Origin of the sequence: Streptomyces kaniharaensis, assembly GCF_009569385.1 — a bacterium.
In the GTDB taxonomy this organism is placed as follows: domain Bacteria; phylum Actinomycetota; class Actinomycetes; order Streptomycetales; family Streptomycetaceae; genus Kitasatospora; species Kitasatospora kaniharaensis.
This window is the reverse complement of sequence record NZ_WBOF01000001.1, coordinates 5,201,614-5,258,331: the sequence shown is the minus strand read 5'-3', so window position 1 is coordinate 5,258,331 and position 56,718 is coordinate 5,201,614. Positions and strand designations below refer to the sequence as shown.

At 72.4% G+C, this 56,718-nt stretch carries 49 protein-coding genes (1 of these 49 only partly in view); 19 read left to right on the top strand and 30 right to left on the bottom strand.

The features are described 5' to 3' along the window. Positions 1-752 carry the 5' portion of an ABC transporter permease gene (locus F7Q99_RS23575; RefSeq protein WP_326847024.1) on the bottom strand. Its footprint begins 277 nt before the window's first position, so 752 of the gene's 1,029 nt are visible here — the first part of the coding sequence; the start codon lies at positions 750-752; its stop codon lies beyond the left edge, outside the window. Continuing rightward, positions 749-1,777 carry a substrate-binding domain-containing protein gene (locus tag F7Q99_RS23570; protein WP_153464540.1) on the bottom strand — a complete coding sequence of 343 codons (1,029 nt, stop codon included), beginning with the start codon at positions 1,775-1,777 and terminating at the stop codon, positions 749-751. The genes F7Q99_RS23575 and F7Q99_RS23570 overlap by 4 nt, the downstream gene beginning before the upstream one ends. 311 nt (positions 1,778-2,088) lie before the next feature. Here F7Q99_RS23570 and F7Q99_RS23565 point away from each other — a divergent pair, with 311 nt between their 5' ends. Then, entirely contained in the window at positions 2,089-3,219 is a 1,131-nt protein-coding gene (locus F7Q99_RS23565; RefSeq protein ID WP_153464538.1) for an alpha/beta hydrolase, read from the top strand. 98 nt (positions 3,220-3,317) lie between these two features. Here F7Q99_RS23565 and F7Q99_RS23560 read toward each other — a convergent pair whose 3' ends face one another. Then, positions 3,318-4,910 carry a PucR family transcriptional regulator gene (locus F7Q99_RS23560; RefSeq protein WP_153464536.1) on the bottom strand — a complete coding sequence of 531 codons (1,593 nt, stop codon included), beginning with the start codon at positions 4,908-4,910 and terminating at the stop codon, positions 3,318-3,320. Positions 4,911-5,384: 474 nt separating this feature from the next. On the opposite strand from F7Q99_RS23560, the gene F7Q99_RS23555 reads away from it, so the two are divergent. The 5 genes from F7Q99_RS23555 (at position 5,385) to F7Q99_RS23535 (ending at position 12,303) form a co-directional block, all read left to right on the top strand. After that, a complete protein-coding gene (locus F7Q99_RS23555; RefSeq protein ID WP_153464534.1) occupies positions 5,385-6,272 on the top strand; it encodes an FAD binding domain-containing protein in 888 nt (295 codons plus the stop codon). Continuing rightward, complete coding sequence (locus F7Q99_RS23550; RefSeq protein ID WP_153464532.1) at positions 6,269-6,757, top strand: (2Fe-2S)-binding protein; 489 nt, start codon at positions 6,269-6,271, stop codon at positions 6,755-6,757. Before F7Q99_RS23555 ends, F7Q99_RS23550 begins: the two co-directional genes overlap by 4 nt. After that, complete coding sequence (gene pucD, locus F7Q99_RS23545; RefSeq protein WP_153464530.1) at positions 6,754-9,138, top strand: xanthine dehydrogenase subunit D; 2,385 nt, start codon at positions 6,754-6,756, stop codon at positions 9,136-9,138. The genes F7Q99_RS23550 and pucD overlap by 4 nt, the downstream gene beginning before the upstream one ends. A gap of 344 nt (positions 9,139-9,482) precedes the next feature. Continuing rightward, positions 9,483-10,964 carry an NCS2 family permease gene (locus tag F7Q99_RS23540; protein ID WP_153464528.1) on the top strand — a complete coding sequence of 494 codons (1,482 nt, stop codon included), beginning with the start codon at positions 9,483-9,485 and terminating at the stop codon, positions 10,962-10,964. Between the two features lie 145 nt (positions 10,965-11,109). Beyond that, on the top strand, positions 11,110-12,303 hold the full coding sequence (locus F7Q99_RS23535) for an XdhC family protein (RefSeq protein ID WP_153464526.1): 1,194 nt from the start codon (positions 11,110-11,112) through the stop codon (positions 12,301-12,303). 5 nt (positions 12,304-12,308) lie between these two features. On the opposite strand, the gene F7Q99_RS23530 is transcribed toward F7Q99_RS23535, so the two are convergent. The 8 genes from F7Q99_RS23530 to alc all read right to left on the bottom strand — a co-directional run bounded on the left by F7Q99_RS23530 (position 12,309) and on the right by alc (position 21,816). Further along, a complete protein-coding gene (locus F7Q99_RS23530) occupies positions 12,309-12,599 on the bottom strand; it encodes a hypothetical protein (protein WP_153464524.1) in 291 nt (96 codons plus the stop codon). A gap of 168 nt (positions 12,600-12,767) precedes the next feature. Continuing rightward, entirely contained in the window at positions 12,768-14,492 is a 1,725-nt protein-coding gene (locus tag F7Q99_RS23525) for an SDR family oxidoreductase (RefSeq protein ID WP_153464522.1), read from the bottom strand. Continuing rightward, positions 14,489-15,442: a M24 family metallopeptidase gene (locus tag F7Q99_RS23520; protein ID WP_153464520.1), complete on the bottom strand. Its 954-nt coding sequence runs from the start codon at positions 15,440-15,442 to the stop codon at positions 14,489-14,491. Before F7Q99_RS23520 ends, F7Q99_RS23525 begins: the two co-directional genes overlap by 4 nt. A 28-nt stretch (positions 15,443-15,470) precedes the next feature. Next, complete coding sequence (locus F7Q99_RS23515) at positions 15,471-16,553, bottom strand: PDR/VanB family oxidoreductase (protein WP_153464518.1); 1,083 nt, start codon at positions 16,551-16,553, stop codon at positions 15,471-15,473. A 168-nt stretch (positions 16,554-16,721) separates the two neighbouring features. Continuing rightward, the gene (locus tag F7Q99_RS23510) at positions 16,722-17,636 is read right to left on the bottom strand and encodes a metal-dependent hydrolase (protein WP_153464516.1); all 915 of its coding nucleotides are present in this window, start codon (positions 17,634-17,636) and stop codon (positions 16,722-16,724) included. A 290-nt stretch (positions 17,637-17,926) separates the two neighbouring features. Beyond that, positions 17,927-18,706 carry an IclR family transcriptional regulator gene (locus F7Q99_RS23505; RefSeq protein ID WP_153464514.1) on the bottom strand — a complete coding sequence of 260 codons (780 nt, stop codon included), beginning with the start codon at positions 18,704-18,706 and terminating at the stop codon, positions 17,927-17,929. A gap of 296 nt (positions 18,707-19,002) precedes the next feature. Beyond that, positions 19,003-20,463: a catalase gene (locus tag F7Q99_RS23500; protein ID WP_153464512.1), complete on the bottom strand. Its 1,461-nt coding sequence runs from the start codon at positions 20,461-20,463 to the stop codon at positions 19,003-19,005. Positions 20,464-20,556: 93 nt separating this feature from the next. Continuing rightward, positions 20,557-21,816 carry an allantoicase gene (gene alc, locus F7Q99_RS23495; RefSeq protein ID WP_326847023.1) on the bottom strand — a complete coding sequence of 420 codons (1,260 nt, stop codon included), beginning with the start codon at positions 21,814-21,816 and terminating at the stop codon, positions 20,557-20,559. Between the two features lie 209 nt (positions 21,817-22,025). Between alc and F7Q99_RS23490 the strand changes: the two genes are divergently transcribed. Beyond that, positions 22,026-23,228 carry an IS110 family RNA-guided transposase gene (locus F7Q99_RS23490; RefSeq protein ID WP_153462424.1) on the top strand — a complete coding sequence of 401 codons (1,203 nt, stop codon included), beginning with the start codon at positions 22,026-22,028 and terminating at the stop codon, positions 23,226-23,228. A 5-nt stretch (positions 23,229-23,233) separates the two neighbouring features. Here F7Q99_RS23490 and allB read toward each other — a convergent pair whose 3' ends face one another. From allB to F7Q99_RS23470, 4 genes are all read right to left on the bottom strand, one after another. Further along, entirely contained in the window at positions 23,234-24,622 is a 1,389-nt protein-coding gene (gene allB, locus F7Q99_RS23485) for an allantoinase AllB (RefSeq protein WP_153464510.1), read from the bottom strand. Between the two features lie 175 nt (positions 24,623-24,797). After that, positions 24,798-25,940: a glycerate kinase gene (locus F7Q99_RS23480; RefSeq protein ID WP_153464508.1), complete on the bottom strand. Its 1,143-nt coding sequence runs from the start codon at positions 25,938-25,940 to the stop codon at positions 24,798-24,800. Positions 25,941-26,319: 379 nt separating this feature from the next. Further along, complete coding sequence (locus F7Q99_RS23475; protein ID WP_153464506.1) at positions 26,320-27,207, bottom strand: 2-hydroxy-3-oxopropionate reductase; 888 nt, start codon at positions 27,205-27,207, stop codon at positions 26,320-26,322. Between the two features lie 45 nt (positions 27,208-27,252). Continuing rightward, complete coding sequence (locus F7Q99_RS23470; RefSeq protein ID WP_153466543.1) at positions 27,253-28,095, bottom strand: hydroxypyruvate isomerase family protein; 843 nt, start codon at positions 28,093-28,095, stop codon at positions 27,253-27,255. A 214-nt stretch (positions 28,096-28,309) separates the two neighbouring features. On the opposite strand from F7Q99_RS23470, the gene F7Q99_RS23465 reads away from it, so the two are divergent. The 7 genes from F7Q99_RS23465 (at position 28,310) to F7Q99_RS23435 (ending at position 34,235) form a co-directional block, all read left to right on the top strand. After that, positions 28,310-28,555, top strand: a complete 246-nt coding sequence (locus F7Q99_RS23465) for a thiamine-binding protein (protein WP_153464504.1) — start codon at positions 28,310-28,312, stop codon at positions 28,553-28,555. After that, positions 28,552-28,932 carry a helix-turn-helix domain-containing protein gene (locus tag F7Q99_RS23460; protein WP_326847022.1) on the top strand — a complete coding sequence of 127 codons (381 nt, stop codon included), beginning with the start codon at positions 28,552-28,554 and terminating at the stop codon, positions 28,930-28,932. Before F7Q99_RS23465 ends, F7Q99_RS23460 begins: the two co-directional genes overlap by 4 nt. 202 nt (positions 28,933-29,134) lie before the next feature. Then, the gene (gene uraD, locus F7Q99_RS23455) at positions 29,135-29,638 is read left to right on the top strand and encodes a 2-oxo-4-hydroxy-4-carboxy-5-ureidoimidazoline decarboxylase (RefSeq protein WP_326847021.1); all 504 of its coding nucleotides are present in this window, start codon (positions 29,135-29,137) and stop codon (positions 29,636-29,638) included. Positions 29,639-29,721: 83 nt separating this feature from the next. Next, a complete protein-coding gene (uraH, locus tag F7Q99_RS23450; RefSeq protein WP_153464500.1) occupies positions 29,722-30,057 on the top strand; it encodes a hydroxyisourate hydrolase in 336 nt (111 codons plus the stop codon). Positions 30,058-30,088: 31 nt separating this feature from the next. Next, entirely contained in the window at positions 30,089-31,009 is a 921-nt protein-coding gene (pucL, locus tag F7Q99_RS23445) for a factor-independent urate hydroxylase (RefSeq protein ID WP_153464497.1), read from the top strand. Positions 31,010-31,314: 305 nt separating this feature from the next. Next, on the top strand, positions 31,315-32,778 hold the full coding sequence (locus F7Q99_RS23440; protein ID WP_153464495.1) for a nucleobase:cation symporter-2 family protein: 1,464 nt from the start codon (positions 31,315-31,317) through the stop codon (positions 32,776-32,778). A gap of 71 nt (positions 32,779-32,849) precedes the next feature. After that, positions 32,850-34,235: an 8-oxoguanine deaminase gene (locus tag F7Q99_RS23435; protein ID WP_153464493.1), complete on the top strand. Its 1,386-nt coding sequence runs from the start codon at positions 32,850-32,852 to the stop codon at positions 34,233-34,235. Positions 34,236-34,527: 292 nt separating this feature from the next. Here the strand turns inward: F7Q99_RS23435 and aceB are convergent, their stop codons facing one another. Then, positions 34,528-36,207, bottom strand: a complete 1,680-nt coding sequence (aceB, locus tag F7Q99_RS23430; RefSeq protein ID WP_153464491.1) for a malate synthase A — start codon at positions 36,205-36,207, stop codon at positions 34,528-34,530. A gap of 203 nt (positions 36,208-36,410) precedes the next feature. Between aceB and F7Q99_RS23425 the strand changes: the two genes are divergently transcribed. The 3 genes from F7Q99_RS23425 to F7Q99_RS23415 all read left to right on the top strand — a co-directional run bounded on the left by F7Q99_RS23425 (position 36,411) and on the right by F7Q99_RS23415 (position 38,493). After that, entirely contained in the window at positions 36,411-37,208 is a 798-nt protein-coding gene (locus F7Q99_RS23425; RefSeq protein ID WP_326847020.1) for an IclR family transcriptional regulator, read from the top strand. A gap of 253 nt (positions 37,209-37,461) precedes the next feature. Continuing rightward, a complete protein-coding gene (locus F7Q99_RS23420; protein ID WP_153464489.1) occupies positions 37,462-37,977 on the top strand; it encodes a COG1361 family protein in 516 nt (171 codons plus the stop codon). 186 nt (positions 37,978-38,163) lie between these two features. After that, complete coding sequence (locus F7Q99_RS23415) at positions 38,164-38,493, top strand: MoaF-related domain-containing protein (RefSeq protein ID WP_153464487.1); 330 nt, start codon at positions 38,164-38,166, stop codon at positions 38,491-38,493. 71 nt (positions 38,494-38,564) lie between these two features. On the opposite strand, the gene F7Q99_RS23410 is transcribed toward F7Q99_RS23415, so the two are convergent. The 6 genes from F7Q99_RS23410 to F7Q99_RS23385 all read right to left on the bottom strand — a co-directional run bounded on the left by F7Q99_RS23410 (position 38,565) and on the right by F7Q99_RS23385 (position 43,483). After that, positions 38,565-39,707 (bottom strand): alpha/beta hydrolase, encoded by a 1,143-nt coding sequence (locus F7Q99_RS23410; protein ID WP_153464485.1) that lies wholly within the window; start codon positions 39,705-39,707, stop codon positions 38,565-38,567. 266 nt (positions 39,708-39,973) lie between these two features. After that, positions 39,974-40,633, bottom strand: a complete 660-nt coding sequence (locus F7Q99_RS23405) for a Pr6Pr family membrane protein (RefSeq protein WP_153464483.1) — start codon at positions 40,631-40,633, stop codon at positions 39,974-39,976. A 143-nt stretch (positions 40,634-40,776) separates the two neighbouring features. Continuing rightward, positions 40,777-41,709, bottom strand: a complete 933-nt coding sequence (locus F7Q99_RS23400) for a phosphotriesterase family protein (protein ID WP_153464481.1) — start codon at positions 41,707-41,709, stop codon at positions 40,777-40,779. After that, positions 41,706-42,170, bottom strand: a complete 465-nt coding sequence (locus F7Q99_RS23395; RefSeq protein WP_230210299.1) for a carboxymuconolactone decarboxylase family protein — start codon at positions 42,168-42,170, stop codon at positions 41,706-41,708. The genes F7Q99_RS23400 and F7Q99_RS23395 overlap by 4 nt, the downstream gene beginning before the upstream one ends. A gap of 17 nt (positions 42,171-42,187) precedes the next feature. Continuing rightward, complete coding sequence (locus F7Q99_RS23390) at positions 42,188-42,778, bottom strand: DUF4865 family protein (protein ID WP_326847019.1); 591 nt, start codon at positions 42,776-42,778, stop codon at positions 42,188-42,190. A 126-nt stretch (positions 42,779-42,904) separates the two neighbouring features. Then, positions 42,905-43,483, bottom strand: coding sequence for a TetR/AcrR family transcriptional regulator (locus tag F7Q99_RS23385; protein WP_153464479.1), 579 nt, complete (start codon positions 43,481-43,483; stop codon positions 42,905-42,907). A 246-nt stretch (positions 43,484-43,729) separates the two neighbouring features. Here F7Q99_RS23385 and F7Q99_RS23380 point away from each other — a divergent pair, with 246 nt between their 5' ends. Then, on the top strand, positions 43,730-44,719 hold the full coding sequence (locus F7Q99_RS23380; protein WP_153464477.1) for an aldo/keto reductase: 990 nt from the start codon (positions 43,730-43,732) through the stop codon (positions 44,717-44,719). Positions 44,720-44,867: 148 nt separating this feature from the next. Here F7Q99_RS23380 and F7Q99_RS23375 read toward each other — a convergent pair whose 3' ends face one another. From F7Q99_RS23375 to F7Q99_RS23355, 5 genes are all read right to left on the bottom strand, one after another. Beyond that, on the bottom strand, positions 44,868-45,524 hold the full coding sequence (locus F7Q99_RS23375; protein ID WP_153464475.1) for a winged helix-turn-helix domain-containing protein: 657 nt from the start codon (positions 45,522-45,524) through the stop codon (positions 44,868-44,870). 830 nt (positions 45,525-46,354) lie between these two features. Next, a complete protein-coding gene (locus tag F7Q99_RS23370) occupies positions 46,355-46,990 on the bottom strand; it encodes a GTP-binding protein (RefSeq protein ID WP_153464473.1) in 636 nt (211 codons plus the stop codon). Further along, positions 46,971-47,300 (bottom strand): DUF742 domain-containing protein, encoded by a 330-nt coding sequence (locus F7Q99_RS43710; protein WP_230210850.1) that lies wholly within the window; start codon positions 47,298-47,300, stop codon positions 46,971-46,973. Before F7Q99_RS43710 ends, F7Q99_RS23370 begins: the two co-directional genes overlap by 20 nt. A gap of 350 nt (positions 47,301-47,650) precedes the next feature. After that, positions 47,651-48,070, bottom strand: coding sequence for a roadblock/LC7 domain-containing protein (locus F7Q99_RS23360; protein WP_153464469.1), 420 nt, complete (start codon positions 48,068-48,070; stop codon positions 47,651-47,653). Then, positions 48,067-51,024, bottom strand: coding sequence for a sensor histidine kinase (locus F7Q99_RS23355; protein ID WP_153464466.1), 2,958 nt, complete (start codon positions 51,022-51,024; stop codon positions 48,067-48,069). The genes F7Q99_RS23360 and F7Q99_RS23355 overlap by 4 nt, the downstream gene beginning before the upstream one ends. A gap of 348 nt (positions 51,025-51,372) precedes the next feature. On the opposite strand from F7Q99_RS23355, the gene F7Q99_RS23350 reads away from it, so the two are divergent. Continuing rightward, positions 51,373-53,199, top strand: coding sequence for an AMP-dependent synthetase/ligase (locus F7Q99_RS23350; RefSeq protein WP_326847018.1), 1,827 nt, complete (start codon positions 51,373-51,375; stop codon positions 53,197-53,199). A 236-nt stretch (positions 53,200-53,435) separates the two neighbouring features. Here F7Q99_RS23350 and F7Q99_RS23345 read toward each other — a convergent pair whose 3' ends face one another. The 3 genes from F7Q99_RS23345 to F7Q99_RS23335 all read right to left on the bottom strand — a co-directional run bounded on the left by F7Q99_RS23345 (position 53,436) and on the right by F7Q99_RS23335 (position 56,467). Continuing rightward, on the bottom strand, positions 53,436-54,233 hold the full coding sequence (locus F7Q99_RS23345) for an SGNH/GDSL hydrolase family protein (RefSeq protein WP_195911151.1): 798 nt from the start codon (positions 54,231-54,233) through the stop codon (positions 53,436-53,438). A 467-nt stretch (positions 54,234-54,700) separates the two neighbouring features. Beyond that, positions 54,701-55,348: a hypothetical protein gene (locus F7Q99_RS23340; RefSeq protein ID WP_195911150.1), complete on the bottom strand. Its 648-nt coding sequence runs from the start codon at positions 55,346-55,348 to the stop codon at positions 54,701-54,703. 204 nt (positions 55,349-55,552) lie between these two features. Then, positions 55,553-56,467 carry a hypothetical protein gene (locus tag F7Q99_RS23335; protein ID WP_153464462.1) on the bottom strand — a complete coding sequence of 305 codons (915 nt, stop codon included), beginning with the start codon at positions 56,465-56,467 and terminating at the stop codon, positions 55,553-55,555. Between the last annotated feature and the right edge of the window lie 251 nt (positions 56,468-56,718).

Sequence of the window (56,718 nt, the reverse complement as noted above, 5' to 3'; positions counted from 1 at the left end):
AGGTGCTGGCCGAGCACCCAGGCGCCGAAGCCGACGCCCAGGTACAGCACGGTCTTCGTCCGTGCGACCGGCACGCCGACCGCACGGGCCGCCGCCGCGTCGCCGCCGACGGCGAAGATCCAGTTGCCGAACCGGGTGCGCAGCAGGACCCAGGTGCCGACGGCGAGCAGGCCGAGCCACCACCACACGGTGGCCTTGATCGTCAGCCCGCCGACCGTGACCTCGGAGGCGAAGAGCCAGCGGCAGGAGGCGAAGCCCTCCATGTCGGAGATCGGCTTGGTGGAGACGGTGCCGGAGACGAGCTTGGTGACACCGAGGTTGGCACCGGTCAGCATCAGGAAGGTGCCGAGGGTGACGATGAAGCTGGGCAGCCTGGTGCGGCCGAGCATCCAGCCGTTGAACCAGCCGACGGCCAGCGTGACCGCGAGCGAGACGACGACGCCGACCCAGGTCACCGCGGTGAACTGGTAGGAGACCATCGACGAGGTCAGCGCGGCGGTGGTGACCAGCACGCCGGCCGACAGGTCGAACTCGCCGCCGATCATCAGCAGCGAGACCGGCACCGCCATGATCCCGATGGTGGACGCGGCGTAGAGCACGGTGCCCAGCGAGGAGACCCGCAGGAAGGGTTCGGCGACGGCCGCGAAGACCAGGAACACCGCGACGGCGGCGATCAGCGCGCCGAGTTCGGGCCGGGCGAGGAGCCGGCGCACGGCGGCCGGGCGGTCCTGGACGAGGAGGTCGGTGGTCACCTGGTCCCCCTCGCGACGTACTCGGCGAGGGCGTCGGCGTTGTCCTTGGTGAGGATCTGCGGGCCGGTCGCCACCGGCTTGCCGCCGCCGAGCATGTCGAGGTTGGAGCGGTGGAGCCAGAGCAGGTCGACGCCCTCGTAGCCCTGCAGGTAGGGCTGCTGGTCGACGGCGAAGCCGACGCCGCCGGACTTCAGCCCGGCGACCACCTGCGGTCCCAGGTCGAAGGTGTCCAGCTCGATGCCGCGGTGGGAGTCCTGGACGGCCTGCAGGCCGGTGGCGGCCATCGGGCCGGAGAGGGTGAGCACGGTGTCGATGGCCGGGTCGGCCTGGAGCTTGGCCAGGACGGCGGCCCGGGCGTCGGGCATGTTGACGCCGTCGACGTAGAGCACCTGGAAGGCGCCGCCGGCCAGTCCGGAGCCGGCCTGGGCGCCGGAGCAGCGCTGCTCCTGGCCGACGTTGCCCTGCTCGTGGATGACGCAGAGCACGTTCCGGCGGCCGCGGGCGGCCAGCTCGGCGCCTGCCGCCTGGCCGGCGGCGGTCTCGTCCTGGCCTATGTGGGTGAGCGCGCCGAACTTCCGGGAGTACTCCTGGCCGGAGTTGATGGTGATCACGGGGATGCCGGCGGCCTTCGCCTTGCCGAGGACGTCGGCCATGGCGTCGCCCTTGGCGAGGGTGACCAGCAGGCCGTCGACCTTCTGGTCGATGGCGGCCTGGACGAGCTGGACCTGGTTCTGGGTCTGCGCGTCGTTGGAGTACAGGAAGGTGATGTTGTCCTTGGCGGCGGCCTGCTCGGCGCCCTTGCGCACGCTGTCCCAGAAGGCGTCGCCAGGGCCGGCGTGGGTCACCATGGCGACCTTCCAGCGCGGGGTCGTGACGGCGCTGCCGCCGGCGGCCGCGGCTTGGGCGCGGGCCTCCTCGGCGCGTCTACCTCCGGTACTGCTGCAGCCGGCCACGGCGACCATCAGCGCGAGGGCGGCGGCAACGGGACGGAGCCGGCGGGACGGGCGAAAGCGGGTTGAGCTCATCCCATGATTCTCTCCGCAAGCACCTTGCGGCCTCGCACCGCCTCGCCCGACGGCGAAGGCGGCGCGGACTGTAAGGTTTCCCCGGGGGACCTTCCTGAACGTTCGCTGGACATCGCGTCCGGATGACGGCTGCCCGGGTGGCACACTAAGCGCCGACCCGAAAGATGAAGATCACGGAAACGTGATGTTCCTCTCAGGTTCCACACAGATTCGGACGGCAACCGACCCCGGGTTCCACGCCGTCCATTGCTATTGGAATGCGTTCGGGCGAGTGAGGCCCGGGCGGGCTGCGATCCGGATACGAGAACTCGATGCAACTGACAGGTACGCCCTTCTTCCTCCTCACGGTCGTCCTCGTACCGGTGTCCATCGCGGTCGCGCTGCTGCTCTGGGGCAAGGTGCGCGGGCCGCAGCCGGTGCAGGTCCTGTCGCGGGTGGCCATGATCGTGTTCTGTCAGATCACGGCCGTGCTGATGGTCTTCGTGATGGTGAACAACGCGAACCTGATCTACGGCAGCTGGGACGACCTGCTGGGCACCGGCGACCACGTCCGCGCCGTGCCCACGGTGCCGAAGGACGAGGGCCCCGGCGCCCCCGCGGGCGGCCAGGGCGACGCCAAGCCCCCGGCCAAGGTGCTCCAGCAGTTCGGCGGCGTGGGCGACCCGGCCGTGCCGGGCGACGTCAAGAAGACCGAGCTCAAGGGCCAGGTGTCCGGCGTCGACGGCGAGGTGCTGGTCTGGCTGCCGCCGCAGTACGACGACCCGGCGTTCAAGGACAAGAAGTTCCCGGTCGTCGAGCTGATGCCGGGCTACCCGGGCTCGTCCTCCACCTGGTACGGCACCCTCAAGGTGTCCGAGCAGCTCAAGCCGCTCATGCAGCAGGGCAAGGTCGCCCCGTTCATCCTGGTCTCGCCGCGCACCCTGCTGCTCGGCAACCACCAGGACGCCGGCTGCACCGACATCCCGGGCAAGGTCAACGCCGACGCCTGGGTGACCCGCGACGTGCCGCAGATGGTCCTGGACAACTTCCGCGCCGACCCGTCCCCGGACCGCTGGGCGATCGCCGGCTACTCGGCCGGCGCCCACTGCGCCGCCAAGCTCTCGCTGGCCCACCCGAACCGCTACCGGGCCGCGATCAGCCTCTCCGGCTACAACGACCCGGCGGCCGAGAAGGACTCGCTGGTCGGCAAGGACGCGAAGCTGCGCGAGACCAACAACCCGGTCAACATCCTGAAGAGCGCCCAGCAGCCGCCCAAGGTCGCGATGTACATCAGCGGCAAGAAGGGCGACGGCCTGGAGGACGCGCAGGCGCTCGCCGCCGCGGCCAAGGCCCCGACCACCGTCCAGATCCAGGAGACCCAGGGGCCGCACTCCACCGAGCTATGGAAGGGCATGGTCCCGGGCATCTTCGAGTGGCTGACCGGGATCATCCCGGCGCAGTAGTCCGGACGTCCCGACCCCTAAGGGGCCCGCCGCGAACGCTCGGACGCTCGCGGCGGGCCCCTTCACGTGGTGTCGGGCCGGCTCGTCAGGTCGGCTCGTCAGGCCAGTTCGAGGGCCAGGTAGAAGTCCACCCGGTCCTCCAGCCGCGACAGGTCACGGCCGGTAAGCTCCTCGATCCGGCCGATCCGGTACCGCAGCGTGTTGACGTGGACGTGCAGCTGCGCGGCGCAGCGCGTCCACGAGCCGTCCGAGCGCAGGAACGCCTCCAGGGTGCGGACCAGGTCCGCCTGGTGCTCGATGTCGTAGCCGATCACCTTGTCCAGCAGGCGGCTGCGGAACGCCCGGCGCACCTCGTCCGGGACGGCCGCCAGCAGCAGCACGTGCGAGGCCAGCTCCTCGGGGCCGGCCACGCAGACCCGGCCGACCCGGGCGGCGGCGATCCGGCGGGCGTGCCGGGCCTCCTCAAGGGCGCCGCGCAGGCCGCCGGCCTCGGAGGCGGGCGCGGAGACACCGAGGGTGATCCTGCCCTCCGGGCCGAGCCCGGCCTCCAGCGGGGCGAGCAGTTCGCGCAGGCTGTCGGCGGGCACCGCGCTCGCCATCGCGGGCATCACGACGACCGCGCCGGTCCCGGCCCCGGCGATCAGGGCGCGGTCGGTGGTGCCGCCGAGGGCCTCCTCCAGGACGGCCCGCACCGCGCCCTCCGGCAGGCCGGTGCCCTCCGCGCTGAGCACCAGCCAGGAGCCGTCCGGGGCCGGCGGCCTGGCGTCGGGGCTCTCGTAGCGGGCGGCCATCGCCGAGGAGGCGTACAGGGTGCGGCTGATCTCGGCCGGGTCGGCGTCGCGCTGAAGCAGGGTCAGCACCTCGTCGGCGAGGCGGCGGCGCAGCCGGCGGCCCTCGTCCCGGCGGTGGCGCTCGGCGGCGACCAGGCGGGCCAGGTTGTCGGCGAGCTGCTGGCGCTTGGTCGTCCACTCGGTGACGTCGCCGGCCACGGCGAGCACCCAGTCGGCGAGCGGCGCCTCGTGCTCGGCGGAGGCCGGGGCGGGCAGCAGCGAGTAGGAGCCGGCGGCGAGGCGGGCCCGGTGCGGGGGGCGGCGGCGCTGGCGCTGGGCGGCGAGGTGGGCGCGGACCAGCTGGTCGCGGTCCTCGGCGGGGAGCCGTTCGGCGGGCCCGGCGATCACCGCGCCGGTGGGGGTGAGCACCCAGCAGTCGAGGTCGAGGTCGCCGCCGAGCAGGTCCAGGACGGCGTCCAGCCCGCCGCCGCCGGCCGCGGAGACCAGCAGCCGGTGCCGGTCGACCAGGGCGGCCAGGTCGGCGGCGCGGTCGGCGGAGACCTGGCGGCCGATGAACTCGGCGACGGTGCCGAAGGCGATGTCGTCGGGCACCGCGAGCAGGGGCATCCGGTGCCGGCGGCAGGCCTCGACCAGGTCCTCGGGGACCGGGCCGACCTCGGCCTCGCCGGCCGCCAGGGCGACCGCGCCGCCGGCCGCGATGGTCCGGACGAACCGCTCGGAGTCGGCCGGGCCGGTGCGCCAGAGCATGCCGGTGAGCACCAGCTCGCCGCCGTGCAGGTACCGGCCGGGGTCGTGCAGGTCCGTGGTCATGACACCGCTGACCTGCCGGTCCAGCTCGTCCTCGGCCGCGAGCAGGCGCAGTCGCGGGGCGCCGGGGGCGAGCAGGTCACGGACACGCATCCGCGGACTCCTAACGGGCTGGGGTGGGGACTGGGGTCGGCTGGGTGGGGAACGGGGGCTTCTCGGCCGGCCGGCGGGCGCCGGGGAAGGGCCCGGGCGCGCTGCCGGGGTCACAGTGTGCCCGAACATCAGTGCTTGGCGTTACGTCCGTCCGGATGCCGGGTCACGGGCCCGTAGCTCGGCTATCACGGCCGGATTACGGTCGTAGGTAGCGCCCGGTAAACGGCTGGGCTGCGAAATCGTCCTCCTTAGAGGAACGTACAGGATGCCGGGCGGGACCACAGCCGGGGCTTCATGCCATCGGTGACTCCCAGTGGGCCCGGTCACAGCGGTTCACTGGCCACACGCCGCCGGACACAGCCCGGTGACCGGGATCCGACGCCGAGGCGACGACACGGTGGGCGGAATCCGGACACCGAGTTCCGGGCACTGTGCCCATCCGTCCGGCCGGCGACGACTTGAGGAGACACCCGCATGGAGTTCCTTCGGCCCGCCACCTGGGACGAGGCACTCGCGGCGAAGGCCGAGTACCCGACCGCGCTGCCCATCGCGGGCGGCACGGACGTCATGGTCGAGATGAACTTCGACGTGCACCGGCCATCCGCGATTCTCGACCTGAACCGCGTCACCGAGCTCACCGAGTGGACGAACGACGGCAGCGTCGTGCGGCTCGGCGCGTCGGTCCCCTACACCCGGATCATCGACGAGCTGTCCGGGCCGCTGCCCGGCCTGGCCCTGGCGGCGCACACCGTCGGCTCGCCGCAGATCCGCAACCGCGGCGGCGTCGGCGGCAACCTCGGTGCGGCGTCCCCGGCCGGCGACTCCCACCCGGCGCTGCTCGCGGCCGGCCGGGACGTCCTCGTCGAGGCGGCCTCGGTGCGCGGGACCCGGATGATCCCCGTCGACGAGTTCTACGTCGGCGTGAAGCGCAACAGCCTGGAGGCCGACGAGCTGATCCGGGCCGTGCACATCCCGGTGGCGGACGGCCCGCAGCAGTTCTCGAAGATCGGCACCCGCAACGCGATGGTGATCGCGGTCTGCGCCTTCGGGTTCGCCCTCCACCCGAAGAACGGCACCGTCGGCACCGGTATCGGTTCGGCCGCCCCCACCCCGCGCCGCGCCGTCGAGGCCGAGGAGTACCTGCAGGGCGTGCTCGCCGAGCGCGGCCTCTGGGAGTCCGGCGAGCTGCTGGGCACGGAAGTGATCCAGAGGTTCGGAGAGCTGGTGAAGGCCGCGGCGTCCCCGATCGACGACGTCCGGGGCACCGCCGACTACCGCCGGCACGCGCTGGCCGTGATGGCCCGCCGCACCCTCACCTGGACCTGGAACGACTACAGCAAGCAGATCAGGAGCGCGGCATGAGGGTCACTTTCACCGCCAACGGGAAGCCCGTCGAGGCGGACGACGTGTGGGAGGGCGAGAGCCTCCTCTACATGCTGCGCGAGCGGGTCGGCCTCCCGGGCTCGAAGAACGCCTGCGAGCAGGGCGAGTGCGGCTCCTGCACGGTCTACCTGGACGGCGTGCCGGTCTGCTCCTGTCTGGTCGCGGCCGGCCAGGTGCAGGACCGCGAGGTGCGCACCGTCGAGGGCCTGGCCGACGAGAACGGCGAACTGGGCCTCGTCCAGCAGGCGTTCATCGACGCCGGCGCCGTCCAGTGCGGCTTCTGCACCCCCGGACTGCTGGTGCAGACCGACGCCCTGCTGGAGCACGACGCCCAGCCGGGCGACGACGACATCCGCGAGGCGCTGTCGGGCAACCTCTGCCGCTGCACGGGCTACGAGAAGATCATGGACGCGGTGCGGCTGGCGTCCGCCCGCAAGTGCGCCGGGAAGGCGGCTTCGGCATGAGCACCCGCACGACCCATACCCGCACCATCCAGGGCCAGAAGAACCTCCAGAACATCAACCAGGCGTCCAAGGACGGCATCGGCGGCTCCCCGCTGCGCCCTGACGGCAACCTGAAGGTGAAGGGCGAGTTCGCGTACTCGTCCGACATGTGGCACGAGGACATGCTCTGGGGTATGGCGCTGCGCTCGCCGCACCCCCGGGCCAACATCCTCTCGGTGGACATCTCCGAGGCGCTCACGGTGCCCGGCGTCTACGCCGTGCTCACCCACAAGGACATCCCCGGCTCGAAGTACTACGGCCTGGAGATCCAGGACCAGCCGGCGCTGGCCATCGACAAGGTCCGCTACCACGGCGAGGCGATCGCGCTGGTGGCGGCCGACCATCCGGAGACGGCCCGCCGCGCGGTGAAGAAGATCAAGGTCGAGTACGAGGTGCTCACCCCGATCGTCACCGAGGAGCAGTGCCTCCACCCCGAGACGTACGGCTACGTGCACGAGCCGCACGAGTACAAGTCGCACGGCCACGGCAACATCTGCCACGAGCAGAAGCTGGTCTCCGGCCTCGGCGTGACCGACGAGGTCCGCGCGACGGCGGACGTCGTCGTCAGCGGCGACTACGAGGTCGGCATGCAGGACCAGGCCTTCCTCGGCCCCGAGTCCGGTCTCGCCGTGCCCGCCGAGGACGGCGGCGTCGACCTGTACATCGCCACCCAGTGGCTGCACGTCGACCGTCAGCAGATGGCCCCGGTGCTCGACCTGCCCGAGGAGAAGGTCCGGCTCACGCTGGCCGGTGTCGGCGGCGCCTTCGGCGGCCGCGAGGACCTGTCGATGCAGATCCACGCCTGCCTGCTGGCCCTGCACACCGGCAAGCCCGTCAAGATCGTCTACTCCCGCGACGAGTCCTTCTTCGGCCACGTGCACCGCCACCCGGCCAGGATGCACTACGAACACGGCGCCACCCGCGACGGCAAGCTCGTCTACGCCGACTGCCGGATCGTGCTGGACGGCGGCGCGTACGCCTCCGCCTCGCCGGCCGTCGTCGGCAACGCGGCCTCGCTCGGCCACGGCCCGTACGTGATCCCGAACGTGAGGATGCACGCCATCGCGCTCTACAGCAACAACCCGTCCTGCGGGGCGATGCGCGGCTTCGGCGCGGTGCAGGCGGCGTTCGGCTACGAGTCGCAGATGGACAAGCTGGCCGCCGCACTCGGCATGGACCCGGTGGAGCTGCGGCAGCTCAACGCCATGTCCGAGGGCGACTTCATGCCCACCGGCCAGCAGATCGACGCGCCCGCCCCGGTCGCCGAACTGCTGCAGCGCGCCAAGGACATGCCGCTGCCGCCGCCGCTGGACACCGAGCACCTGGACGTGCGCCAGGTCCCCGGTGCGCTGTCCAACACCTCGCACGGCGAGGGCATCGTGCGCGGCGTCGGCTACTCGGTCGGCATCAAGAACGTCGGCTTCTCCGAGGGCTTCGACGACTACTCCACCGCCCGGGTGCGCCTGGAGGTGATCGGCGGCGAGCCGGTCGCCATGGTGCACACCGCGATGGCGGAGGTCGGCCAGGGCGGCGTCACCGTGCACGCCCAGATCGCCCGCACCGAGCTCGGCGTCGAGCAGGTCACCATCCACCCGGCCAACACCGAGGTGGGGTCGGCGGGTTCGACCTCCGCGTCCCGCCAGACCTACATGACCGGCGGCGCCGTCAAGCTCGCCGCCGAGGCCGTCAGGCGGGCGCTGATCGAGAAGGGCCGGCGCCGCTACGGCTGGACCCACGACGACATCACGCTGGTCGGCGGCAAGGTCGTCTCGGAGAGCGCCGGCACGCTCGTCCCCATGGTCGACCTGCTCGGCGACGAGGCCATCGACCTCACCCGCGAGCACCACCACCGCCCGACCCAGCCGTTCGACAAGGAGACCGGACAGGGCTTCGGCCACGTCCAGTACACCTTCTGCGCCAACCGCGCGGTGGTCGACGTCGACGTCGAACTCGGCCTGGTCAAGGTGGTCGAGCTGACCGCCGTCCAGGACGTCGGCAAGGCGCTCAACCCGCTCTCAGTCGTCGGCCAGATCCAGGGCGGCTGCACCCAGGCGCTCGGCCTCGCCGTGATGGAGGAGATCATCATCCGCGACGGGAAGGTGCGCAACGCGTCCTTCACCGACTACCTGATCCCCACCATCCTGGACACCCCGCCGATCCCGGTGGAGATCCTCGAACTGCCCGACCCCAACGCCCCGTACGGGCTGCGCGGGGTCGGCGAGGCCCCGACCGTCTCGGCGACGCCGTCGATCGTGGCCGCCATCCGCGACGCCACCGGCCTCGCGCTCACCCGGATCCCGGTCCGGCCCGAGCACCTGACCACCGAGAAGCCCGGGGCCTGACGGCCCGGGACCGCAGAACGGCCCCGGGGCGGCGACCGTCTTCCCCGCCGCCCCGGGGAGGCGCCAAACCCACCTCGCAGTACGGGAAACCTCGCAGTGCAGGCAACTCCCGTACACCACCTGCCGATACGCGACCGCACCAGCCCGCTGCCTCTCCCACGCCGGGGTTCTGCAGCGGCGCGCTCCACCCTCTCCCGGCCTCCGGCCGGGGGTGCCCCCAGCACCGCCACGGCACAGCCGGAGAGTGCGCCCAGTGAGTCGAACAGTCCCCCTGCGCCAACATCGTTGACTGGCGATCAGGTCGGCTCGCCCACCCCAACCCCCTTTGACACTTGGGAGTGGACATGACCCGGATCCCCACGGAGACCGGCACCACCGAAGACAGACCCACCGAGGACGACATCAGCGCGTCGGCCCCGGTCGAGCGACCGAAGGGCGCGCTGGACGCGTACTTCAAGATCTCGGCCCGGGGTTCGACGCTCGCCAACGAACTGCGCGGTGGTCTCACCACCTTCATGGCGATGGCGTACATCATCCTGCTCAACCCGCTCATCCTGAGCGGCGCGGACGTCACCGGCGTCAAGCTCGACCACGCCGCGCTGACCACCGCCACCGCCCTCGCGGCCGCCGTCACCACCATCCTGATGGGCGTCGTCGGCAACGTCCCGCTCGCCCTCGCGGCCGGCCTCTCGGTGTCCGGCGCGGTCTCCGCCCTCGTCGTACCGCACACCACCTGGCCGCAGGCCATGGGCCTGTGCGTCATCTACGGCCTGCTGATCGTGCTGCTGGTGGTCTCCGGCCTCCGCGAGAAGATCATGAACGGCATCCCGCTGCCGCTCAAGCACGCGATCACCATCGGCATCGGCCTGTTCGTCACCGTCATCGGTCTCTACAAGGCCGGCTTCGTGCACACCGGCGGCCCCACCCCGCTCTCGCTCGGCCCCTACGGCGAGCTGTCCGGCTGGCCCGTGCTGGTCTTCTGCGTCACCCTGCTGGCGATCTTCGTGCTGATGGCGCGCAACGTGCGCGGCGCGATCCTGATCGGCATCGCCGGCGGCACCGTGCTCGCGGTGGTCGTGAACAGGCTCGCCGGCGTACCGCACGACGCCTGGCGCAACTCCGTCCCGGTGTGGCCCGGCAGCCCCGTCTCCGCCCCCGACTTCAGCCTCTTCGGCAACGTCGACCTGTTCGGCGCCTTCGGCGGCAGGGGCATGGGAGCGATCAGCGCGTCGGTCGCCGTGTTCACCCTCGTGCTCGCCGGCTTCTTCGACGCGATGGCCACCATCATCGGCGTCGGCACCGAGGCGGGCCTGGCCGACAAGCAGGGCCGGATGCCCGGCCTGTCCAAGGCGCTGTTCATCGACGGCGCCGGCGGAGCCGTCGGCGGCCTGGCCGGCGCCTCCGGCCAGACGGTCTTCGTCGAGTCCGCGACCGGCGTCGGCGACGGCGCCCGCACCGGCCTCGCCTCCACCGTCACCGGCGGCCTGTTCGCCCTGATGCTGTTCCTCTCGCCGCTCGCCGGCATCGTCCCGGTCGAGGCCGCCTCCGCCGCCCTCGTCGTCATCGGCTCGATGATGATGAGCCAGGCCCGGCACATCGACTGGTCCGACCGCGACGTCGCCATCCCGGCCTTCCTCACCTGCGTGCTGATGCCGTTCACCTACAGCATCACCGCGGGCGTCGCCGCCGGCGTCATCTCGTACACCGTCCTCAAGGCCGGCCAGGGCAAGTGGCGCGAGCCCGGCGTGCTGATGTGGGTCCTCAGCGCGGTCTTCGTGGCGTACTTCGCCCTCACCCCGATCAAGTCCTGGCTCGGCGTGCACTAGCTCTCCCGCGTTGTCCGGTACCGCCGCCGTACGGGCTCGTTTCCCGTACGGCGGCGCGGCCGGTGCCTTGCACGTGGTGCCGAGCGCGGCCGTGCCGCAGGAGTCGTCTCCCACTACCCTCGAAAGCGACAAGGAGCCCTCAGACATGCACGACATCGCCCAGCAGTTGCAGGCCTGGCACGCGTCCGGGCGCTCCTTCGCCGTGGCCACCGTCGTCGGCGTCTCCGGCAGCGCTCCGCGCGACCCGGGGGCGGCCCTGGCCGTGGACGCCGCCGGTGAGGCGATCGGCAGCGTCTCCGGCGGCTGCGTCGAGGGCGCGGTCTATGAGCTGTGCCAGACCGCCATCGAGACCGGCGAGCCCGTGCTGGAGCGGTTCGGATACAGCGACGAGGACGCCTTCGCCGTCGGGCTGACCTGCGGCGGCGTCCTCGACGTGTTCGTCCAGCCGGTCGTGCCGGGGGCGGACCCCGGGCTGGACGCCGGCATCGCGTGCATCGCCTCGGGCACCCCGGTGGCGCTCGCCCGGATCGTCGCCGGGCCCGGCGGGCTGGTCGGCGCCGGCGTCGCCGTCACCGCCGACACCCACCACGGGGCTCTCTCGCCCGCGCTGTCCGCGAGCCCCCTCTACACCGTTCTGGAACGCGCCGTCGTCGCCGAGGCGCGGGCCATGCTCGACGCCGGACGCACCGGGCAGATCGTGCTCGGCCTCGACGGACGCCCGTGCGACGAGCACGAGCAGGGCACTGTCACCTGCTTCGTCGAGTCCTACGTCCCCGCGCCGCGGATGATCGTCTTCGGCGCCATCGACTTCGCGGCCGCCGTCGTCCGGATCGGCAGGTTCCTGGGCTACCACGTCACCGTCTGCGACGCCCGGCCCGTCTTCGCCACCGCGCGACGCTTCCCCGACGCCGACGAGGTCGTCGTCGACTGGCCGCACCGCTACCTCGACTCCCAGCTCGACCGCATCGACGGGCGGACCGTGCTCTGCGTCCTCACCCACGACGCCAAGTTCGACATCCCCCTGCTGGAACGCGCCCTGCGACTGCCCGTCGGCTACGTCGGCGCGATGGGCTCGCGCCGCACCCACCGCGACCGCGAGGCCAGGCTGCGCGACGCCGGCCTCACCGACGCCGAGATCGCCCGGCTGCGCTCCCCCATCGGCCTCGACCTCGGCTCCCGCACGCCCGAGGAGACGGCGGTCTCCGTCGCCGCCGAGATCGTCGCCCACCGGCGCGGCGGCAGCTGCCTGCCGCTCAGCGCCGGGGACGGGCCGATCCACCACGACGTGACGCAGGTGGCGGCGGGCGACGACGAGGCGCCGCGGCCGCACGCGGCCTGAGCCGGTCAGCTCACGACGTTGTGGGCCTCGAAGATCCGCGGCGGGTCGGTCGGGATGCCGACCTCCACGAGGATAGGCATCAGCACCTCGGTGAAGCGGTCGAAGGCCTCGCGGGACTCCCACACGTCGGTGACGTGCCACCCGTCGGCCGTCGGGCCTGCCGCGTGCGTGAGGATGCCGGGCACCGGCAGGTCCGAGGGCTTGCGGAAGCCCCCGCCGTCGGTCAGCCGCTCGATCACACCGTCGTACTGGCCTTGGGTGACGCCGGGGAGGTCGAAAGTCACGATGATCGCCATGGGGGTCGCTCCTTCGCGCTCGGGAATGGCGCTTCCAGTGCAGCCGGGGCGGCCCGGCACGGCCATTCACCGGCCACCATCCGGGTGACGCCCGGGGACGGCAGGACGCTGGAGTTCGAGGACTCGCCCGAGCCTGAGACCCTCACCCGTCGGCGGACGCACCCCACCTCACGTCACGTTCAACCGAGCGGCCAGGCGCAGGAGGGCGGGGCTGAGGCGGCTGAGGAAGCGGGCGGTCTTGGCCTCGGGGGTGACGGGGACGATGGGCTTGTTGGTGCGGACGGCGTGGAGGATGGCGGTGGCGACCTTCTCCGGGGGGAAGCCGCGGCGGGCGTAGAGCTTGGCGGCGCGGGCCTGCTTGGCGGCCTGCTGGGCGGTGGTGGTCGCGGAGAAGGTGGACGTGCGGGTGATGTTGGTGTTGACGATGCCCGGGCAGATGGTGGAAACACCGATGCCGTGTCCGGCGAGTTCGGCGCGCAGGCAGTCGGAGAGCATGAACACCGCGGCCTTGCTGGTGGCGTAGGCGGTGAGCGCCTTGGACGGCAGGTAGGCGGCGGCGGAGGCGATGTTGACGATGTGCCCGCCCTCGTCGCGGTCGGTCATCAGCGCGCCGAAGGCGCGGCAGCCGTGGATCACGCCCCACAGGTTGACGTCCAGGACGCGCTGCCACTCCTTCTCGGTGGTCTGCAGGAACGTGCCGGAGTGGCCGATGCCCGCGTTGTTGACCACCACGTCGGGCACGCCGTGCTCGGCGGCGACGGTCTGCGCGAAGGCGTCCACCGCCGCGCCGTCGGCGACGTCGACCCGGTAGGCGTGGGCCTGCGGACCGATCAGGGAGGCGAGTTCGGCGGTGCGCTCGGCGGCGGCGAGGTCGAGGTCGCACACCACCACCCGGGCGCCATCCTCGGCGAAGGCGAGCGCGGTGGCCCGGCCGATGCCGCTGCCGCCACCGGTGATGACGACCAACCGGCCGTCACGCCCGGCGGGTTCGGAGTTTCCTGCTTCGATCTTCGTGGTGAACTCGCGGACCATCCCGGCCACGGTGCTTCCCTTCTCCAGCAGCGCCGACCAGTGGCCGGCCCGCAGCGTCCGTCGGGTGAGATCGGGCACCCAGCGCTCCAGGCCCTCGGAGAGGTGGGTGCCGACGTAGCGGTCCCGGGTGAGGGTGATCAGCTGGACCGGCACCACGGTCGGCCGCTCACGCGGACTGCCCAGCACGGGGCGGAAGTTGGCCCGGTACAGCTCGATGCCCCGGACGGCGTCCCGGCGCAGACCGGGCTGCGGGTGGTCGGGCCGCGGGGTGACGTGCTCCAGGCGGCGCAGCATCCGCGGCCAGGCGCGGGCGAGGCCGAGCCGCCAGACGGCGGGGGCAAGGTAGGGCAGGTGGAAGGCCGTGATGTACCAGGAGTGCAGGCCCTGGTGGAGCAGCTGCCCGAGGTGACGCGGGGTGGGGCGGCGCATCCGGTGGCGCAGCCAGTACCCGATGTGGTCGAGGCAGGGCCCGGACATGGTGGTGTAGGAGGCGAGCCGGCCCTCGGCGCCGGGCGTGGTGACGGCCTCCCAGGACTGGATCGAGCCCCAGTCGTGGGCGACGACATGCACCGGACGGTCCGGGCTGACGGCGTCGGCGACCGCGAACAGGTCGTCGGCGAGCTGCTCCAGCCGGTAGCCGTCCCGGGTGGCGGGGACGCCCGACTCGCCGGCGCCGCGGACGTCGTAGCGGACCACGTGGTGGTCGCGGGCGAGGTCTGCGGCGACGTCGTCCCAGACGGCGTGGGTGTCCGGGTAGCCGTGCACGAGGAGGACGGTGGGGGCGCCCGGGTCGCCCTGCTCGAAGACGGCGAGCGGCAGCCCGCCGGAGTGGACGGTCCGGCGGCGGACGGGGGGCGTCATCGGGTCAGCTCCTTGGTGGCGGTCGGCTCGGCGGTCGGCTCGTCCTTGATCGCAGCCGGCTCGGCGGTCACAGGCGCAGTCGCAGTCGCAGTCGCAGTCGCAGTCGCAGTCGCAGTCGCAGTCGCAGTCCAGCGTCGGACGTGCGGCAGGTCGTCGTCGAGCCAGTAGGCGTCGTCCCCGGTGACCACCAGGAGCTCCTCGAACTTGATGCCGACACCCCGGAACGCGATGTGCGGCTCGACCGCCCACAGGCCCGGGGTGGGCGCGTGCCGGGACGAGCGGCCGTCCGCCCACAGCGGCGAACGGCCGTGCAGGCGCTCGGAGACGAGCTCACGGCCGAGGGTCTGCAGGGTGCGCACGCCGAAGCCGAACAGGGTGACCCCGGCCGGACCGCGGGCGGTGGTACGGGTGACCTGGTGGCCGATCACCCGACCCGGGTAGACGCGGTGGCGGTTGTCGTAGCCGTGCTCCGCGATCTGCGCGTCCACGGCCGCGTACACCTCGTCCAGCGGGCGGCGGGCGCGCACCTCCGCGAGGATCAGCTCCCGGTACACCTTGAGGTCGGCGGCGAGGCGCTCCCAGACCGGGTTCTCGCCGACCTTCCCGCCGTAGCCGATGTCGGCGGTGTAACCGTCCACGACGGGTGCGCAGTCGAGGACGTACGGCATGCCCTCCTCCAGACGGCGGTTGCCGGCGAAGAACTGGAGCGGGGTGCGGAAGTGCCGGAAGGCCGTCCGGTCGCCGAACCAGGCGAACGGGACGTGGAAGAAGTCCTGCACCCCGGCGGCGACCAGGCGGCGGCGCAGCTCGGCGGTGGCCTGCCGTTCGGTGACGCCCGGCTCGATCCAGGCGGCGACCTCCTCGGCGCAGTCGTAGGCGAGCTGCTGGGTCTCGCGGAAGCGGGCGAGGTCGTGCTCGCCGAAGGGGAAGGACGGGATCGCTTTCGCCAACGGGGGCTCCTTCTGCAGGTCGAGCACGTTACAGGTCGAGCACGAGGGTCTCGCCCTCGGCGGCCCGGGACACGCAGGGCAGCAGGGCGCCGGCGGCGCGCTGCTCGGGCGTGAGCCGGCGGTCCCGGTGGTCGGGGGTGCCGGCCAGCAGGCGGACCTCGCAGGTGCCGCAGAAGCCCTGGTGGCAGGAGTACGGCAGATCCGGGCGGGCCTCGCGCAGCACGTCCAGGGCGGACCGGTCGGCGGGGACGTCGAGGGTCGGGCCGTCCTCGCCGAGGCGCACCGCGAAGGGCTCGCCGGCGGCGACGGGGGCAGCGCCGAAGCGCTCGAAGTGCAGGGCGCCGGCCGGGGATTCGTCCAGGGCTCGCTGGACGGCGGCGAGCATCGGGGCGGGGCCGCAGCAGTAGACGGCGGCTCCGCGCGGGGCGTGGGCGAGCAGTTCGGCGCCGGTCGGCACGCCGTGCTCGTCGTCGGTGCGCAGCACGACCCGGTGCGGGTCGAGGGCGCGCAGCTCGTCCGTGTACGGGAGGGTGCCGGCGCTGCGGCCGACGTGGACGAGGCGCCAGTCCAGGCCGTGACGCTGCGCCTCGCGGGCCATCGGCAGGAGGGGGGTGATGCCGATGCCACCGGCCAGCAGGAGGACGGCGGGCTCGGCACAGAAGGCGAAGCCGTTGCGGGGGCGGCGGGCGGCGAGGCGGGTGCCGGGGTGCAGGGTGTCGTGGATCTCGACGGACCCGCCGCCCTCGGGGAGCCGGCGAACGGCGATCCGGTAGGCGGCGCGGTCGGCGGGGTCGCCGCTGAGCGAGTAGTGGCGCTCGCGGCCAGAGGGCAGGGCGAGTCGCACGTGGGCGCCGGGCTGCCACTGCGGCAGCGGGCTGCCAGCCGGGTCGGCGAGCATCAACTCGACGACGTCGGTGGCGAGTTCGCGGCGTGCGGTGACGACCAGTTGCAGCAGCGGGGTGGGCCTGCTGTACGGCCGGCGGGGGTTGCGGCGCAGCAGCGGGCCGCCGAGGGCCGGGGAGTAGCGGTCGCCGAGGGCGGCGAGGCGCCGCATGAAGGCGTCGGCGTGGGGGCGGCCGTAGAGGTCGGGGGGTGGGTTGAGCAGGTCCATCCGGCGGTCCTTGGCCCTTCGGTCCTGGGGCGGGGCGGGGGGTTGCGGGGTGAGCGGTGACGGGCGAGAGGTGACGGCTGGCAGATGACAGATTCCAGATGACAGATAACGTCTTCTGTCATCTGAAATCTGTCATCTGTCTACTGAAGCTCGCTCGCCTCCGCCCCGTCAGCGCCCAGCGGCGGCGCGGGCGGCCGGGGAGGTGGCGAGGTAGCCGAGGGCCTGGCTGGAGGAGCCCTCCTGGGTGGGGTGGTAGCCGGGCCGCAGGTAGCGCAGGCCGGAGCGGATCGACTCGACCGGGTCGGGCAGCAGGCCGCGCTTGGCGATCCGGCCGGCCTCGCGCCAGCTGGGCTTGAGCCGCCCGTGCAGGGTGGGGTCGGCCGCGAGCAGGAAGCGGGCGCCGCGCACCCACAGCTGGACCAGCAGCGGACCGGAGATGGCCATCCCCCGGATCCGGCGCAGGTAGCCCGGGTCGAGGTGGACCATCAGGTCGTAGGCGACGCTGCGGTGTTCGACCTCCTCGGCGCCGTGCCAGCGCAGCAGGTCGAGCATCGTCGGGTCGGCCTTCGCGCGGTCCAGACCGGGCGAGTTGAGCGCCCAGTTGCCCAGGAACGCGGTGAAGTGCTCGACGGCGGCGATGAACGCGACCCGCTCGATGATGCTCTCGCGTCGCCGGGCGGGCGTGAGGCCGGGCTTGTCGCCGAGGACGCGCTGGAACAGCCAGGCCATCTGCCGGACGTACGGGCGCGGGTCGAGCCCCTGGCCGAGCAGGTGGTCGAGGACCTCCTGGTGGGCCTCGGCGTGGATGGCCTCCTGCCCGATGAACCCCAGTACCTCCTCGCGCAGTTGCTCGTCCCGGATCAGCGGCAGGGCCTCCTCGAACACCTTGACGAACCAGCGCTCACCCTCGGGCAGCAGCAGGTGCAGCACGTTGATGATGTGGGTGGCCATCGGCTCGTCCGGGATCCAGTGCAGCGGCAGCTCGGCCCAGTCGAAGCGGACGTTCCGGGGTTCCAGGACGAGGCCGTCGTGGACACGCGCGGCGGGGGCGGCGAGGGCGGGGACGGGGGTGGATCGGGGCATGGCAGGCCCTCCTGACCTTGGGGGCGGCGGCTCGGCTCAGGGAAACGTACTCGCGGGTAGTGGCGCGGACAAGGGTTTCGGCGGCCCTTATCGACATCGAGTCTAATAAGTGATGTGCGCCGGGAGGCGGAAACGCGAGCATCGCGGAAACCAGGAGCACCCCCGAAACCCGAGCACCCCCGAACACGCGCGAGCACTCCCGAACACACGTGGGCCCCACCGGATCGGGGCGGATCCGGCGGGGCCCACGGAAAGACGGCCGGGAGGCGGCCGGGTGACTGGTCCGGTGCTCAGACCGCCATCGCCAGCATCAGCGGCGCTGCCCGTGCAGCGAGCAGTTCGGCCGCCGCCTTCAGCCGGTGCACGTTGTCCACCGGCATCGACGTCGCCAAGCAGCCGACCGTGCTGCCCGCCGTCACCGGGACGGCCGCGCACACCGTGCCGAGCGCGTACTCCTGGATGTCCAGCACCGGCACGGTGGCCGGCTGCCGCTCCAGGCGGTGCATCAGCTGGTCGGCGTCGGTGACGGTGCGCGAGGTCAGCCGGGCGACCGGATGGCGGGACAGGTGGTCACGGCGGGCCTCCGCGTCAAGCTGGCCGAGCAGGCATTTGCCTATCGCGCTGGCGTGCGCGGTGGCCCGGAAGTCCACCCACTCGTGCACCGCAGGGGCGTACTCGGAGGAGGAGACCGCCTCCACCGACAACTCCCCTTCGTGGTAACGGCCGAAGTACACGGCCGCGCCCAACTCGTCGCGCAGTTCGGCGAGTTTGCGGTTCAGGCGGGCTCGTACGAGGTGTTCCCGGTTGTGCTGGCCGAGCAGCGCGAACGTGCCGCCGAGCACCCAACCGCCGTCCTGGCACTGGAGATAGCCCTCGATCTCGAGGAGCTCAGCGAGCCGCCGGACGGTCGGCAGGCCGAGCGAGGTCTCCCGAGCGAGGGCGACCAGGGTGGCACCGTCGGGGTGCCGGTCGACGGCTTCCAGCAGTCTGAGGGCGTACTGCAGGGAGGTGAACGGACCGGTCAGGCCCTGGTCCAGCGCGGCGTGACGACCCGGGGCTGGTGTCGACATGTCGTCCCCTTCCGATTTCCCCGCGGAGCGACCGCGGGCGCCTCCAGCCTATCCACCCGGGGGCGTCGGCAACTGCCCTCCGTGAATATTCGGTGCAGCTCCGTATTCACGGAATACCGGGCGCGCGACGGGCGGCAACGCAAGCGCCGCGACGGGCCTCTCCCCCCACTGCCCTGGGGGGGAGAGGCCCTTCGTGCGGCCACCGGGTTGCGGGCCCGGGGACGGCCGGTGAGGGTGTGTCAGGAGAGTTTGTCAGGAAGGCGTGCCAGTCGGTCCTGGAATGCCCCGAACCGGTATCAGCCCTCGTCGCCCGCGCGGAGCTTGGCGACGGCGGCCTCCATGCGGGCGCCGTACTCCTCGTCGGCGGCGTGGAAGTGGGCCAGGTTCTTCTCGATGATGTCGTCGCGCGTCACCTGGGCCAGGAAGCCCGCGATGTTGTCGATCAGGCGGGTCTTCTCACCGGCCGACATCAGCCGGTACAGCTCGCCGGCCTGGAAGAAGTCGTCGTCCTTCGTGTGGGCCGGCGTGGTGTAGGTGCCGGTGTGGCCGTCCAGCCTGACCGGCGCGGCGAGCGCGTTGTCGGTCTGGGCGGGGCCTTCGTACGAGTTGGGCTCGTAGTTCTTACCGCGGCCGGACTTGTTGATCGCGTGGTGGCCGTCGCGCCCGTAGTTGTTGGCCTCGGTGGCATGCGGCGCGTTGACCGGCAGCTGGGTGTGGTTGACGCCGAGGCGGTAGCGCTGGGCGTCGGCGTAGGCGAACAGGCGGCCCTGGAGCATCTTGTCCGGGGACGGGCCGATGCCGGGCACGAAGTTGTTGGGCGAGAACGCGGACTGCTCGACCTCGGCGAAGACGTTCTCCGGGTTCCGGTTGAGCACCAGGCGGCCGACCTTGACCAGCGGGTAGTCGGCGTGCGGCCACACCTTGGTGAGGTCGAAGGGGTTGAAGCGGTAGTCGGCGGCCTCGGCGACCGGCATCAGCTGGACGTGGAGGGTCCAGGACGGGAACACGCCGCGCTCGATGGCCTGGTGCAGGTCGCGCTGGTGCGAGTCGGCGTCGGCGCCGAGCACCTCGGCGGACTGCTCGCCGTCCAGCGAGCGGATGCCCTGGTTGGTCTTGAAGTGGTACTTCACCCAGTAGGCGTCGCCGTTCGCGTTGACCCACTGGTAGGTGTGCGAGCCGTAGCCGTTCATGTGGCGGTACGAGGCCGGGATGCCGCGGTCGCCGAACAGCCAGGTGATCTGGTGGGTGGACGCGGGCGAGTGGGCCCAGAAGTCCCAGACGTTGTCCGCCTCCTGCACGCCGGTGTACGGGTCGCGCTTCTGGGAGTGGATGAAGTCGGGGAACTTGACCGGGTCCTTGATGAAGAACACCGGGGTGTTGTTGCCGACGAGGTCGTAGTTGCCCTCCTCGGTGTAGAACTTCACGGCGAAGCCGCGCGGGTCGCGCACCGCGTCGCTGGAGCCCAGGTTGCCGGCCACGGTGGAGAACCGCAGGAAGACCTCGGTGCGCTTGCCGACCTCGGAGAGGAACCCGGCCCGGGTGTACTGCGAGACCTCGTCGGTGACCTCGAAGTAGCCGTACGCGCCGGAGCCGCGGGCGTGCACGACGCGCTCCGGGATGCGCTCGCGGTTGAACCGGGCGAGCTTCTCCAGCAGTTGCTGGTCCTGGATCAGCAGCGGGCCGTACTCGCCGGCCGAGGCCGAGTTCTGGTTGTCGGCGACCGGGGCGCCGGACTCCGTAGTCAGGATCTTGGGCATGGAGGGTCCTTCAGGTGTCGGTACAGGCGGTGCGTGAAGGGGAGGACGGCGCGGACTCGGACAGCGCACGGGTACCGGAGCGCCGAGCGGGCGTCAGATGCCGAGCAGGCGCCAGAGCGCCGAGCGCCGCCGGGAGGAGTGCTCGCCGTCGGGGCCGTCGGCCGGCCGGAGCGCGGCGACGGCGGCGGTCGCCGCGGCCGGGTCCGCGAGCGGGCGGGCGGCGGTCAGCGCGGCGGCCTCGGCGGCCGGCAGGCCCGCCTCGGTGAGCGCGGCGGCGGCCTCGGCGGCCGGGACGGCGTTGAACCAGCGCAGTGCCAGGGCCGCGCGACCGGCCTCGGTGAGGCGGCCGGTGAGCCGGAGCCGGGCCAGGCCGCCGTCCGGGTAGACGTTGATCCGTACGTGCGTCACCGGGCGGCCGACGTCGAGCCGGAAGCGGTGCCGGGTGTCGGGCTGGAGGCGGGTGCGGGGCAGGATCTCGAACCACTCGCCGTCGGCCGGTTCCTGCCCGGTGGAGGCGTCGAAGCCGATCAGGTCGGCCCAGCCGGGGGCGTTGGCAACGAAGTGGGTGGTGTCCACCTCGGCGGCCAGGACCTCGCCGCCCCCGGCCAGGGCGATCTGTACCCAGTCGTTGGACTTGTCGCGCCGACGCCGGGTCTCCCAGCCCTCGCCCATGACGGAGGCGCGGCCGGGAGCGTTCAGGTTGTGCGGGGAGGAGAAGTAGCGGTCGGACGCCGCCTCGGCGACGCCCCCGTACTCCTGGGCGGCCAGGTCGAAGGTGAGGCCGTCCAGTTCGCGCGGGTCGGGCAGCACCTCGCCGTGCACGCGCAGCCGTGCGACGCCGCCGTCCGGGAAGATGTTGAGCCGGACGTGGGTGTAGCGGGCGTCGTCCTCGACGGCGAACTCGTGGGCGGTGTCGCCCTGGAGCGGAGTGCGCGGCACGAGCGTGGTCCACTCGGCGGTCCCCAGTTCCTCGGGCGAGGGGTGGCCGGGGACGGACGCGGCCTCGACGGAGGCGCTCTCCGGGTAGTTGCCGGTGAAGTGGGCGGTGTCGACGATGACGCCGCGGATCACGCCGCCCGCGCCGAGCCGGACGATCGTCCAGTCGTGGTCCTGGTCGGTGGGGTGCGGCTGGTCGGCCGAGACGCCGCGGCGGCGCTTGGACTCCCAGCCGTCCATGATCTGGCCCTTGTGGCCGAAGGTGTGCGGGCGGAACTCCGCCGGCCTGGCGACCAGCAGGTTCTCCGCCTCGGCGAAGGTGTCCTCGTTGGTGGCGACGACGCCCGCGCCCAGCAGCCGGGAGGCCAGGTCGACCAGCTCGGTGAAGGGAGCGCTCGGGGTGTCGGCGGTGGTCACGGGGTCTCCGTAAGGTGTTGGTCGGCCCGGGAGGGCCGGATGTGGCTGACGGGGTCTTGCCTTCTGTGGCTCCTGAGGAGTGGCCGTCCGGTTCTCCGGGGCGCCCTGACCGCTGATTGAGATCTGCGTCCTGGTCGCTGTTTACGGAGCTGACGGCGGGGTGTTCTTCGGGCCGAGGAGAGTGCTGGTTTCGGCGTGGGGAGCGTGGGATGACAGAGCGGCGGGCCCGGATCTGGGTGGGGATCGACGCGGGCAAGGGTCACCACTGGGCGGCGGCGGTCGATGAGTCGGGGTTCCAGGTCTGGTCGAAGAAGATCGACAACGATGAGGCGGCGATCCTGGAGGCCATCGCCGAGGCGCTGGCCATGGCGGACGCCGTGGAGTGGGCGGTCGACCTGTCCGGCACCGCGTCCGCGCTGCTGCTGGCCCTGCTCGCGTCGCACGGGCAGAAGCCGGTCTATGTGCCCGGCCGGACCGTGCACCGGATGGCGGGTGCCTACCGGGGCGAGGCGAAGACGGATGCCCGCGACGCGTTCGTGATCGCGGAGACCTCGCGCCTGCGCAGGGACTTCGCGGCCGTGGACGTGCCGGCCCAGCTGGTCGCGGACCTCGCGCTGCTGGTCGCCCACCGCACCGACCTGGTCGCCGACCGGGTCCGCATGGTCAACCGGCTGCGTGACGTGCTGACCGGGATCTTCCCGGCCCTGGAGCGGGCCTTCGACTGGTCCAACAACAAGGGCGCGCTGACCATGCTGACCTACCGCCAGACCGCCGCCGGGATACGCCGCGTCGGCCGCACCCGCCTGGAATCGTGGCTGCGCAAGCGCGGCGTCCGCTCGCCTGACAAGGTCACGGCCATCGCACTGGAGGCCGCCGCCGCTCAGCACACCGTGCTGCCCGGCGAGGGCGTCGCCGCGTCGATCGTCGCCGACCTCGCCGCCCAGTTGCTCGTGCTGGACGAGCGGATCAGCGGCCTTGACAAGCAGATCAAGCAGACCTTCCACGCCCACCCGCAGGCGAACATCATCGAGTCCATGCCGGGCATAGGCCCGATCCTCGGCGCCGAGTTTGTCGTCGCCGCCGGCGACCTGGCCGCCTACGCCGACGCCGGACGCCTGGCTTCCGCGGCCGGCCTCGTCCCGGTCCCGCGCGACTCCGGGCGCCGTACCGGCAACCTGCACCGGCCCAAGCGCTACAGCCGCCGCCTGCGCAGGGTGTTCTACATGTCCGCGCAGACCAGCATCATCAAGGACGGCCCCAACCGGGACTTCTACCTCAAGAAGCGCGCCGAGGGCTGCGGCCACATCCAGGCCCTGATCGCGCTCGCCCGCCGCCGGGTCAACGTGCTCTGGGCACTTCTGCGTGACGGACGGGAGTTCACCCCCGTCCAGCCGGCCACGCAGGCGGCTTGACTCGGTCATTGAAACTCCTCGGGTCGGGTCGGGCGGGTGAGCTGACGGCCGAAGGGCCCGGCAGCGGTGTCCACCACCCGGCCGCGCAGCCAGGTGGTGCGCACCGCTCCGGTCAGCGTCCGTCCGGCGTACGGGGTCACGGGGTTGCGGTGGTGCAACTCGGCAGCGCGGACGGCGAATTCACCGTCGGGGTCGAAGGCGACGAGGTCCGCGTCACGGCCCACCGCGATGGCGCCCTTGGTGCCGGTGAGGCCGACCAGCTCGGCCGGCCCGGCGGACATCCAGCGGACGACGTCGGCGAGGGTGTGGCCGCGGCGGCGGGCCTCGGTCCAGACGGCGGGCAGGCCGAGCTGGAGGGAGGCGATGCCGCCCCAGGCCGCCGCGAAGTCGCCGCTGCCGCCGTACGCGGGCAGCAGCTTGAGGTCGGGGGTGGACGGCGAGTGGTCGGAGACGACGGCGATGAACTCGCCGTTCGCCAGGGCCGCCCAGAGCGCGTCGCGGTTGGACTCGTCGCGGATCGGCGGGCAGCACTTGAAGGCGGTGTCGCCGTCCGCGACCTCCTCGGCCGCGAGGGTCAGGTAGTGCGGGCAGGTCTCCGCGGTCACCCGCACGCCGTCCTCGCGGGCCCGGCGCAGCAGCGGCAGGACGGCCGCGGAGGACACGTGCAGGATGTGGACGCGGGCGCCGGTGCGCCGGGCGGTGTCGAGCAGCCGGGCGACGGCCGCGGTCTCCGCGTCGGCGGGGCGGGAGGCGAGGAAGTCCCGGTAGTGGACACCGGGTTGCTGCGGCGCGGCGTCGAGGACGGCCGGGTCCTCGGCGTGGATGATGGCCAGCGCCCCGATCCGGGCCTGCTCGGCCAGTGCGGCCTCCAGGTCGGCCGGTCCGACGTGCGGGAACTCGTCGACGCCGGAGGGGGCGAGGAAGCTCTTGAAGCCGAACACGCCTTCGCGGTGCAGGGGTTCGAGGTCCGCGACGTTGCCGGGGATCGCGCCGCCCCAGAAGCCGAGGTCGACCCAGGCCTGGCCGTCGGCGATCTTCCGCTTGGCCGCCAGACCGTCCACGGTGGTGGTGGGCGGGACGGAGTTGAGCGGCATGTCGATGATCGTGGTGACGCCGCCGGCCGCGGCGGCCCGGGTGGCGGTGGCGAAGCCCTCCCACTCGGTCCGGCCGGGCTCGTTGACGTGCACGTGGGTGTCGACCAGGCCGGGGAGCAGGGCGGTGTCGCCGAGGTCGGTCAGCCCGCCCTCGGTGTCACGGAGGCTGCCGGCGAGGAGTGAGCCGTGCGCGGCGATCTGCTCGATCCTCCCTTCCCGGATCAGCACGTCCGCGGGGCGCTCGCCGTCGGGCAGGACCACCCGTCGGGAGCGGATCACCGCCGGCTGGCTGACAGGCATGGGGACCTCCGAAACCTGGAAGAAACCTGGAAGTTGGGGTGCTCGAACTGGAATTGGGGGTGCTCGAACGTCGAAGGAGGCGAAGGGTTGCGGGGAGCCTAGGCCCGCCTTCAACAAAACGTCAATGGAGGAAGCTACGAGGGCTCGGACGCCCGACGGGTTTCCGGTCGGCCGGTCAGCCGATGAGCAGCTCCGCGGCCAGCCGCTCCCCAGCCGTCTCGGCCAGCTCGGCGGCCCTGGTCAGGCTGTCCCCCGGCCGCTCGGCCAGGTCGGTGAGCGCGATCGCGGCGGCGAAGCCGGCCTCCCGCCACTCACTCTCGGACAGCTCCAGCCGCCCCGCCACAGCGGCCACCCGAACCCCAGCCCGGGTGGCTGCCGCGGCGACTCCGGCCGGGGCCTTGCCGTGGAGCGTCTGAGCGTCCAGGCAGCCCTCGCCGGTGACGACCAGGCGTGCCCCACGCACGGCCTCGTCGAAACCCAGCAGTTCGAGCAGCAGCTCGATGCCGGGTCGCATGGTGGCGCCGAGCAGGGCGAGGGCGGCGAAGCCCACCCCGCCCGCGGCCCCGGCGCCGGGGGCGTCGCGCACGTCACGTCCGGTGGCCTCGGCGACCTTGTCCGCGAAACGGGTCAGGCCCTCCTCCAGGACCACCAGGTCGTCGCCGTCCGCGCCCTTCTGCGGGCCGTACACGGCGGCGGCGCCGCGCGGGCCGAGCAGCGGGTTGTCCACGTCGCAGGCCACCACGACCTCGACACCGGCCAGCGCGTCGGCCAGCGGGGCGACGTCGATCTGCTCCAGCTTGCGCAGCGAGGCCCCGCCGGGCGCGAGTTCGGCGCCGTCGGCGTCGCGCAGGCCGGCGCCGAGCGCCTGGACCATGCCCGCGCCGCCGTCGGTGCAGGCGCTGCCGCCGAGGCCGAGCACGATCCGCTTGGCACCGAGCGCGACCGCCCGGGCGATCAGCTGGCCGACCCCGTACGAGCCGGCCGCGAGCGGGGCGGTCCGGCCGCCGGGCAGCCGGGCGAGTCCGGAGGACTGGGCCAGCTCGACCACGGCGGTGTCGTCCCGGACGGCGAGCGCGGCGTCCACCGGCAGGCCGGTCGGGCCGGCCACCTTGGCCGGGACGCGGGTGAAGCCGGCCGCCAGCGCGGCGGCCAGGGTGCCCTCGCCGCCGTCGGCGACGGGCAGTTCGCGCACCTCGGTGCCGGGCGCGGCGCGACGGATGCCGGCGGCGATCCGGGCGGCGGCCTCGGCTCCCTCCAGGGTGCCCTTGAACTTGTCGGGAGCTACGACCACATGGCCCCGGTGGGGGGTGGCGGGCATGGCGCGGTCCTCACTTCCGTACGGGTCTGGCGCTGGTTCGTCGAGCCCGGGCTCGGGCTGGTGGGGCGTGGGCTCGGGTCGGGTCGAGCCCGTCCCGGGCCCGTCAAGCTTGCGCCCGGTCGGGCCCGGGTGCGACCCCCTCCCGCCGCCCCCTCGTCCCGCTTCCGACGTACGAGGGGCTCCCCTCGGCGCGGAGGGGGTCGGGCGACGCGCAGCAGGCACGACCGAAGTGCCCCCGGCAGGGAGTGCGCGCCACCGCTGGGTCGGCCGGCGGCCGGGCGGATGAGCCCCGGCCCGGCTGCCGGCCGGAACCGGCCTCCTGGTGGCGCGGGCACGACCGGATGGGTACACGCCACCAGGAGGAGTCACGGGGAGGCCGCTACCCGACCTCGCGGCCCGAGAGCCGCTCGACGCCGCGCAGCAGCGCCGAGTGGTCGAGCGAGCCGTCGCCGTTGGCCCGGGCGGAGGCGACCAGCTGGGCCACCACGGCACCGACCGGCAGCGCGGCGCCCACGGCGCGGGCGGCGTCGGTGACGATGCCCATGTCCTTGTGGTGCAGGTCGATCCGGAAGCCCGGGGCGAACTCGCGGTTGATCATGTTCGCCTTCTTGCGGTTCAGCACGGTCGAGCCGGCCAGGCCGCCACCGAGTACGTCCAGCGCGGCCGGCAGGTCCACGCCGGCGTTCTCCAGGAAGACCACGGCCTCGGCCAGGGCCTGGATGTTGACGGCGACGATCAGCTGGTTGGCGGCCTTGACGGTCTGGCCGGCGCCGGACGGGCCGACGTGGATGACCGTGGTGCCCAGCACGTCAAACAGCGGCTTCGCCTCGGCGAAGTCCGGGGCCTCGCCGCCGACCATGATCGACAGGACGGCCTCGACGGCACCGGCCTCGCCGCCGGAGACCGGGGCGTCCAGGGTGCGGACGCCCTTCTCCCGGGCGGCCTTGCCGACCTTGATGGAGGTCTGCGGGGTGATAGAGGACATGTCGATCACCAGGGTGCCCGCCGCCACGTTCTCCAGGACGCCACCCTCGCCGAGGATGACCGCCTCGACGTGGGGGTCGGCCGGGACCATCGTGATGACGACGTCGGCGTCCTTCACCGCGGCGGCGATGCTGGTGGCGCCCTGACCGCCGGCCGCGACCACGGCGTCGATCGAGGCCTGGGAGAGGTCGAAACCGGTGACGTCGTGACCGGCCTTGATGAGGTTGATGGCCATGGGCTTGCCCATGATGCCGAGGCCGACGAAGGCGATCTTGCGGCTCATCGCGTCGTTCCTTTGTCCGTAGGTAGGGGGCAGGGGCTGCTGGGACTACTGGGCGGCGCGGTACTCGCGCGGCAGCCACCCGAAGCTGTCGGCGCTGACGCCGGTGGAGGGGCGGTACTCCAGGCCGATCGGGCCGGTGTAGCCGGCGGCGGTGAGCCGGGCGAACAGGTCCTCGAAGTCCAGCCCACCGGTGCCGGGTTCGTTACGGCCCGGGTTGTCGGCGATCTGCACGTGGCCGAAGCGGTCGGCGTGGGTGTCGATGACGGCCGCCAGGTCCTCGCCGTTCCTGGCCAGGTGGTAGAGGTCGCAGAGGAACTTCGCGTTGCCCAGGCCGGTGGCGGCGTTGACCTTGTCGACGACCTCGACCGCGGCGGCGGCGGACACCAGCGGGTAGTCCGGCGACTCGACGACGTTCAGGGCCTCGATCAGCAGGATCGCGCCGACCTCGTGCGCGGCCTCGGCGGCCAGCACCAGGTTCTCCAGCGCGAGTTCGTCCTGCTCGGCCGGGTCGACGCCCTCGACCCGGTTGCCGTACAGCGCGTTGAGCGCGGTGGCGCCGAGCGAGGCGGCGAGTTCGGCCGCGACCGGGACGTTGGCCCGCAAGCGCTCCTTCGCGGCCGGCACCGAGACGGTACCGCGGGCACCGGCGCTCAGGTCGTCCAGGAAGTTGAGGCCGGTGAGCCGCACACCCGCGTCGGTGAAGGCCTTGCGGAGCGCGTCCAGCCGGGCCGCGGACGGGGCGGGCTCCTCTCCGAAGGGCCACCACAGCTCCGCGGCGGTGAAGCCCGCGGCGGCGGCTGCGGCGGGGCGCTCCAGCAGCGGCAGTTCGCCGAACAGGATCGACAGGTTGACCGTGAAGCTGTGCCGGGATGCGGCCGTCACGTCCATCACCTCTCACTCTCTTCCGATCCGCAACTTCCACAATACGGAAGAAGGATTCTGCTTGATGGAAGCTTCTCCGGCCCGCTGAACCACTGTCAAGGCTGTCGCAACATTTTGTTGAAGTGGCTCACCGGCTGCCCCGCGCCGGGCCAGCGACTGTTCGATCGACCAGCCCCTGCCTCGCCCGACCCCCGCTCGCTACAGTGAGCAGGTGCGATTGATGGTGGAATTCACGACAGAGCCGTTCGAACTGGACTCGTTCCCGGAGCACGCGGCGACCGCCCGCAAGGTGGTCGACGAGGCCGGCCTGGCCGTCTCGGTCGGCCCGTTCGGGACCGGCGCCGAGGGCGACGCCGAGCAGGTCCTCAGCGCGGTGACCAAGCTGCTCCGGGAGACCCTGGACGCCGGCGCGACCCGGATCTCGGTCCAGGTCAGCGTGCTGGGCGAGGAGGGCGGCACGCGGTGACCGAGCACGTGGAACACCCGCTCGCCGCGGCGATAAAGCCGCTGCTGGACGCGGTCGGCGCGACGCCCGTCCCACTGGACGAGGCGCGCACCGAGGACGTCGTCCTGGAGTGGGAGGGCGCCCCGGCGCTCGCCGTCCGGCTGCCACACCTGAGCAGCGCACTGGACCGGCTGCTGGCCGAGATGACCCGCCAGTTCGACGGCCGCCCGCTGGCCGAGCTGGACCGCCTGGAGAAGCAGCGGGTCGTCGCCATCCTGGAGGAGCGCGGCGCCTTCACCGTCCGCCACGGAGTCGAGACGGTCGCCTCGGCACTCGGCGTCAGCCGCTTCACGGTGTACAACTACCTGAACCGGCAGGACGGTTCGACGTCCCCCTGAGGGCCTTCCGAACGGGTGAACCCGCCGGTGCGGCCAGCCTGGTCCGACCGCCGGCGGGGCACACTCGGCGAATCGCACACGAAACGGCCCGGCAATGAAGGTCGGTGCAAAACGTAACCACCAACCGTTCAACAAAGTGTTGACGACCGGGTGGGGTGGATCTAGCTTGTGCGGGTGGCACCACTCTTCAGGAGGTCCACCCGTGACCAATCATCCCCGCGCCCTTGACGCCCTGGCGGCGGCCGACGCCGCCGAGCTGGAGGCGATCCTGCTGGAGATCTGCTCCAGCCCCCGCTGGGCCGCCGCCGTCGCGAAGGCCAGACCCTGGCCCGACCGGAGCGCCCTGCTCGCCGCCAACGCGGCGGCGATGGAGTCGTTGACGGTCGGCGACCTGCACGACGCGATGGCCGGCCACGCCCGGATCGGCGAGCCCAAGGCGGGCGACGCCACCTCCGAGCGCGAGCAGGCCGGCGTCCAAGGCGTGGACCAAGCGCTCCTCGACGAACTGCACCGGGCCAACGCCGCCTACGAGGCCAAGTTCGGCCACGTGTTCCTGATCTGCGCGACCGGCCGCACCGCGGCCACCATGCTCGCCGCCCTGCGCGAGCGCTACCCCAACGACCCCGCCGCCGAGGCGGAGATCGTCCGGGGCGAGCTGCGAAAGATCAACGACATCCGCATCAACCGGCTGCTCGACAAATCCTGACGTATCGTCAAATCCATCTCTCGCCCTCGGCGGGAACGAGCTGACGTAGCCTCACCTCTGCCATCAGTAAGGTCACTTCACCCATGACTGGCATCTCCACCCACGTGCTCGACACCAGCCTCGGCCGCCCGGCCGAAGGTGTCCCGGTCGAGCTCGCACTGCACACCGAGAGTGGCTGGCAGGTGCTCGGCACCTCCGCCACGGACTCCGACGGCCGGGTCAAGGACCTGCCGGCCGTGGAGGCGGGCTCGGTCGTCCGGCTGCTCTTCGACACCGGCGCGTACCACGCGCTCGCGTCCGAGGAGGCGCCGTTCTTCCCCGAGGTCTCGATCGTCTTCACGGTCGCGCCCGCGCAGCACCACTACCACGTGCCGCTGCTGCTGAACCCGTTCGGATACTCGGTCTACCGCGGAAGCTAGTAGACCGACCTGGAAGCTTAGGAGCCATGTCATGGCCCACGTGCTCGGTCAGAACCAGTACGGCAAGGCGGAGAACCGCATCGTACGCGTCTACCGCGACTCCACCCGGCACGAGATCAAGGACCTGAACGTCTCGGTCTCCCTCCAGGGCGAGTTCGAGGACGTCCACCTCACCGGGTCCAACGCCAACTGCCTCCCCACCGACACCACCAAGAACACCGTGTACGCCTTCGCCAAGGAGTACGGGATCGAGTCGGCCGAGGCCTTCGGCATCGTCCTGGCACGCCACTTCGTCGACGACACCGAGCGCGGCGTCGTCCACAGCGCCCGCATCCGGATCGAGGAGTACGCCTGGGACCGGATCAAGACCCCGGACAACTCGGCCCGCTTCATCGGCTCCGAGGAGGTCGGCCACTCCTTCGTCCGCAACGGCCAGGAGATCCGCACCACCGAGGTCGTCTACGACGGCGAGTCCGTCCAGGTCATCTCCGGCCTCAAGGACCTCGTCGTCATGAACTCCACCAACTCGGAGTTCTGGGGCTACATCAAGGACAGGTACACCACCCTTCAGGAAGCCTACGACCGCATCCTCGCCACCCAGGTGACGGCCCGCTGGAAGTACGGCTACAGCGGCCGCGACGGCGAGGCGCAGCCCAACTGGAACCGCTCGTACACCCACGTGAAGCGGCACCTGCTGGAGGCCTTCGCCGAGACCTACTCCTACTCGCTGCAGCAGACCCTGCACGCGATGGGCACCCGCGTCCTCAACAACCGCGCCGAGGTGGACGAGGTCCGCCTGGAGCTGCCCAACAAGCACCACTTCCTCGTCGACCTGGAGCCGTTCGGCCTCGAGAACGACAACGAGGTCTACTACGCCGCGGACCGCATGTACGGCCTCATCGAGGGCACCGTGCACCGCGAGGGCGTCGTCCCGGTCATCCCGGTCGTCTGACCCGCCCCATGGACACCGCCCGGCATCGCCGCAACCTCCCGCTCCCTGTGGCCGGTTGGGGCTACCTCCCGGCCGCCAGGCCGCGGGAGCACCGGGCCGGCAGCACCACCGGAAGTACCCGCACCACCTGTTTCTCCACCCCTACCCACCGGAGTTCGTGCCCGCCTCGCGGCGGCCGGCCCGGGGCACCGGAGAGGCCGGCCGAGGGACCCTTGCACCGCCGTCCCGTCCTCGGCCAGGGAAGTACCGGGCAGTCTCCAGCGCCGCGGGCGCGCCGGGAGCCACGGGCACAAGAGGGGCTCGACATGGCACCCAGCAACACCAGCACCACCGACGGCGGTTCCACCCCCGCAAGATCTTCCGGTCCGGACGACACGTCAACGAGCCTCCCCGGCAAGGTGTCCGGACCGGAAACCCACCCCGTGGACGAGTTGCTGTCCCCGGTGAAGCTCGTCTCCACCGGACTCCAGCACGTCGCCGCGATGTACGCGGGAGTCGTCGCACCCCCGCTCATCGTGGGCGCCGCCGTCGGGCTCCCCCCCGGCGAACTCGCCCTCCTCATCTCGGCCAGCCTGTTCACCGCCGGGCTGGCCACCCTGCTCCAGACCCTCGGGATCTGGAGGATCGGCGCACGGCTGCCGTTCGTCAACGGCGTCTCGTTCGCTGGCGTCGCGCCCATGATCGCCATCGCGAAGGAACAGGGACCGAAGAACGCCCTCCCGGTGATCTTCGGCGCGGTGATCGTCGCGGGGGTCCTGTGCCTCCTCGCGGCCCCGTACTTCTGCAGGCTCATCAGGTTCTTCCCGCCGGTCGTCCAGGGCACCGTGATCACCCTCATCGGGTTGTCCCTGCTGCCGGTGGCGGTGAACTGGGCGCGCGGCGGCTCGCCGTCCGCTCCCGGTTACGGCTCCATGCGGGCCATCGGCCTCGCCGCGATCACCCTCGTCGCGGTGGTGCTCTGCAACCGCCTGCTGCGCGGCTTCTGGCAGCAGCTCTCGCTGCTCGTCGGCCTGGCGTTCGGGACCCTGATCGCCTTCCCGCTCGGCCTGGGCGACTTCGGCGCGGTCAAGGACGCGAAGATCTTCGCGCTCCCCTCCCCGTTCCACTTCGGCGCGCCGATGTTCGACGCTGCCGCGATCATCTCGCTCTGCATCGTCATGCTGGTCTCGATGACCGAGTCCACCGCCGACATGCTCGCCCTCGGCAGGATCGTCGAGCGCGAGGCCGACGAGGCCACGCTCGCCGCCGGCCTACGGGCCGACGGCCTGGCCACCGCGCTCGGCCCGGTCTTCAACGGCTTCGCCGCCAGCGCCTTCGCCCAGAACATCGGGCTGGTGGCGCTGACGAGGATCCGCAGCCGCTTCGTGGTCGCGGCCGGCGGAGGCATCCTGATCCTGCTCGGGCTCTTCCCCGTGCTCGGGTCGGTCGTCTCCGTGGTGCCGCAGCCCGTCCTGGGCGGCGCCGGGATCGTGCTCTTCGGCACCGTCGCGGCGAGCGGCATCCGCACCCTCGCGGAGGCCGGTATGGAGTCCGGATCCAACACCATCCTGGTGTCGGTGTCGCTCGGCGTCGGCATCGTCCCGATCGCGGTGCCGACCTTCTACGACGCCTTCCCGGAGGCCGTCCGCACCCTGATGCACTCCGGGATCTCGGCCGGCTCCGTGACGGCCGTCCTGCTCAACCTGCTCTTCCACCACGTCGGAGCCGCCCGCCGGTCGTCGAACGGCGAGGCTCCCGGCCCGACGGTGCCGACGGTGACACCGTCCTGACCGGCCAGGGACGGGCGCACGCCGCTCATCGTGCGCCCCTCCCCGGCCCCCTCCCCCATAGGAGTAACACCATGGCAGTCCAGCCCCCGCCCACCGACCAGCGGATCGTCATCGAGAACGCCGCCATCGCGACGGTCGACGCCGACGACACCGAGTACGCCCGCGGCCACGTCGTCATCCTCGGCAACACGATCGAGTCGGTCGGCAGCGGCCCCGCCCCGCAGTGGCTGGACAACGTGGTGCGCCGGATCAACGCCGAGGGACACCTGGTCACCCCCGGCCTGGTCAACACCCACCACCACTTCTACCAGTGGATCACCCGCGGCCTCGCCCAGGACAACATCCTCTTCGACTGGCTGGTCGCCCTCTACCCGACCTGGGCCCGCATCGACGAGAAGCTCGTCCACGCCGCCAGCCAGGGCTCCGCCGCCGCCCTCCTCAAGTCCGGCTGCACCACCGCCTCCGACCACCACTACGTCTTCCCCAAGGACGGCGGCGACGTCCTCGGCGCCTCCATCGAGGCCGTCCGGGAACTCGGCCTGCGCTTCACCGCCCTGCGCGGCTCCATGGACCGCGGCAAGAAGGACGGCGGCCTGCCCCCGGACCACGCCGTCGAGACGCTCGACGACATCCTGGCCGCCTCCGAGGCCGCCGTCGACACGTACCACGACGCCTCCTTCGGCTCGATGCTGCACGTCGCCATCGCGCCCTGCTCGCCCTTCTCGGTCTCCACCGACCTGCTCCGCCAGTCCGCCGAACTCGCCCGCCGCAAGGGCGTCCGACTGCACACCCACGGTTCGGAGACCGCCGAGGAGGAGCAGTTCTGCAAGGAACTGTTCGGCATGGGCCCGACCGACTACTTCGAGTCGGTGGGCTGGCTCGGCGAGGACGTCTGGATGGCGCACTGCGTCCACATGAACGACTCCGACATCGCCAAGTTCGCCGAGACCGGCACCGGCGTCGCCCACTGCCCGTCCTCCAACGCCCGCCTCGCCGCCGGCATCGCCCGCGTGCCCGACATGCTCAGGGCCGGCGTCCCGGTCGGCCTCGGCGTCGACGGCACCGCGTCCAACGAGTCCGGCGAGCTCGGCACCGAACTGCGCAACGCCCTGCTGATCAACCGCCTGCACGGCTACCCCACCGCCCTCACCGGCCGTCAGGCGCTGCGCCTGGGCACCATGGGCGGCGCCCGGGTGCTCGGCCGCCAGAACGAGATCGGCTCGATCGAGCCCGGCAAGCTCGCCGACCTCGCGCTGTGGAAGGTCGACGGCATCATGCACTCGTCCATCGCCGACCCGGTCGCCGCCCTCACCCTCGGCGCGCTGCCGCCGCTGTCGGTCCTGTTCGTCAACGGCAACGCCGTGGTGGAGAAGGGCCAGCTGACCACCGTCAACGAGGACCGGATCGCCCGGGACTGCGCCCGCGCCGCCAAGGAGCTCGCCGCCCGACCGGTGTGACACCCCTGAGTTCCGGGCCGCCCAGGGACGGCGCGTGACCCGGACTCCGCAACCCCGACCCCACCCGGCCGGGCGCGCGGACCGCAGCCCCGGACCCACGGCGAGGGTCCGGGGCTGCGGCGTGCCTGCTGTGGCGGACGTCGCCGGGGCGATGGCAGAGTCGGCAAGCAGAGCCGTTCCGTACGGCGACGAGAGGACCGGTGGATTCGTCGCCGTACGGAACGGAGTGGTGCGCCGCCGGGTTGCGCCGACCCGGCAGGGGGCGGCGGTGGCGCCGGCGGATAGATTGGGCTCAGCCCAGGAGGGGCAGCGCGGGGAGGGTCAGGAAGTCCGCGAAGTCCTCGGCCAGGGCGACCTGTTCGAAGAGCTGGGCGGCCTCGCGCCAGCGCCCGCCGGCGTACGCGTCCTCTCCCAGTTCGGCCCGGAGTTCGGCCAGTTCCGCGGCGACCATGGTGCGCACCACGTCGGCGGTGGCCTTCTCCCGGGTGTCGGAGAGGACGACGCCGTTGTGGATCCACTGCCAGATCTGCGAGCGGGAGATCTCGGCGGTGGCGGCGTCCTCCATCATGTTGAAGATGCCGACGGCGCCGAGGCCGCGAAGCCAGGCCTCGATGTAGCGGATGCCGACCTGGACGGCGTTGTGCAGCCCGGCGCGGGTGCAGGTGCCGCCGGCGCCGGCGATGTCGAGCAACTGCTCGGCGGTGACCGGCTCGGACGGGCCGGGGTTGTCCTTCTGGTTGGGGCGCTCGCCGAGCACCGCGTCGAAGCAGGCGCGGGCGACCGGGACGAGGTCGGGGTGGGCGACCCAGGAGCCGTCGAAACCGTTGCCCGCCTCGCGGTCCTTGTCGGCCTTGACCTTCTCCAGGGCGGCGGCGTTGACCTCCGGGTCCCTGCGGCTGGGGATGAACGCGGCCATGCCGCCGATCGCGTGGGCGCCGCGCTTGTGGCAGGTCTGCACGAGCAGGCGGGTGTAGGCGGCCATGAACGGCGAGGTCATGGTCACGCTGTTGCGGTCCGGCAGGATGTAGTGCTCGCCGGCGTCGCGGAAGTTCTTGACGATGGAGAACAGGTAGTCCCAGCGGCCCGCGTTGAGACCGGCCGCGTGGTCGCGCAGCTCGTACAGGATCTCGTCCATCTCGAACGCGGCGGTGATGGTCTCGATCAGCACCGTGGCGCGGATGGTGCCGTAAGGGATGCCGAGTTGGGCCTGGGCGTGGGTGAAGACGTCGTTCCAGAGCCGGGCCTCCAGGTGGCTCTCGGTCTTCGGGAGGTAGAAGTAGGGCCCGGAGTTGGGGTCCTCGGCGCCCTTGGCGAGCAGCCGGGCGGCGTTGTGGAAGAAGTAGAGGCCGAAGTCGAGGAACGCGCCGGCCACCGGCGTGCCGTCGACGAGCAGGTGGTTCTCGTCCAGGTGCCAGCCGCGCGGGCGGACCACGACGGTGGCGAGTTCGGCGGCCGGCCTGAGCGTGTAGGCCTTGCCGGCGGAGGTGGTGAAGTCGATCCGGCCCTCGAAGGCGTCGATCAGGTTGATCTGGCCGCTGACGACGTTCTCCCAGGTCGGGGAGGTGGCGTCCTCGAAGTCGGCCAGCCAGATCCTCGCCCCGGAGTTGAGGGCGTTGATGACCATCTTGCGGTCGGTGGGGCCGGTGATCTCGACGCGGCGGTCCTGGAGGGCGCGGGGCGCCTCGGCGACCGTCCAGTCGCCGGCCCGGACGTCGGCGGTCCCGGGGAGGAAGTCCAGCGTGCCGGACTGCGCGATCTCGTCGCGCCGGGCCTTTCGTCGGGCGAGGAGCTCCTGCCGGCGGCCCTCGAACGCGCGGTGGAGGCCGACGACGAAGGCCACCGCCTCCGGAGTGAGCACCTCCTCCGCCCGGTGGACGCGCGGACCGGCGACGGTGACGACCGGAGCGGCAGGGGAGGTGCTGGGGGGTACCCCGAGCCGAGGGCTGGGGGAGGGTCCCTGATCGGCAGCCATGAGCAGGACACTCCTAAGACGGTTGAGCCTGGGACGGTTGAGCCTGGCGAAGGGAACTCCGGCGGGAACTTCCTGACCGGAACCCACCTGTCGACGGGTTCGATTCTGTAAAGTGGAGACTAGTTTCCGCGATACAGAATTTCAACGGTTTGTTGAGGTGATCGCGGGGACTCTACTCCTCCCCGACAGCGAAGGGAACGCCGGTGGTCGCGACCCCCGACACAGCATCGACGAGGGGCGCCGACCGCGCGAGCGGCGGCGTGCAGTCCGTCGAACGCGCCTTCCAACTCCTGGAGGCGCTGGCCGACTCCGGTGGCGTGGCCACGCTCAGCGAGCTCTCCACCAGTTCCGGTCTCCCCATGCCGACCATCCACCGACTGGTTCGTACCCTCGTGCAGCAGGGCTATGTCCGCCAGGACACGGCGCGCCGCTACACCCTCGGGCCCCGGCTGATCCGCCTCGGCGAGACGGCCGGCCGCCTGCTCGGCAGCTGGGCCCGCCCGTACCTGGCGGAGCTGATGGAAGCCACCGGCGAGACCGCCAACCTCGCGGTGCTGGAGGGCGGCGAGGTGGTCTACGTCGGCCAGGTGCAGTCGCGCCGCTCGATGCGCATGTTCACCGAGGTGGGCCGCCGGGTGCAGCCGCACTGCACCGGCGTCGGCAAGGCACTGCTCGCCCAGCTGCCCGAGGACGAGGCTCGCGCCGTCCTCGGCCCCAACCCGCTGCCCGCGCACACCGAGTACACCGTCACCGACCCGCAGGAGCTGATGCGCCAGCTCGCCGAGGCGCGCGAGCGCGGGTACGTCGTCGACGACCAGGAGCAGGAGATCGGCGTCCGCTGCATCGCGCTCGCCGTACCGGGCGCGCCGACGCCGACGGCCCTGTCCGTCTCCGGCCCGGAGGCCCGCATCCGGGCGCTGGAGGAGCAGGCCGGCGCGTCCTCACTGGTACCGGTGATGCACCAGATCGCGACCCGGCTGGGGCAGGTACTCGCTCCCTGACCAGCCGTCAGTCCGGCTCGGGCGTTCGTCCGTTCGGGCGGCCCGAGGGCGGGTTGCGGCGACGGCCCTCCCACCGCTCGGCCACCCTGGTGCGGACGCGGTCCGCGACGGCGCGGGCGGCCGGAGTACGAGGGCACGGTGAACGGCGTTGGAGCGCAGACGTTCGGTACGCAGACGTTCGGTACTTCGAGGCGGGTTCGGCGCGACCGGAACGTCCACGGCCGGAAGGACCGCGGCCTGGACGGCCGCGGCCGTGGCCGCCGGTTGCGCGGTGGCGGTGCTGGCCGCCGAACCGTCCTGGGCGCTGCGACGGCCCGACCCACGGCCGGCCGTACGGCTCGCGCCGCTCGGCCCCGCCGCCCCGCCCTCGAACTCCGACCTGGAGGTGGTCCGGCTCGACCCCGACCCCGCCCCGCCCGGCGGCACCACCACCGTGCACGCCTTCGTCGCCAACCGCGGCCCTGAGGCGACCGCCTCGCCGTTCACCGTCGTCGTCGCGCTGCCGGCGGGAGTGACGCCGCAGGGCCCGTACTACCCCGCGGACTGCGAGGCGTCCCAGGACGGCCACCGGGTCCGCTGTGTCTTCGGGCCCGGCCTGCCGCCGATGCGCAGCGCGACCGCCCTCGTCCCGGTGCGGCTCTCCCCGAACCTGCCGGCGGGCACGCTCACCGGCGGGTCGGTCGCGTTGCGCAGTCCGGACGACCGGAACGAGAGCAACAACCGGCAGCCGTTCGACATCAGGGTGGTCAAGATGGCTGCCGATTCCTGACCGGTCACGCCGCCCGGGCCGAGGAGCCCGCGTCGGTCGCCGCCCGGATGCCCTCGCGGAGTGAGGTGGCCGAGTGTGGCCGAGTGCATCCGGTCGGCTCGCCCGGTCGGATAAATTGGAGGTCCGACATCCACCGCAGTGCACAAGAGCGCCGCACATCCGTGAAAGACGAGGAACCGTCCGACCATGACCGCGCCCCTGCCCGCCTTCGCCGGCCGCACCTACCTCTTCCGGGCCGACAACGGCGCGGCCTTCCGCAACGCCTACTCGGCCGACGGCAAGCGGCTGCGCTGGGAGGGCCTCGGCGAGTCGGCGGGCCAGTGGGAGGACGTGGAGCTGCACGTCGCCGAGGTCGCGCCGGAGGTGTACTTCGTCAGCTGGACCGAGCAGAGCGGCATCACCGTGAGCCACGTGATGGACCTGGCCCGGCTGACCGTGCGCGCGTTCTGGACCTTCGAGGGCGAGGGCGGCCGGGTCGGCGAGCTGCACACCGGGACGCTGGAGCGGGTGGCCTGAGCGGGACGCCGGCGGTAGGTCGTCCGAGTGGGTGCCGGCCCGGGTGCGGAGTCCCCGGGCCGCGCGGACGGTCAGACCGCCTGGTTCGGCACCTTGAGGTGCTGGGACAGCCACTCCAGCGAGGACGGCAGCAGCCTGCTCCAGGTCTCGAAGTTGTGGCCGCCGGTCTCCAGCATGCTGTAGGAGACGTTCATCGGACTCCGAGCCGCGTCGATGAAGGCCTCGGTGTCGCGCTTGTAGTCGCCGTCGCCCTTCTTGGTGCCGGCCAGCAGGACGGACACCTTCGGCTGCGGCAGGTTCTTCAGCCGCCACATCAGGTCGGCCTCGTCCCGGCGCTGCTTGCTCCCGCCGTAGAGGTCCCCGGTGGTCGGGTCGTCGGCGGCCTGGTAGTAGCCGGACAGCGAGACGGCGGTCGGGAAGACGTCCGGGTGGCGCATCGCCAGCTTGAGCGCGCAGTAGCCACCGGTGGAGTTGCCCATGAAGGCCCACGCCTGCGGGTCGGCGGAGACCCGGAAGCTCGCCTCGATCGCCGCCGGGACGTCCTTGGTGAAGTACGTGTCGGACTGGGCCCCGCCCGGGATGTCCTCGCACTCGGTGTCCTGCGGAAGGGCCGGCGAGGGGCGCATCAGGACCATGACGGTCGGCTGCATCCTCCCCGCCTGGAGCAGCTTGAGCGCCGCACCCGGGTAGTTGAAGCGCGTGATCAGGTTCTCGGCCTGCCCGGGGAAGCCGGTGCTGATGATCACCGCCGGGAACTGCTTCTGCGCGTACTCCGGCTGGAAGTACTGCGGCGGCAGGTAGACGTACCCCTCGGTGGAGAGCCGGGTCACCGCGCCGTCGATCCGCACCTTGCGGATCTCGCCGGACTGGCCGGGCTCGCGGCCCATCGCGCCGCCGCCTTGGACGGAGGCGTGGCCGATCGTCTCCACGAGCAGGCGGCCGGAGGCGTCCGCCTTGTTGTGGATCACCACCGGGCCGTTGTCGCCGGTGCCCAGCAGGTCGTCCCAACTGCTGTAGAAGGCGAAGTAGTTGTTCGCCACCAGGCCGAGCGCGGCGAGCACGGCGAGCTGGGTGGCGAGCAGCGTGCCGATGCGGCCGAGCACCGCCTGCCAGGTCTTCCTGGCGAGTCTGGGCCACAGCCAGACCGTGCCGGCCATCATCACGACGGCGATCAATACGGTCAGCGCCAGCACCTTGTGGCTCGTCAGACCCATGTCCTACTTGCTCCCACGCCTCGAACTCCCCGCCCCCGCCGCTAGGACATCCGGGGCACCTCCCCCGGTTCCCCGTCGGGACACGCGATGACCCACCCTAGCGGGCCGGGGCGGCGGACGACCGAGGGCGACGGCCGACAGATGACAGATTTCAGATGACAGATGTTGAAATCTGTCATCTGAAATCTGTTCGCCGTGCCGTGGCAGCGCCGCCACGTGGTGGGCTCTGGGCAGATGCTGGGCGGGCTCCTGGCCTTTACCGGCGGTCAGTTCGTCTGGGCGTCGGCGCGGCGGCCCGGTGGCACCGCGCCGTTGCGGGCGTCACGGCGGTCGGCGAGGGCGTTGCCCGCACTGGCCACGGCTGCTCCGATGAGGGCGAAGGCCGCCGTCATCAGGACGCACGCCCCGGCGACGCGGCGGTAGCCGCCGTGCAGGCCCGGGTCGAGGAACGGGTACGGGTACCAGTCGATCGCGTGGCCGCGGAGCAGCGTGTAGGCCAGGTAGACCAGCGGGAACGCCAGCCATCCGAGGACCGCCACCCGGCGGATGCGGTGCACCGGCGGGTCGATCAGCCAGTCGGCGAGCACGACGAGCGGCATCGCACGGTGGATCACGTCACTCACCCACGGGATCACCAGCGGCTCCGGGTACGCGGCGAGCCCGGTGCCGTAGGCCAGTCCGGTGATCGCCAGGTAGAGCACGACCGCACCACGCAGCTGGTCCGGCACGGGGCGGCGGCCCGTCAGGCCCGCCCAGCCGCCGAGGCCCAGGACGACGGCGCCGGCCATGTTGGCGAGGTTGGTGAAGTAGCTGAAGTAGTTCAGTACCCCGGTGGCGTCGGTCGCGGCGTGGTAGCCGAAGAAGCCGAGGGCGACGGCCACGAGGACGGCGACGGCGATCCGGGCGGGAGCGAGCCACGAGTACATCGTCGAGTCCGCCTCTCTCGGGGCGTGGTCCGGGCCTGGCCCGGGCGCGGTCCACCGGGGGTTACTCGGATTCAAACCCGGGAGCACGGACTCGGCCACAGGAGAGAGCCGCACAGGGATGGTTCAGGGCGGCTCAGGGTGGCTCAGGGGGTGCGCCATTCGGCGGCGAAGGCGGCTGCCGGGTTGGTGGTGAGGAGGAGTTCGGGGAGTTCGGGGCCGAAGGTTCGGGCGAGCCTCGGGGCGAGGTCGGTGAGCAGCCGGGTGGGACCGGCGGCCCTGCGGGCGGTGCGGGTGGTGGTGTCGGCGCCGAGGAGCAGCTGGGAGGCGTGGCCCGCCTCGACGAGGTCGGCGATGAGGTCGAAGGCCTGGTGGTCGGCTGGGTGGTTGGCCCGGGAGGGGCTGTCGAGCGCGAGGTGCACGCCCTCGGCGGCGAGTTCGCGGTGCAGCCTGGCGTCGGGCAGCCGGGTGAGGTGGCCGAGGACGATCCGCTCTCGCGGGACGCCGTGCCGGGCGTGGAGCCGGCGCAGGACGAAGTGCGGATCGGCGCCCGGTTCGAGGTGGACGGCGATCGGGGCGCCGGTGGCGTGGTGCGCCTCGGCGGCCGCGGCCATGACCTGGCGGGTGTGCGCGGTGGTGGCACCGACGTCGGAGGCGACCTTGATCAGCCCCGCCCGGACGCCCTGGGGAGCGCCGGGCAGTCCGGTGGTCAGCTCGGCGGCGAAGCGTTCGGCGAGCCCGTCGTAGAGGGCCGGAAAGGTGCCCGGGGCGTAGTGCACGGCTTGGTGCACACCGGTGGCGGCCACCACGTGGATGCCGGTCGCGCCGGACAGCCTGGCGAGGGCGGCGGCGCCGCGCCCCATGCCGTACGGGGTCCACTGGACGAACGACCGGCCCCCGACCGCCGCGAAGGCGTGCAGGACGTCCTCGGCGGCGGCCTGGTCGTCGAGCTCCTCGGTGGGGAGCTGGGGGCTGCGGATGAAGAGGTGGTCGTGGGAGTCGGTGACGCCGAGTTCGGCGGGGTCGAGGTCGCCGAGGACGGTCCGGACGGTGCGCACAGCAGGTGCAGCGGGGGTCATGCCTGGTCCGCCTCGACCGGCTGGTCCGCCTGCTGCGTCTCGGTGAACGTGGCGGTGGCGACGCGCAGACCGGCCAGCGCCTTGGGCACCCCGACGTACGGGGCGAGGTGGACGATCACCTCGGTGACCTCCTCCCTGGTCATGCCGATCCGCAGGCTGTTCCGGACGTGGTCGGCGAGCTGCGGCTCGACGCCGCCGAGGGCGGTGAGGGCGGCCAGATTGGCGACCTGGCGGTCGCGCGGGGCGAGACCGGGGCGCTGGTAGGTGCCGCCGAACAGGCTCGTCACGATCCAGTCCGGGAAGCCGGGGGCGATGCCGTCCAGGCCGCCGAGCGTGGCGGCGGCGACCGGGCCGGCAAGATCGGTGAGGAGGGCGTAGCCGGCCTCGCGGTCGAGCGTGGCGGGGGTGAGGTCGGCGGGCGTCATCGAGGCGGGGCCGGTCATCGGAGCCGGGGCGGTCATGGGAGTGGTGAGTCCTTTCACCAGTGGCGGCCGGCAGGCAGCCGGTCGAGTTCGGGCCTGGACAGGTGCAGCACCCGGTAGCGGGTGCCGGGCACGTCCTCGGGGGCGGGACCGCGCCAGAGGACGAGCTGGAGCAGTTCCCAGCGGCTGGGGTCGACCGCGACGGCGGCGGTGTGCAGGGCGGGGTGGCCGGGCAGTTCGGCGACGGCTCGCTCGACGGCCTCAGCCGGGTCGGCGGTCTCGGGGAGGCGAATGGTCCGACGGATGGCGGTGGTGGGTGCGTCGGGTGCATCTGCGGTGGGCGCGGTGCCGCGGGACAGTCCGGCGCCGAGCCAGTGGCGGACGACGGGACGGCCGAAGTCGGCGCTCAGGCCACGGAAGCCCGGGCCCCAGAGGAAGCTGTTCATGCCCTCGGCGGTGCGCCAGAGGTAGAAGGGCGCGTACTGGTTGACCGGCGAACCGTCGCGGCCGCGCTCCCGGACCAGGTACGCCTTGAGACCGAGGCCCGGATGGGCGTCGAGCAGATGGCCCTTCTCGGCGACGCGCTTGTGGATGATCCCCATGTCGTAGTCGGCGGGGAGCGTGATCTCGTACTGCATGGCGTGCACGGGCGGTTCTCCTCCGCTGGGCGGTCGGCGACCGGACCGTCAGGTCGGACGGGCAGGTCCGGCGGGTCGGCGGGCAGGTCCGGCGGGTCGGCGGGCGGTTCGGTGGGCAGTTCCGTGAGCGGGTCGTCAGGCGGTCCGGTCGACGGTTCGCTGGGCGGCGAGCAGGCCGAGAGCGCCGCGGACGGCCTGGTCGAAGGGCTCGGCGCGCCCGGCCGCGCGGGCGAGCACGTAGCCGCCCTGGACGACGGCGACCACGGCGGCCGCGGTGTCGGCCGGGTCCACGCCCATGGTGAGCTCGCCCGCCGCCTGACCCTCGGCGATCAACTCGGCGATCCGCCCGCGCAGCCAGTCGAACGTCTCCTCGACCGGTGCGCGCAGCTGAGGGTCGGCGATGACGTCCGGATCCTGTGCCATCCGGCCGATCCGGCAGCCGCGCAGCACGTCGCGGTCCCGGAGCAGGTAGGCGGCGATGCGGTCGTACGCGGTGCCCGGGGCGGCGAGGTCGGCCGCCGCGATGGCCCGCATCTGCTCGGCGCTGCGGCGCAGGGCGGTGGCCGCGAGGTCGGGCTTGCCGGTGAAGTGGTGGTACATGCTGCCCTGGCCGACGCCGGCACGCTGCTGGATGGCCTTGGGGCTGGTGCCGACGTAGCCGCGTTCCCAGAGGAGTTCCTGGGTGCTCTCGATGAGACGGTCCTGGGTTGCCATGCCGATCACTGTACATACCAGTAGGTACAGAAGGCCAGGGATTTCCCCGACGGCGTACCGACCGGAACTACTGAGGGCCGTGCGCCGCCCCCCGGCGGCCACGGCCCGTCGATCGTTCGTCTCCCCCACACCGCCGGGCCGCATTCCGTCGCGGCCGGTGGCGAACATCACGTCACATCACCTCACGTCATATCAGCGCTCGGGCACTCGTCTTGATCCGAGCACCCGGCTGGCAGGATGTCCGGCATGAACTACCTCGCCTCGGATGACCGCTATGCCTCGATGACCTACCGCAAGGCCGGGCGCAGCGGCGTGCGACTGCCCGCCGTCTCACTCGGTCTCTGGCACAACTTCGGCGACGCCCAACCGCTGGAGGTGCAGCGGGCGGTGCTGCGCCGGGCCTTCGACCGGGGGATCACCCACTTCGACCTGGCGAACAACTACGGCCCGCCGTACGGCAGCGCCGAGCGCAACTTCGGGTACCTGTTCGCGCAGGACTTCCGCCCGTACCGGGACGAGATGTTCATCGCCACCAAGGCCGGCTGGGACATGTGGCCCGGCCCGTACGGCAACGGCGGCAGCCGCAAGTACCTGCTGGCCAGCCTGGACCAGTCGCTGGGGCGGATGGGGCTGGACTACGTCGACGTCTTCTACTCGCACCGCTACGACCCGGACACCCCGATCGAGGAGACGATGGGCGCACTGGACAGCGCGGTCCGCTCCGGGAAGGCGCTGTACGCGGGCATCTCCAACTACCCGGCGGAGCAGCACCGGGAGGCGGTGGCGATCCTGCGCGAGCTGGGCACGCCCGTGCTGATGAACCAGTCCGCGTACTCGATCCTCAACCGTCACGTCGAGGAGGGCGTGCTGGACGCGGTCGGCGACACCCAGACCAGCCTGATCGCGTACTCGCCGCTCGCGCAGGGGTTGTTGACGGACCGCTATCTGTCGGGCGAGGTGCCGGCCGGTTCGCGGATGTCGATCGGGAAGTTCCTGAACGAGAAGGCCATCAGCGGGCCCAGGCTGAAGCAGCTGCGGGCACTGAACAAGGTCGCCGAGGGACGGGGGCAGACGCTCGCGCAGCTCGCGCTGTCCTGGGTGCTGCGCGACCCGCGGGTGGTGTCGGTGATCATCGGTGCGAGCAGCGTCGCCCAGCTGGACCAGAACATCGACGCACTGAACGGCGGGCCGCTGAGGGCCGACGAGCTGGCGGAGATCGACCGACTGAGCCGCTGATTGGCGGGCCGAGGACTGAAGGCAGTGACAGCCAACAGATAACAGATGACAGATTTCAGACTCTGTCATCTGTCGGCTGTCATTTGTCATCTGTTCGGCTGTCATCTGTTCGCGCTGTGCGCAGGTCACCCGTTCCCCGACCGGACGATCACCCCATCGGGGTGTACTTGTAGCCGACCCGACGAACCGTGACGATGCTGTCCCGGTAGACCGACCCGAGCTTGCGGCGCAGCCGCGCCACGTGCACGTCGACCGTGCGTCCGTCGCCGATGTGGCCGTAGCCCCAGACGGCGGAGACCAGGTGGTCCCGGGTGTGCACCCGCTGCGGATGCTCGACGAGGTGCGCGAGCAACTCGAACTCCAGGTAGGTGAGATCGAGCAACTGCCCGTCCACGTAGGCGTTGCGCCGCTCGGTGTCGACGGTGACGCCGCGGCCGGCGGGCTGCACCGGGTGGACGGTCGCGGCCGGGCTCTTCGCCGGTACGAGCACCAGATACCCGACCATCGGGTGCCCGGTCGCGCCGCCGAACTGCGCACCGTACTGGGCGAGAAGAGCTTCCGGCAGCGTGCCCTGCGGCAGCCCGGCGACGACGGTCGCCCCCTCCGGCAGCGCGGCCAGCAGCGACTGCGGCACCGGCGGGATGGTGCCGCTCGACAGGGGCGGGGCCACCCGCGGCGGCACCGAATGAACGGGACGGCCCCCCGAGTTGGCAAAACCGGACGGGCCGGACGGAGCAGAGCGGACCGCGCGCAGGTGCGGGGTCGCGGCGGGCAGAGGCAGGGTGGCCGTGGAGGAAGAAGACATGATGTGCCGCTCATTTCGCGCGTGACGGACGGGATGGAGTCGTCTGCGCGTCGACCGGGCGTACTGCCGGGGCTGACCCGAAGTCAGCGGGCGGACGGCCGGGACGCGCTGGGCGAGCCCGGACACGTCTGATCGAACAGGTGCGGCTGCCGCGAGGGCCAGAACGGTTCCAGGTCGGCGAGGCCCGGGCTCACGGCGTTGCAACTCGCTGCCTGCAAGCGCCCGCCCGGCCTTCCGCTCGACGGCCCGGACGGCGCGCCGTGGCGCACCGCGGTGAAAGCCCCGGCGGCTCCGGGGGCGTGGTCAGGAAGGGCAAGGATCACAAGTGGTCTTCTCCGCGGGGCGGGGTCGGATCGCCGGTCACGGACACACCGGCTACCGGCGTCCCGCTCCGGCCTGGTCGACGGGTTGACGGCACACCGGACGGCGGCCGGGCGGGCCGCAGGCAGATCGGGCGTACCGAGGAAGGGGCCGGGCGGTGTCAGCGACAGCACGCGCTGCAAGTCAGCGCGTGATCGATGTAACGGCGGGCCGTGAGCACCAGTGCGACCGGGGCGGGTACCGCCACAGCGCGTCGCCAGCCAATGGCCATCCTGCCGCCCTCCCCCTGGTCCGTCCGTCCTCGGCGGCGCAGGGTGCGCGCCGAAGGTAGGTGCTCGAAAGGCCTGTCGCCGGACGGGCGTCCGCACGGAGCCACGCCCGGCCGTCCCGACGGCATGGCCGGGCGGCCTTCGGCTACAGAGCCTTCCATGCCGACCCGGTCCAGGCAACCCTCAGCACGCCGAACGTCCGGGATGCGGACAGTCGAATGAGATCAGGCCCGAATGAGATCAGGCCCGGACAGCGGCGGGCCGGCGCCGGGCGGCGGCGTGCTCGACGAGGGCGACCAGCACCGCCTTCCCGTCCTCGCGCAGCCGCGCGTCGCACAGCACCACGGGAACGTCCGGGTCGAGGTCGAGCGCGTCCCGGACCTCCTCGGGGGCGAACCGCTCGGTGCCGTCGAAGCAGTTGACCGCGACGACGAAGGGGATCCCGCGCTGCTCGAAGAAGTCCACGGAGGGGAAGCAGTCGGCCAATCGCCGGGTGTCCGCGATCACCACCGCGCCGAGCGCGCCGCGCGCCAACTCGTTCCAGACGAACCAGAACCGGTCCTGACCGGGGGTGCCGAACAGGTAGAGCGCGAGCCCGGGCCGCAGGTCGATCCGGCCGAAGTCCATCGCCACCGTGGTGGTGCGCTTGGCCTCCACGCCCGAGGTGTCGTCCACCGGGCGGCCCAGCTCGCTCAGCTCCTCCTCGGTGCGCAGCGGACGGATCTCGCTGACCGCGCCGACCAGGGTGGTCTTGCCCGCGCCGAAGCCGCCCGCGACCAGGATCTTCAGCGCGACGGCCGGACCGCCGCGCCAGCTCGGGTCGTTGGAATCGCCCCGCCGTGGCGCGGGGTGGTGGTCAGAGCGCACGGAGTCCATTGATCACGTCTCGCAGCAGGCGCTCGTCCGGCAGCTCGGCGAGCGGAACGGGTCGGGTGACGCTGATCAGTTCGGCGTCGTAGAGGTCGCCGAGCAGCACCCGGACGACGCTGACCGGCAGATCGGTGTAGGAGCCGAGTTCGGCGACGGACAGCGGCTCCCGGCGGCACCAGGCCAGAATGGTCTGATGCTCCGGGTCGAGCACCTGCGCCGGCACGGCCCCCGCGGCCGGCCCGGGCTCGGCGGCGGTGATCAGCGAGATCAGGTCGAACAGGCCGTCCTCGACCGGCCGGGTGCGGCCGCGGGTCATCGAGTACAGCCGCACCACGGGCCCGGCGTCGTCGTCGAACCAGCGGTCGTCGACCGGGGTGCGCGGCCGGAACAGGTCGACCTCGGGCTCGTCCGGGACGAGCTGTTCGGCCTCGTCCGCGGTACCTGACTCGTCCGCCGTGGCCGCCTCGGCCGGGCTGACCGAGTCGGGGCCGGCCGAGTCCGGGCCGGCCGGGTCCGGGCTCGCCCCGTCCAGGACCGCCTCAACGACGACCGCCTCGGCCGCGCCCCCCTCAACGACGACCGCCTCGGCCGCGACCGCCTCGGCCGGCCCGGCGCCCGGTTCGGACTGTCCCGCCGTCTCCGCCTTCGGATCCGCCATCGGACCGCTCATCTCCCCGGCGGCTCGGTTTCGGTGCGCGGTTCGGCGGCCATGTGCTCGCCGACCCGCTTGACCAGCAGGGCCATCTCGTAGGCGATCTGGCCGATGTCCGCCTCGGCCTCGCTCAGCACGGCCAGGCAGCTGCCGTCGCCGGCGGCGGTGATGAACAGGAACGCCTCGTCGAGCTCCACCATGGTCTGCCGGACCCCGCCGACCTTGAAGTGCCCGCCCGTGCCCTTGGCGAGGCTGTGGAAGCCCGCCGCGACGGCGGCCAGGTGCTCGGCGTCCTCGCGCTCCAGGTTGCGGGAGGCACCGGTGGCCAGGCCGTCGCTGGAGAGGATCACCGCGTGCCGAAGGGCCGCGACGCGCCCCACCAGGTCGTCCAGGAGCCAGTTGAGATCTCCGGACGGCTGCGTCGAAATGGTCATGAATCAGTTCCTTCCGCTGGTGCGGGTGATGCCGGTGATGCTGGTCGTACAGGTGACGCTGGTCGTGCAGGTGTGTCGGATCGTGCGGGTGTTGCGGACGCTGCGGGTGGTGCCGGGGGCACGGCCGTGTCGGACGGCGGCGGCACCAGGCGGACCGGCGGGCCGGGCGGTACCCGCCTGACGAGCGGCGCCCCGGTGCCGTCGGGCGGTGCGGGCAGCGCCGCCGGGGCGGGCGCCGGGCCGATCGCCCGCCGGGACGTGTCCGGCGGCTGCCAGGCGGGGACGGCGGTGGGCCGGTCACTCGCCGGGGTTGCCGGGGCCACCGGGGCGGAGGCCCCGCGGCCCCGGGTGAAGCCGCGCTGGAAGGACGTGAAGGCGGCCCGCGCCTCCTCGGGCGAGCGCTCCCGCGCCTGCTCGGCGTCGCCGACGGCCCGGAGGCCCCGCGCGGCCCGGTTCTCGAGCCCGTCCTCGGTGCGGCCTCGAAGCCGATCCTCCATCCGTTGCTTCATCTGTTCTTTCAGCTGCGGCGCGAGGCTCGCCTGCCGGACCCGCCGGGGCAGTCCTCCCGCGGTCCGCGCACCGGCGTCCACGCGCGTGTCCACCGAAGCAGCATCCGCCGGAGCAGTATCCACCCGAGAGGCATCCGCCGGAGCAGCGTCCACCGGGGAGCCGTCGCCCTGGCCAACGGTCGGCACCTCCACCGGAGCCGCCCCGGCCTCATCCCGCCGGTGCCGACCGGTCCCCGGCCCGGCGTCGTCGTCCGGCGCGGGCGGCGGCACCAGCACGGGCCCGTCCTTGGTCCGCGACGCCCGCCGCGGCAGACCGCCCGGCGTCCGGGCCGGCTCGGACACGGACGGCCGCGGCCCGCCGGTGACCCGGTGCCGCCCGCTTGCAGCGGTCGCCTTCCGGCCCCCGTCCGACGCCGCAGATCCGGCAGATGCGGCAGACGAAGAGGATCTCCCCTCCGTACCGAGCGCCGGCACCGCCACGAGGTCACGCTGCCCGCGCCGGCCCGGCGCCGGCCGCTGCCCGGCGGGCGGCGGCTCGGGCAGCCCGTCCTCGGCCTCGGCGAGCAGTTCGCGCGGTACCAGCACGACCGCGGTGGTCCCGCCGTACGGGGAGGGCCGCAGGTGCACCCGGATGCCGTGCCGCCGGGCCAGCCGGCTGACCACGAACAGGCCCAGCCGGTCGGTGTCGGCGAGGTCGAACTCCTGCTCCACGGCGAGGCGTTCGTTGATCTCGGCGAGCGCCTGCTCGCTCAGCCCGAGGCCGCGGTCGTCGATCTCCAGCGCGAAGCCGTGTGCGACGACCTCGCCCTGGACGGTGACCTGCGTGGTCGGCGGGGAGAACACCGCGGCGTTCTCGACGAGTTCGGCGACGAGGTGGGTCACGTCGGCGACGGCGCTGCCGAGCAGGCCGGTGCCTGGGAAGGGGCGGACGACCACCCGGGCGTAGTCCTCGACCTCGCCGACCGCCGCGCGGACCACGTCCACCATCCGGACGGGCTTGCGCCAGGCGCGCCCCGGCGAGCCGCCGGCCAGGATGATCAGGCCCTCGGCGTGACGGCGCATGCGGGTGGTGAGGTGGTCGACCTTGAACAGGTCCTCCAGCTCCGCCGGGTTCTCGGTGCGGCGCTCCATGGTGTCCAGCAGGGTCAGCTGGCGGTGCAGGAGCACCTGGCTGCGCCGGGCCAGGTTGACGAAGACGGCCGAGACGCCGCGGCGCAGCTCGGCCTGTTCGACGGCGGCCTCGACGGCGGCCCGCTGGACGGCGTTGAACGCCTGGCCGACCTGGCCGATCTCGGCCTGCCCGAACTGCAGTTCCGGCGCCTCGGCCGCGACGTCCACCGCCTCGCCGCGGCGCAGCCGCCGCATGACGGACGGAAGCCGGGTGCCGGCGAGCTCGTTAGCGGCGTTGCGCAGGCCGATCAGTTCGCGGGCCAGTCCGCGGCCGATCCGGAAGGAGATGAGCACCGTCAGCACGACCGCGACCAGGCCGACCGCGCCGGCGATGCCGCCACGCCACAGCAGCCCGACCTCGTAGGACCGCTCGCGTTCGGCGATCCCGTCGGCGATCCGGGAGTTGACGGCGGCGAGGTCGCCGAGGGCCCGGTCGGCGGTGTCCCGCCAGGAGTCGCCGTTGATCGCCTGGGCGACCCGCTCGGGGCCTCCGGCGCCGACGAAGTCGGCCTCGGCGCGGGCGAGCGCGGCCCAGGCCTCGCCGCCGTGCAGGGCGACGTACTCGGCCTGGTCGGAGGGGTCGAGTTCGGCGACGTAGACGGTGAACAGCGCCTGCTGGTTGTGCAGGGCGTCCAGCGCGACCTGGTACTGCTCGGCGGTGGGCCGGGTGATGCCGGTGCGCAGGCCCTCCATCGCCGCGTCCTCCTGAGCGAGGTACTCGCGGGCGCGCACCAGCTCGATCAGGATCGTGCCCTGGCGCGGCAGTTGGCCGGCCTGCTGGGCAACGAAGGCGGAGCGGAAGCCGAACACGGGCTTGATCAGGTCGCTGTACTGATCGAGCGCGAACTCCCAGTTGAGCGCGGTGCGGCCGACCTGGGCGCGCAGCGGGCCGATCTGGTCGGCGGCGGCGAGGATCTGCAGGAGGCGTCCGCGCTGGGCGGTGGAGAGCTTGCCGTCGCTGCCGGCCTTCTTGTCGCGCAGGACGGCGAGCTCGCGGTCGGTCGCGGCCTTGGTGCGGTCGAAGGCGTCCTTGGCGACGCGCGAGTTCGGGTCGGCGAGCCGCTGGACGGCGGCGCGGCGCTCGTTCTGCAGGTCGGTGGCGTACTGGTCGACCGGGGCCGCGAACTCCTTGTACGTACGGCTGATCTCCAGCTGGCTCCAGACGTCTCCGGTGGTGACGGACGTCGCGTACGCCCACATCGCGGTGAGCGCGACGATGGGTACCAGGAGCAGCGCGATGATCTTCGCGCGGATCGAGCTGCTGCGCAGACGCATGGAGTCCTCGGTCAGGAAGTGCCAGGCGCGGACGGGGAGCGTGGGTGGGCGTGGAGCTGGGGGCGTGGACGGGGAGCGCGGATGGTACGTCGACGGATCGGGCCTGGTTGGGAGGCCCGCGACCGCAGGTCTGCGAGAGCCTACTACGCCCTGACCACTCGTTCGAGGGTCGAATCCGTCTGCCGCCCCCAAGACCCGCACTTGCCCCGCACACGTCAGGAACCCGCGCCCCGACCCGGCACTTTCCGTACGGACAGGTGCCGATCTCGTCGCGCCACCGTCACACCCCTGGGCAGCGACAGACCGATCCGATAGTTTCGCTCCACGCAGATGCGAACGGGGAGGATTGTGCGCGAGTTCACCACCCCCGCCCTGGCCGGCCCCGAGGCCAGCGGAGGACTCGCCGACTCGCTCTACGACACCGCCGAACGCACGCCCGGCCTGGTCCAGCTGTCCCGCCGCGCCGCCGACGGCCCCTGGCAGGACGTCACCGCGCAGGAGTTCCGGGACGAGGTGCTCGCCCTCGCCAAGGGCCTGCTCACCCGCGGTGTCCGCTACGGCGACCGGGTCGCACTGATGTCCCGCACCCGCTACGAGTGGACACTGTTCGACTACGCACTCTGGTCGATCGGCGCGATCACCGTCCCGGTCTACCCCACGGCCTCAGCCGAGCAGGTGCGCTGGATCCTCGCCGAGACCCAGGCGGTGGCCTGCCTGGTCGAGGACGAGGACGCCGCCATGACCGTCGGAGCGGTGTGCGACGCCCTGCCCGACCTCAGCGGAATCTGGCAGCTGGACCGCGACTGCGTCGCCGCGATCACCGAGGACGGGCGCGGCGTGCCCAACGCGCTGGTACACCGCCAGCGGCTCGGCGTCACCGCCGCCAACATCGCCACCGTCGTCTACACCTCGGGCACCACCGGCCGCCCCAAGGGCTGCCTGATCACCCACGCCAACCTGGCCGCCGAGGCCGACGCCCTGCTCGGCGGCTGGGGCGACATCTTCCGGGACGCCGGCGGCGACCAGCCCGCCACCCTGCTGTTCCTGCCGCTCGCGCACGTCTACGGGCGGGCCGTGCAGGTCGCGGCGATCCGCGCCGGCTTCCGGATCGGGCACATCCCCGAAGTCTCCACCGAGGCCCTGTTACCCTCCCTGGACTCCTTCCGGCCGACCTTCCTGCACGTCGTCCCGTACGTCTTCGAGAAGATCTTCCAGCGGGCCCGGCAGGCCGCCGAGGACGCCGGACGCGGCGAACTCTTCGAGCAGGCCCGGCAGGTCGCGGTCGAGTGGGCGGCGGCCCGGGAGCAGAAACTGTTCGGCGCCGGGCCGGGACCGAGCCCGAAGCTGCGGCTGCGCCACCTCGCCTACGAGCGGACGGTCTACCAGCGGCTGCGCGGGGTGCTCGGCGGCCGGGTGCGCGGCGTGATGTGCGGCGGCTCCTCGCTGCGCCGCGAGCTCGGACTCTTCTTCACCGGCGCCGGGCTCCAGCTGTACGAGGGCTACGGGCTGACCGAGACGTCCGCCGCGATCACCGCCAACCCGGCCGGCCGGCAGAAGCTCGGCACGGTCGGACAGCCCCTCCCAGGAGCCTCGGTCGCGATCGCGGACGACGGCGAGGTGTGGGTGCGCGGCGGGCCGGTGTTCGGCGGATACCTCAACCACCCGCGCTGCACGGCGGAGTCGCTGTACGACGGCTGGTTCGCCACCGGGGACCTCGGCCGCCTGGACGAGGACGGGTACCTCACCATCACCGGCCGCAAGAAGGACCTGATCGTCACCAGCAGCGGCAAGAACCTCGCCCCGGCCGCGCTGGAGGAACGGGTGTCGGCGCATCCGCTGGTCTCCCAGTGCATGGTGGTCGGCGACGACCGCCCGTACGTGGCCGCGCTGATCACCCTCGACCAGGCGGCGCTCGCGCACTGGCTGAAGACGGGCGGGCGGGAGCAACTGGACCCGTGGGCAGTGCTCGCGGACGAGCAGTTGCACGCCGAGATCCAGCGCGCCGTGGCGGCAGCGAACACGGCGGTCTCGCGAGCCGAATCGATCCGCGCGTTCCGGTTGCTGTTACGGGAGTTCAGCGTGGACCAGGGGCTTCTGACGCCCTCACTGAAGCTGCGGCGGGCGGCGATCGCCGAGCACTACGCGACGGACATCGAGGAACTGTACGCTCCCTGACTGATCGCCTCGCCGGGCGTGCCGTCGGTGGGACTTCGGCGAGGAGGCGCAGGCGCATGTCGCGGGGCGGCCGGGTGACCGAGACCGCCCAAGCTTTGTAGGAGCATCTCGCCTACAAGCAAACCGAACTGCTACCCGTGATCGCCGGGATGCCGTTCCCGCCGAAGGGCCGAGCCGAAATCCGTCGGCCCTCCCCAAAGGTCGGAGAGGAGCCGACGGCCGTGCCGGACGCGCCGTTACGACTGCGAGAACACCGGGAGGTAGCCGCCGGCCTGGCCGGACGCCTTCGGGTGGTAGCTCTCGTCGATGGGCCAGGTGGTGCTGTGGATCCAGGTGGTCAGCGAGCCGCAGATCTCGTGCTCGCCGAAGATGCCGCGCACGTCGGCGAAGGTGAAGCCGATGTCGGCGGCGCGCTTGGCGATGACGTCGTCGAGCACGTCGGCCGCCTCGTTGATGGCGGCACGCTTGGTGTCGCCGATGCCGAAGATGCAGCCGCCGCCGACCTTGTAGAGGTGCGGGTAGCCGAGGACCACCACGTGGGCGTTGGGGGCCTTGGCCCGGATGGCCGTGTAGACCTGGTCGAGCTGGCCGGGCAGGGTGTTCTGGGCGTAGTCCTCGCCGGCCGAGACGGCGTCGAGGCAGGCGGCCTCGGAGTCCAGCACGCAGGTCTGCATGGTGCTGGCGAAGCCGGCGTCGTTGCCGCCGATCGTGATGCTGACCAGCGTGGTGCCGGAGTTGAGGGCGGAGATCTGGTTGTTGAGGACGTCGCCGGTTCTCGCGCCGGAACAGGCGACGAAGGTGAAGGACGACGGCGAGTGCGCGTTCCGCCACAGGTACGGGTACGCGTTGGTGCTCCGCTTGCAGCTGCCGCTGTCGCCGAGGTAGTTCCCGGCGCCGACACCGGCGGAGTACGAGTCCCCGAGCGCGACGTAGTTGACGGTGGCCGCGTTCGCGGACGTGGCAGCGAAGAACGTGGTCAGGGCGAGCAGGGCCGCTATCGCGGTGACGGACATGGCACGAGCAGGGCGCAGCATGGAACCTCCTGGCGTGACGTGGGTCACAATGGTGATACCAGGCGGCAGCTGAGCCGGGAAGTGGTCATGCCAAGGATATTGACGGTACGTCTGACAATGCCGGAGTAAACCACCGTGCACCTAAGGGGCGTTGGCGCCGGTCAGCACCCATGTGAGCGCGCCTGCGGGCGGACTGAAGACGCCGGACGGCCGGACGGCGAGCCAGCCTTCGAGCGGGGTCCAGTACTCCGCCGTACACGATCTCGCCGGCCCCGAGTCCCTGACCGTCGATCAGGTTCACCGCCTCACCGGTGTTCACGTGCGGCGATCACCCGGCGGCGTGCTCGGCGGCCAGTGCTCACTGAGTGTCGCGCACGCCGGAGTGGCTGAGCCCGGCGCGCGTTTGTGCCCGCGGGCGGCAGTGATATCGACTACTTGATCACCGGGTCGGCGCCACCGCACAGGTGCCCGGCACCCGACGACAGGCCTCAGCTCCGCGCGGGGCGGGCGCCACCCAAGTAGCCCGAGTAGCTGGTGCCCGGGAAGACCTCACAGCCCTCCACCGGCAGTTCCTCGATCGTCTCGTTCGCGGCAGCGGGCACACCGAGCCACCGGACGGCGCACGCGACCGCCGCCCGTGCCTGCCGCAGCCCGGGCGCGCCCCAGCCCAGCAGCTCGACGGCGAGCCCGGGCGCGACCAGCAGCCGCCGGTAGTGCCGACCGGACGCCGGATCGGCCGCGCTCGGCCCGACCGTCCGCAGCGCAGCGGCCATCCGTACCCGGGCGCACTCGTGGCCGCCGTTGGCCGAGCCGACCCGGTCGTAGAGGTAGCCGAGGTAGTACGGCCGACCGATCACGGCCTGCGCCTCCTCGGCGGCCTCCCGCGCCAGGGCGGAGGCCGGGTCGCCGGCGTCCTCCGGCTCCAGCGAGCCGCCGGGCAGCGAGCAGATGCCGTCCCGGGGGTTGACCAGGGTCAGCACGCGCCCGTCAGGTGCGAACAGCCACCCCCACGACTGCTTCACGGGCAGCCCGTCGGGCACCTGCTCGCCCGGCCGCCACGGCCACCCCGCGGAGGGACGCCGGCGCACCTTGCCGAGCAGCTCGGCGATCTCCGCGCTGTACTCGATCCGGCTCATGCGTCCCCCTTTCGGCGTCGGGCTCGCCAGGACCGACGGGACGCGGGGCTGACCTGCGGAGCGCGGTTCGGGCGGAGCGGCGGGAGGGCGGCGTGGGGCACCGCACGCTCCTGCTGTTGATCTTTCCCGAAATCTTCCCCGAACAGCCGGTCGATGAACAGTCCCCAGCGCCGCCTGGTGGACGCGAAGGCCAAAAGTGCCTGGTCAGGCCAGGGGCCCACCCCCGTCCTCGGGGTCGCTGTCCGCGTCGTCCGGGCGGGCGGTGTCCGCGTCTTCCGTCGGATCGGTGTCCGTGTCGTCCGCCGGCCCGGCAGGAGCCGGGACCCCCGGCAGCGGGAAGCCGGGCCACGGGAGCGCCCCGGGCGGGAAGGGCAGGCCCCACCTGGCGCCGTCGGCCAGCTCGTCGAACACCTCGCGTGCGCTCATCGGCCGCAGCCGCCCGCCGGCCAGGGCCCAGCCGCGCACCGGCGGCCCCTCGGGCCCCGCGTCGCCGTGCAGCAGCAGGGCACCCGTGCCGCCGAGGGCCACGCCCGCCGCCAGCGTCACGCAGAGGGCCTCCGTGTCCCGTCCGCCGGGGAACAGCATGCCCGCCTCGACGCACAGCTCTGCCGCCGCGGCGAGCTCCTCGCCGTCCTCGGGCCCGTGGCAGCGCAGCGTCAGGAGGTGGCACCCCTCCCCCGCACCCTCGGCCAGGGCCACGTACACGGCGGTGACGTACCTCATCACCGCCGCCAGCCGCCGCTGTCCGGCGAGGTCGTCGCCGATCGTGTCCAGCAGGACCGCGCTGGCGACGGACATCCGCACCCGGGACCGGTGATCGTCCAGCAGAAGCGGGACCAGCTCGGCCAGCCGCTCCCCCGCGTAGACGAACGGCTCCCCCGCCAGCTCGGGATCACCCGCGTACGCGACCCGCGCGGCGGCGGTGCCCGGATCGAGGCCGAGCGCCTCGCAGTAGTCCGCGAAGTCGGCCTCCTCCAGGACCCGCAGGTGCACCTCCAGCCCCTGCCCGCGCAGGGCCCTCAACTGCTCCTCCGTCCGCCGCAGGTACTCCCGGTGGCCGAGCCCCCCGAACAGCCCGTACCGGGACAGCCTGGCGAAGTCGGCACCTCCGACGGCCACCGCCACCGCCACGGCCACCGGCAACGGGGGCGGGGCGCCCCGCGCCCGCCCACCGGGCCGCCGCCCCCAGGCCCCGGCACCACCGTCACCGGCACCCGGCGGCCGCCCGCCACCGGGCCCACCCGGCCCCGGCCCGCCCCGCCCGGGGCCTGTCCCACCAGGCCGAACCCAATGCCCGGCCGACAACCGCACCCGCCACGGCCGGCGCGCCCGCCTACCCGAGCCCACCTGCCGTCCGAAGGCCTCCGCCA

Bases quoted from the DNA above. Each gene is read 5' to 3' on its own strand.
- F7Q99_RS23570 (WP_153464540.1), bottom strand. From the start codon at position 1,777: ATGAGCTCAACCCGCTTTCGCCCGTCCCGCCGGCTCCGTCCCGTTGCC.
- F7Q99_RS23565 (WP_153464538.1), top strand. From the start codon at position 2,089: ATGCAACTGACAGGTACGCCCTTCTTCCTCCTCACGGTCGTCCTCGTA.
- F7Q99_RS23560 (WP_153464536.1), bottom strand. From the start codon at position 4,910: ATGCGTGTCCGTGACCTGCTCGCCCCCGGCGCCCCGCGACTGCGCCTG.
- F7Q99_RS23555 (WP_153464534.1), top strand. From the start codon at position 5,385: ATGGAGTTCCTTCGGCCCGCCACCTGGGACGAGGCACTCGCGGCGAAG.
- F7Q99_RS23550 (WP_153464532.1), top strand. From the start codon at position 6,269: ATGAGGGTCACTTTCACCGCCAACGGGAAGCCCGTCGAGGCGGACGAC.
- pucD (WP_153464530.1), top strand. From the start codon at position 6,754: ATGAGCACCCGCACGACCCATACCCGCACCATCCAGGGCCAGAAGAAC.
- F7Q99_RS23540 (WP_153464528.1), top strand. From the start codon at position 9,483: ATGACCCGGATCCCCACGGAGACCGGCACCACCGAAGACAGACCCACC.
- F7Q99_RS23535 (WP_153464526.1), top strand. From the start codon at position 11,110: ATGCACGACATCGCCCAGCAGTTGCAGGCCTGGCACGCGTCCGGGCGC.
- F7Q99_RS23530 (WP_153464524.1), bottom strand. From the start codon at position 12,599: ATGGCGATCATCGTGACTTTCGACCTCCCCGGCGTCACCCAAGGCCAG.
- F7Q99_RS23525 (WP_153464522.1), bottom strand. From the start codon at position 14,492: ATGACGCCCCCCGTCCGCCGCCGGACCGTCCACTCCGGCGGGCTGCCG.
- F7Q99_RS23515 (WP_153464518.1), bottom strand. From the start codon at position 16,553: ATGGACCTGCTCAACCCACCCCCCGACCTCTACGGCCGCCCCCACGCC.
- F7Q99_RS23510 (WP_153464516.1), bottom strand. From the start codon at position 17,636: ATGCCCCGATCCACCCCCGTCCCCGCCCTCGCCGCCCCCGCCGCGCGT.
- F7Q99_RS23505 (WP_153464514.1), bottom strand. From the start codon at position 18,706: ATGTCGACACCAGCCCCGGGTCGTCACGCCGCGCTGGACCAGGGCCTG.
- F7Q99_RS23500 (WP_153464512.1), bottom strand. From the start codon at position 20,463: ATGCCCAAGATCCTGACTACGGAGTCCGGCGCCCCGGTCGCCGACAAC.
- F7Q99_RS23490 (WP_153462424.1), top strand. From the start codon at position 22,026: ATGACAGAGCGGCGGGCCCGGATCTGGGTGGGGATCGACGCGGGCAAG.
- allB (WP_153464510.1), bottom strand. From the start codon at position 24,622: ATGCCTGTCAGCCAGCCGGCGGTGATCCGCTCCCGACGGGTGGTCCTG.
- F7Q99_RS23480 (WP_153464508.1), bottom strand. From the start codon at position 25,940: ATGCCCGCCACCCCCCACCGGGGCCATGTGGTCGTAGCTCCCGACAAG.
- F7Q99_RS23475 (WP_153464506.1), bottom strand. From the start codon at position 27,207: ATGAGCCGCAAGATCGCCTTCGTCGGCCTCGGCATCATGGGCAAGCCC.
- F7Q99_RS23470 (WP_153466543.1), bottom strand. From the start codon at position 28,095: ATGGACGTGACGGCCGCATCCCGGCACAGCTTCACGGTCAACCTGTCG.
- F7Q99_RS23465 (WP_153464504.1), top strand. From the start codon at position 28,310: ATGGTGGAATTCACGACAGAGCCGTTCGAACTGGACTCGTTCCCGGAG.
- uraH (WP_153464500.1), top strand. From the start codon at position 29,722: ATGACTGGCATCTCCACCCACGTGCTCGACACCAGCCTCGGCCGCCCG.
- pucL (WP_153464497.1), top strand. From the start codon at position 30,089: ATGGCCCACGTGCTCGGTCAGAACCAGTACGGCAAGGCGGAGAACCGC.
- F7Q99_RS23440 (WP_153464495.1), top strand. From the start codon at position 31,315: ATGGCACCCAGCAACACCAGCACCACCGACGGCGGTTCCACCCCCGCA.
- F7Q99_RS23435 (WP_153464493.1), top strand. From the start codon at position 32,850: ATGGCAGTCCAGCCCCCGCCCACCGACCAGCGGATCGTCATCGAGAAC.
- aceB (WP_153464491.1), bottom strand. From the start codon at position 36,207: ATGGCTGCCGATCAGGGACCCTCCCCCAGCCCTCGGCTCGGGGTACCC.
- F7Q99_RS23415 (WP_153464487.1), top strand. From the start codon at position 38,164: ATGACCGCGCCCCTGCCCGCCTTCGCCGGCCGCACCTACCTCTTCCGG.
- F7Q99_RS23410 (WP_153464485.1), bottom strand. From the start codon at position 39,707: ATGGGTCTGACGAGCCACAAGGTGCTGGCGCTGACCGTATTGATCGCC.
- F7Q99_RS23405 (WP_153464483.1), bottom strand. From the start codon at position 40,633: ATGTACTCGTGGCTCGCTCCCGCCCGGATCGCCGTCGCCGTCCTCGTG.
- F7Q99_RS23400 (WP_153464481.1), bottom strand. From the start codon at position 41,709: ATGACCCCCGCTGCACCTGCTGTGCGCACCGTCCGGACCGTCCTCGGC.
- F7Q99_RS23395 (WP_230210299.1), bottom strand. From the start codon at position 42,170: ATGACCGCCCCGGCTCCGATGACCGGCCCCGCCTCGATGACGCCCGCC.
- F7Q99_RS23385 (WP_153464479.1), bottom strand. From the start codon at position 43,483: ATGGCAACCCAGGACCGTCTCATCGAGAGCACCCAGGAACTCCTCTGG.
- F7Q99_RS23380 (WP_153464477.1), top strand. From the start codon at position 43,730: ATGAACTACCTCGCCTCGGATGACCGCTATGCCTCGATGACCTACCGC.
- F7Q99_RS23375 (WP_153464475.1), bottom strand. From the start codon at position 45,524: ATGTCTTCTTCCTCCACGGCCACCCTGCCTCTGCCCGCCGCGACCCCG.
- F7Q99_RS23370 (WP_153464473.1), bottom strand. From the start codon at position 46,990: ATGGACTCCGTGCGCTCTGACCACCACCCCGCGCCACGGCGGGGCGAT.
- F7Q99_RS43710 (WP_230210850.1), bottom strand. From the start codon at position 47,300: ATGACCCGCGGCCGCACCCGGCCGGTCGAGGACGGCCTGTTCGACCTG.
- F7Q99_RS23360 (WP_153464469.1), bottom strand. From the start codon at position 48,070: ATGACCATTTCGACGCAGCCGTCCGGAGATCTCAACTGGCTCCTGGAC.
- F7Q99_RS23355 (WP_153464466.1), bottom strand. From the start codon at position 51,024: ATGCGTCTGCGCAGCAGCTCGATCCGCGCGAAGATCATCGCGCTGCTC.
- F7Q99_RS23345 (WP_195911151.1), bottom strand. From the start codon at position 54,233: ATGCTGCGCCCTGCTCGTGCCATGTCCGTCACCGCGATAGCGGCCCTG.
- F7Q99_RS23340 (WP_195911150.1), bottom strand. From the start codon at position 55,348: ATGAGCCGGATCGAGTACAGCGCGGAGATCGCCGAGCTGCTCGGCAAG.